The 41,687-nt window shown below is 69.2% G+C and carries 31 protein-coding genes, 2 pseudogenes and 1 riboswitch; of the genes and pseudogenes, 17 read left to right on the forward strand and 16 right to left on the reverse strand.

The window, feature by feature from the left end:
- Nucleotides 1-1,076: 1,076 nt before the first annotated feature.
- On the forward strand, nucleotides 1,077-1,556 hold the full coding sequence (locus tag MZTS_RS00675) for a hypothetical protein (protein WP_009866938.1): 480 nt from the start codon (nucleotides 1,077-1,079) through the stop codon (nucleotides 1,554-1,556).
- A 27-nt stretch (nucleotides 1,557-1,583) separates the two neighbouring features.
- Here MZTS_RS00675 and MZTS_RS00680 read toward each other — a convergent pair whose 3' ends face one another.
- The 8 genes and pseudogenes from MZTS_RS00680 to MZTS_RS00715 form a co-directional block, all read right to left on the reverse strand.
- Nucleotides 1,584-2,102, reverse strand: a complete 519-nt coding sequence (locus MZTS_RS00680; protein WP_009866937.1) for a cupin domain-containing protein — start codon at nucleotides 2,100-2,102, stop codon at nucleotides 1,584-1,586.
- A 19-nt stretch (nucleotides 2,103-2,121) separates the two neighbouring features.
- The gene (locus MZTS_RS00685) at nucleotides 2,122-3,063 is read right to left on the reverse strand and encodes an ABC transporter substrate-binding protein (RefSeq protein ID WP_192280408.1); all 942 of its coding nucleotides are present in this window, start codon (nucleotides 3,061-3,063) and stop codon (nucleotides 2,122-2,124) included.
- Nucleotides 3,063-3,779 (reverse strand): annotated as a pseudogene (locus MZTS_RS25030) (LLM class flavin-dependent oxidoreductase); the annotation flags it as partial. The pseudogene MZTS_RS25030 and the gene MZTS_RS00685, both read right to left, overlap by 1 nt.
- 1,420 nt (nucleotides 3,780-5,199) lie before the next feature.
- Nucleotides 5,200-6,990: pseudogene (locus MZTS_RS25035) on the reverse strand (non-ribosomal peptide synthetase); the annotation flags it as partial.
- A 547-nt stretch (nucleotides 6,991-7,537) separates the two neighbouring features.
- The gene (locus tag MZTS_RS00700) at nucleotides 7,538-9,547 is read right to left on the reverse strand and encodes a sensor histidine kinase (protein ID WP_192280416.1); all 2,010 of its coding nucleotides are present in this window, start codon (nucleotides 9,545-9,547) and stop codon (nucleotides 7,538-7,540) included.
- A complete protein-coding gene (locus tag MZTS_RS00705) occupies nucleotides 9,540-10,940 on the reverse strand; it encodes a sigma-54-dependent transcriptional regulator (RefSeq protein WP_192280419.1) in 1,401 nt (466 codons plus the stop codon). Before MZTS_RS00705 ends, MZTS_RS00700 begins: the two co-directional genes overlap by 8 nt.
- 129 nt (nucleotides 10,941-11,069) lie before the next feature.
- Nucleotides 11,070-12,707: an OFA family MFS transporter gene (locus MZTS_RS00710; protein ID WP_192280422.1), complete on the reverse strand. Its 1,638-nt coding sequence runs from the start codon at nucleotides 12,705-12,707 to the stop codon at nucleotides 11,070-11,072.
- Nucleotides 12,708-13,129: 422 nt separating this feature from the next.
- A complete protein-coding gene (locus MZTS_RS00715) occupies nucleotides 13,130-13,849 on the reverse strand; it encodes a recombinase family protein (protein ID WP_192280425.1) in 720 nt (239 codons plus the stop codon).
- 115 nt (nucleotides 13,850-13,964) lie between these two features.
- Here MZTS_RS00715 and MZTS_RS00720 point away from each other — a divergent pair, with 115 nt between their 5' ends.
- The 10 genes from MZTS_RS00720 (at nucleotide 13,965) to urtA (ending at nucleotide 24,658) form a co-directional block, all read left to right on the forward strand.
- Nucleotides 13,965-15,023: a substrate-binding domain-containing protein gene (locus MZTS_RS00720; protein WP_378740651.1), complete on the forward strand. Its 1,059-nt coding sequence runs from the start codon at nucleotides 13,965-13,967 to the stop codon at nucleotides 15,021-15,023.
- 269 nt (nucleotides 15,024-15,292) lie between these two features.
- On the forward strand, nucleotides 15,293-16,651 hold the full coding sequence (locus MZTS_RS00725; RefSeq protein ID WP_009865284.1) for an MFS transporter: 1,359 nt from the start codon (nucleotides 15,293-15,295) through the stop codon (nucleotides 16,649-16,651).
- Between the two features lie 215 nt (nucleotides 16,652-16,866).
- Nucleotides 16,867-17,883 carry a DUF2778 domain-containing protein gene (locus MZTS_RS00730; protein WP_192280428.1) on the forward strand — a complete coding sequence of 339 codons (1,017 nt, stop codon included), beginning with the start codon at nucleotides 16,867-16,869 and terminating at the stop codon, nucleotides 17,881-17,883.
- A gap of 199 nt (nucleotides 17,884-18,082) precedes the next feature.
- On the forward strand, nucleotides 18,083-18,544 hold the full coding sequence (gene ureE / locus MZTS_RS00735; RefSeq protein WP_192280431.1) for an urease accessory protein UreE: 462 nt from the start codon (nucleotides 18,083-18,085) through the stop codon (nucleotides 18,542-18,544).
- 4 nt (nucleotides 18,545-18,548) lie between these two features.
- Nucleotides 18,549-19,229: an urease accessory protein UreF gene (locus tag MZTS_RS00740; protein ID WP_192280434.1), complete on the forward strand. Its 681-nt coding sequence runs from the start codon at nucleotides 18,549-18,551 to the stop codon at nucleotides 19,227-19,229.
- Between the two features lie 16 nt (nucleotides 19,230-19,245).
- Nucleotides 19,246-19,941, forward strand: coding sequence for an urease subunit beta (locus MZTS_RS00745; protein WP_192280450.1), 696 nt, complete (start codon nucleotides 19,246-19,248; stop codon nucleotides 19,939-19,941).
- Between the two features lie 14 nt (nucleotides 19,942-19,955).
- Nucleotides 19,956-21,668: an urease subunit alpha gene (gene ureC, locus MZTS_RS00750; RefSeq protein ID WP_192280453.1), complete on the forward strand. Its 1,713-nt coding sequence runs from the start codon at nucleotides 19,956-19,958 to the stop codon at nucleotides 21,666-21,668.
- Nucleotides 21,665-22,309 carry an urease accessory protein UreG gene (gene ureG, locus MZTS_RS00755; protein ID WP_192280457.1) on the forward strand — a complete coding sequence of 215 codons (645 nt, stop codon included), beginning with the start codon at nucleotides 21,665-21,667 and terminating at the stop codon, nucleotides 22,307-22,309. Before ureC ends, ureG begins: the two co-directional genes overlap by 4 nt.
- On the forward strand, nucleotides 22,309-23,223 hold the full coding sequence (locus MZTS_RS00760; protein WP_009864393.1) for an urease accessory protein UreD: 915 nt from the start codon (nucleotides 22,309-22,311) through the stop codon (nucleotides 23,221-23,223). Before ureG ends, MZTS_RS00760 begins: the two co-directional genes overlap by 1 nt.
- A 187-nt stretch (nucleotides 23,224-23,410) precedes the next feature.
- The gene (gene urtA / locus MZTS_RS00765) at nucleotides 23,411-24,658 is read left to right on the forward strand and encodes an urea ABC transporter substrate-binding protein (RefSeq protein ID WP_192280460.1); all 1,248 of its coding nucleotides are present in this window, start codon (nucleotides 23,411-23,413) and stop codon (nucleotides 24,656-24,658) included.
- Between the two features lie 65 nt (nucleotides 24,659-24,723).
- Here urtA and MZTS_RS00770 read toward each other — a convergent pair whose 3' ends face one another.
- Nucleotides 24,724-25,878 carry an acetyltransferase domain-containing protein gene (locus MZTS_RS00770; RefSeq protein WP_192280463.1) on the reverse strand — a complete coding sequence of 385 codons (1,155 nt, stop codon included), beginning with the start codon at nucleotides 25,876-25,878 and terminating at the stop codon, nucleotides 24,724-24,726.
- Nucleotides 25,879-25,907: 29 nt separating this feature from the next.
- Nucleotides 25,908-28,136, reverse strand: coding sequence for a TonB-dependent siderophore receptor (locus MZTS_RS00775; RefSeq protein WP_378740663.1), 2,229 nt, complete (start codon nucleotides 28,134-28,136; stop codon nucleotides 25,908-25,910).
- Between the two features lie 105 nt (nucleotides 28,137-28,241).
- Nucleotides 28,242-28,445, reverse strand: a riboswitch (cobalamin riboswitch).
- A gap of 362 nt (nucleotides 28,446-28,807) precedes the next feature.
- Here MZTS_RS00775 and MZTS_RS00780 point away from each other — a divergent pair.
- Nucleotides 28,808-29,977, forward strand: coding sequence for a DUF2778 domain-containing protein (locus MZTS_RS00780; RefSeq protein ID WP_192280466.1), 1,170 nt, complete (start codon nucleotides 28,808-28,810; stop codon nucleotides 29,975-29,977).
- Nucleotides 29,978-29,998: 21 nt separating this feature from the next.
- On the opposite strand, the gene MZTS_RS00785 is transcribed toward MZTS_RS00780, so the two are convergent.
- Together MZTS_RS00785 and MZTS_RS00790 are read right to left on the reverse strand one after the other, a co-directional pair.
- Nucleotides 29,999-30,367, reverse strand: a complete 369-nt coding sequence (locus MZTS_RS00785; protein WP_009864679.1) for a YybH family protein — start codon at nucleotides 30,365-30,367, stop codon at nucleotides 29,999-30,001.
- Between the two features lie 28 nt (nucleotides 30,368-30,395).
- Entirely contained in the window at nucleotides 30,396-30,839 is a 444-nt protein-coding gene (locus tag MZTS_RS00790) for an OsmC family protein (protein WP_009864678.1), read from the reverse strand.
- Between the two features lie 277 nt (nucleotides 30,840-31,116).
- Between MZTS_RS00790 and MZTS_RS00795 the strand changes: the two genes are divergently transcribed.
- The 3 genes from MZTS_RS00795 (at nucleotide 31,117) to MZTS_RS00805 (ending at nucleotide 34,373) form a co-directional block, all read left to right on the forward strand.
- The gene (locus MZTS_RS00795; RefSeq protein WP_192280469.1) at nucleotides 31,117-31,566 is read left to right on the forward strand and encodes a PAS domain-containing protein; all 450 of its coding nucleotides are present in this window, start codon (nucleotides 31,117-31,119) and stop codon (nucleotides 31,564-31,566) included.
- 111 nt (nucleotides 31,567-31,677) lie between these two features.
- Entirely contained in the window at nucleotides 31,678-32,928 is a 1,251-nt protein-coding gene (gene frc, locus MZTS_RS00800; protein WP_009866360.1) for a formyl-CoA transferase, read from the forward strand.
- A gap of 272 nt (nucleotides 32,929-33,200) precedes the next feature.
- A complete protein-coding gene (locus tag MZTS_RS00805) occupies nucleotides 33,201-34,373 on the forward strand; it encodes an HPP family protein (protein ID WP_192280472.1) in 1,173 nt (390 codons plus the stop codon).
- Here MZTS_RS00805 and MZTS_RS00810 read toward each other — a convergent pair.
- From MZTS_RS00810 to oxlT (MZTS_RS00825), 4 genes are all read right to left on the reverse strand, one after another.
- Nucleotides 34,370-35,101, reverse strand: coding sequence for an alpha/beta hydrolase (locus MZTS_RS00810; RefSeq protein ID WP_009864873.1), 732 nt, complete (start codon nucleotides 35,099-35,101; stop codon nucleotides 34,370-34,372). The genes MZTS_RS00805 and MZTS_RS00810 overlap by 4 nt on opposite strands.
- Before the next feature lie 131 nt (nucleotides 35,102-35,232).
- Nucleotides 35,233-36,984, reverse strand: coding sequence for an oxalyl-CoA decarboxylase (oxc, locus tag MZTS_RS00815; protein ID WP_192280475.1), 1,752 nt, complete (start codon nucleotides 36,982-36,984; stop codon nucleotides 35,233-35,235).
- Between the two features lie 269 nt (nucleotides 36,985-37,253).
- A complete protein-coding gene (gene oxlT / locus MZTS_RS00820) occupies nucleotides 37,254-38,564 on the reverse strand; it encodes an oxalate/formate MFS antiporter (protein WP_192280478.1) in 1,311 nt (436 codons plus the stop codon).
- Nucleotides 38,565-39,110: 546 nt separating this feature from the next.
- Nucleotides 39,111-40,400: an oxalate/formate MFS antiporter gene (gene oxlT / locus MZTS_RS00825; RefSeq protein WP_192280481.1), complete on the reverse strand. Its 1,290-nt coding sequence runs from the start codon at nucleotides 40,398-40,400 to the stop codon at nucleotides 39,111-39,113.
- A gap of 408 nt (nucleotides 40,401-40,808) precedes the next feature.
- Here oxlT (MZTS_RS00825) and MZTS_RS00830 point away from each other — a divergent pair, with 408 nt between their 5' ends.
- Entirely contained in the window at nucleotides 40,809-41,243 is a 435-nt protein-coding gene (locus MZTS_RS00830) for a CBS domain-containing protein (protein ID WP_192280483.1), read from the forward strand.
- Between the two features lie 130 nt (nucleotides 41,244-41,373).
- A complete protein-coding gene (locus tag MZTS_RS00835; RefSeq protein WP_192280486.1) occupies nucleotides 41,374-41,667 on the forward strand; it encodes a hypothetical protein in 294 nt (97 codons plus the stop codon).
- The last annotated feature ends 20 nt before the right edge of the window (nucleotides 41,668-41,687 follow it).

Below are 41,687 nucleotides of genomic sequence, written 5' to 3' on the forward strand. Positions count from 1 at the left end.
CCAACTCAGGCCACTAGCGAAGCGGCGGCACTTACGACCGCTCACAAGAACCTTTAGCCGCACGTGAACGACTGAGTTGGGTCGGAGACGGAACGTCCGTTTTGGGGAGAAGGGCGTGGGTCTGCATCCCACCCCATCCGGACCTTCGACGGAAGCGGGTCCAATGTCAGCAAGAGGGCACTTTAGCCCCTTCTCGTGAACCGCGCCGAACGTCCGCTCTCCCCATTCCGAATCCCCGAAGCGGACGAGCCGCTTACGGCCAAGAGTGACCGTCCTCGGAGTCTCACATGCTCTTCGAGGTCGTCGCAATATTTCGAAGCGGGCTTGGCTATGCCATGCTCGTCGTCTGGAGGATCGAATTCAGAGCGCAATTGGGCTCCCCAGCCCCGGGCTGGAGCCGTCACGGAGCGAGGCCAGTATGTCCAACGATCGCTACCACAGGAAGGCGCTTGGTAGCCGCCCGCTCCATCCCGAGACTCTGATGCTTGGCTATGGCTGAGAGCACGCCGCACCTCGCGCGCCATCTCCGCTCCGCACCGACATACCAAAACGCGTTCTCACACAGTCTCCACCCCATCCGGACTTTCGGCGGAAGCGGGTCGAATGTCCGCAAGGGGTCGAGAGCGGTGGTGCGCCTTCCTTGAACCCGATGTTGGCTCCTGGCGCCTAGCCGAACATGTATCAGGCGAACTCTTGACCCTTTGCAGACATTGAGCCCAAGTCTTTTCGATGTTCGCTTCGCCACAGAAAGCGGACATGCCAGATGCAAACGGCATTCTGAACAGCAAGTTCGGGGAATTGACCAGACCGTTCATAAAGGTCCGTCCGAACAATCGATCCCCTGGGCGGGATTCACGTTTCTCCGGTAGGGCCCAAGAAACGGGACGGGAAGCTCCTGTTTCGGAGGTGGGACGCGCTACGCATCGAAGGCGGCGGTCGCGGATCCCAGGGCGATCATCTTCTCGAGCGAAGCCATCCCGAACCCTGCGCGAACACTCCATGTTGGCCGGCTGGAACACCGGCCGCCGCCAGCGCCTTGCCCCGTGGGGACACCTCCGCGGGCAAGGACGGCAACAATGCAGGATTACACGACCTCCTTCGGGATCGGCCTCGTGGCGGGAATGCGCAGCATGACGGCCTGCGCGGCCTTGACGTGGGCAGCCTCGGTCGGCCGGACGCGGAACGGCTTCATTCCGTCGAGCCCCGAGATACGCACGCTCGCCACCGCGGCAGCCCTGGCCGAGATGGTGGGGGACAAGATGCTTTTCGCTCCCGACCGCCGTATCCCGCCCTCGGTCGCGGCTCGGCTCGCAATCGGTGCGGTCGGCGGCTGGGCGCTCGTCAGGCGCCGCGCGTCGCCCGAGCACGGTGCCTTGGCCGGTGTCGCGGGGGCCGTGGCGGGCACGCTCATCGGCCGCGCCGCGCGAGGGCCCGGCGGGCACGCACCCTATGGCCTTGCCCGAGGGCTCGCCGAAGATGCCGTCGCCGCCGGGGTTGCGTTCATTCTGGTCGCGTCGGCGGATCAGGGGCGATCGGCGCGCCGTCGTTCCCTCTGAGGCCGCTTCCTTCGCGAGGCGGGCGGCTCACGGCTGCTTGTGGATGGGATCGATCCAGTAGACCGTCTCGGGCCGCTCGGCGGCCTCGACGTCTGGCAGGTTGACCACCACGGCCTCGTTGTCCGAGCGCACCAGCACGCAGTGCAGCGGCTCGTTGCTCGAGGCGTTGATCTCTTGGTGCGGTACGAAAGGAGGCACGAAGATGAAGTCGCCGGGGCCGGCCTCGGCGACGTATTCGAGGCGCGCGCCCCAGCGCATCCGTGCACGGCCGGAGACGATGTAGATCACGCTCTCTAGGGCACCGTGATGGTGCACCCCGGTCTTGGCGTCGGGCTCGATCGCCACCGTGCCGGCCCAGATTTTTTGGGCGCCGACGCGGGCGGCATTGACCGCCGCCTGGCGGAACATGCCCGGCGTCTGTGCCGTGTTGGGATCGAGCCGGTCGCCGGGGATCACCCGCACGCCATCGTGCTTCCAGCGCGCAGCGGCGCCCTCGCCGTGATCATGATCGTGCGCGTGGTCGTGGCTGTAGCCGTCGTCGTGCATGGTACAATCTCCTGCCCGATCATCGCATGACGGCGAGCGCGTCAGAAAACCCTGTGTCGAGGATCGCCTCGGCGCGCGGGGCGCGGGCTGCCGGGATCAGGCCGGCGCGCACATAGAGATCGATGATGCGCTGCTCGTCGGCGATCACGCTGTCGTTGATCGGCACGGTGCGGTATCGCGCCCGCCCGAACCAGCGCTGCGGCACCTCCTCGGGCAGGCCGATCAGCCGCGACCATGCAGCGGCGTAGGGCGCCGGATCGGTCAGCGCCCAAGCGCGGGCCTTGGCGAGGCGGGCGGCGTAGTCGGCGAGCAGCGCGCGCTTGGTCTTGAGCGCCGTGTCGTTCGCCACCGCGTAGCTGAGGCCGGGCGTGATGCCGTTGCCGTCGCGGACCACCCGCACGAGCCCGGCGAGTTCGGCCGCGGAGGTGTAGGGCTCCCAGGTCGACCACGCATCGACCGCCCCGGAAGTCAGCGCCAGCTTGGCGTCGGCGGGGGGCAAGAAGCGGAACTGCACGCTCTCAGTGGGCAAACCCGCCTCCTCAAGGGCGGCAAGCACGACCTGATGGCCGATTGAGCCGCGGTTGGTGGCGATGCGCTTCCCCACGAGGTCTTTCACGCTGCGGATCGCGGAATCGGGCCGCACCAGGATGGCAAGCCCGTCCTGCCGGTTGCGGAAGGCGAGAAAGGCCTTGACCGGCACGCCCGCGGCGGCCGCGAAGGTGAAGGGCGCGTCGCCCACCCCGCCTGCATCGATCGCGCCCGCGTTCAGCGCCTCCAACAGCGGGGCGGCGGCGGGGAACTCGCTCCATTCGAGCCGGTAGGGCAGCCCATCGAGCACGCCCGCAGCTTCCATCAGGGCGCGGGCGTTGCCGCGCTGGTCGCCGACGCGCAACGTCTCTTCAGCGCGCGCCGGCGCGAGGGCGAAGAACGCCAGCAGGATCAGGACGAGGAGGCGGGCCATCACGCGGCCTCCGCCTCAGTGCCACGGCGGGCGAGCCGATGCTTGAAGGCGGGCAGCAAGTCGCGCCCGTACTGGATCGCATCCTCCAGCGGGTCGAAGCCACGGATCAGGAAGGTGCGCACGCCGAGATCGTGATAGTCGAGCAGCGCGTCGGCGACCTGCTCGGGCGTGCCGACCAGCGCTGTCGAGTTGCCCGACGCGCCCGTCTCGGCGGCGATCGCGGTATAGAGCCGCTTGTCGAGGCGCGGGCCTTCCGCGGCCGCGGCGAGCAGCCGGCGCGAGCCCTCGTTCTGCGGTGTCGCGGCTGGCCCAAGGCCGCGGACGGCGCGCAGCCGCCGGGTCTCAACGAGTATGTCTTCCGCCCGCGCCCAAGCCCGTTCCTCGGTCTCGGCCAGGATCGGCCGCAGCGACAGGCTGAAGCGCGGAACCCGCCCATGCGGGGCGGCCGCCGCGCGCACCCGACCGATCAGTTCGCGCACCTGGGCGTGGGTCTCGCCCCACAGCGCATAGGTGTCGGCGTGCCGGCCCGCCACCGCGAGCGCGGCGGTCGAGGCGCCGCCGAAATAGACCGGAATCGCCTTCACCGGCTTCACCTCGGAGAAGCCGCCTGCGATCCGGTAATGCGCGCCAGTGAAGTCGAACGGCACATCCGAGGTCCACGACAGGCGTAGGATGTCGAGGAACTCGCGGGTGCGGGCGTAGCGCTCGTCCTTGGTCGGCCGGCGGCTTCGACTTGACGCCGATCAGGCAGCCGTCCGGGATCACCGCGCCGGGCGGCAGCACCGAGTCGTTGCCGAGGAACACCTGCGAGCCGGTGCGGACCTTGCGCACCGTCATCCAGCCGCGGCGGATATCCTCGTCGCCGAGCACCACCTCGTCGGCGACGAAGCAGCGGTCGCCGATCTCGATCATGTCGAAGCGGCCGGAGAAATTGGTCGCCACCTCGGTGTCCCGGCCGATCCGGGCCCCCATCAGCCGGTACCAGTGCCGCATGTAGACGGTGGAGAACAGCGAACTCAGGGTCTCCAGCATCACGTCGCAGGCCAGGCCCACCGTCCACTTGCGCAGGTAAAGGCCGGAATGGATCGAGTACGTCCCTTCCCGGAGCCGCGGCAGCACGGCCCAGCGGATCGCCGTCACCAGCAACGCGGTGCCGAACACCAGGACCATCGCGGTCGGCCAGGTGAGCACCGGCAGGAGCCAGTGATAGTCGATGCCGACCATCGCCTGCAGCACGGTGTCGTAGCGGTCGAACAGGTAGAAGGCGGGGAAGACCGGCAACAGCGCCAGCGCCGGCATCAGCAAGATCATCAGGGCGAAATAGGCGGTGCGGGCGGCCTGCACCGCTGGAGCCGGCTCCGGCGCGGGGGCCGGCCAGGCAGCGGGATCGACCGTGCCGACCCGGCGGCCGGGGGAGCCGTCCCAGTGCTCGAAGGCGGGCACGTCCGTGCCCGGCAGGATCGCCGTGAGGTCCGCCAGTTCCGCGCCCTCGCCGATCGTCACGTCGTGGCCGATGGCGCAGGACGTGCCGATATAGGCCGAGCTTTCGATCACGACCGGGCCGATGACGAGCGCGTCGCCGACCACTTCGGCATTGGCGATGCTGAGCTTGGCCCCGAGGGTGACGTCGTCGCCGATGGTGACGAGGTCGATCGCCCCGGCCTCCAGGCCGCTCACGACGCTGCGGCGCCCGACCCGCGCCCCGAGCGCCCGCATCGCGGCGGCGGCGAGCGGCGTGCCCTGCAGCAGCGTGAGATGGCTGAGGCCGACGCATTGCTTGGCGAGCCACCAGCGGAAGAAATACGTGCCCCAGAGCGGGTAGCGCCCGGGTTCGGCCCGCCACAGCACCGCGCGCTTGACCAGGATCGCCGTCGCCGACACGCCGAACGTGACGATCGCGTAGGCGCCGAGCAGCAGCAGAACCTCGTGAGCCTGGATCACCTCGTCCGAGGCAACCAGCTTGTAGACGATGAAGATCGTGAGCCACGGCCCGGTGCGCCCGAGCAGCAGGAAGGGCAGGCAGGCCGCCTGCGCCAGGCCGCACAGGATTCGCCGCATCCGCGGCGGCGGCACGAAGATGAGGTCGGCCGGACCGTCGGCGCCCGCCTCGGCGATCCGCTCGTCGAGACGGGCGGCCATCGCCCGCAGCGAGCGCAGGCCGTAGACGTCTTCCAAGGTGAGGCTCGCCAGATGCGGGGTCTCGCGCACGGCGGCGAGGAAGCGCGCGGCCAGCAGTGAGTGACCGCCGAGATCGTTGAAGAAATCGGCGTCGAAGGCGAGGATCTGGCCTGGGAAGAGCGGTTGGGCGGCGGCCAGGAGCACGGCCTCGGTGGCACTGTCCGGCACCTCCTGCGCTTCCGCCTCATCGGCGGCGGTGAGGACGAGGGCCTTGAGCGCCTTGCGGTCGGTCTTGCCGGAGGTCAGCCGCGGCAGAACGGCCATCTCCTCGAAATGGGACGGCACCATGTAGGGCGGAAGCTGCGCCTTCAGCGCGGCGCGCAGGGCCGCCCGGTCGAGAGGCGCGCCCGCCTCCGGCACCACGAAGGCGACCAGCCGGTCGAGACCGTGATCCTGGCGCAGGACCACCGCCGCCGCCGAGACGCCCGGCCGGTCGGACAGCCGCGCCTCGATCTCACCGAGTTCGATGCGGAAACCGCGCAGCTTGACCTGATCGTCGATGCGGCCGTGGAACAGCAGCCGGCCGTCCGGGTCGATGCTGACCGCGTCGCCCGAGCGGTACAGCACCGGATCGTCCCCGTCCGAGGGGAACGGGTTGGCGACGAACTTCTCCGCCGTGAGGTCGGGCCGGCCGAGATAGCCGCCGGCGACGCCGGGACCGCCGATCAGGAGTTCGCCCTCCTCGCCCGCGCCGACGAGCTCCATCTGCTCGTTGACGACGTAGCAGGTGTAGTTCGGGATCGGCCCGCCGATGGTGACCGGCGCATCGGGCGTGACCGTGTCGACGGTGGCCACCACCGTCGCCTCGGTGGGGCCGTAGCTGTTGAACACGGTGCGGCCCGGCCGGCACCAGCGCTGCCGCACGGTCGGCGGGCAGGCCTCGCCGCCCAGGATGATGATCCGCAGCGACGGCACGTCCTCCGGCATCATCGCCAGCAGGGTCGGGACGGTGTCGAGAACGGTGATCCCGGCCGCGCGCATCACGCGGGGGAGCGCATCGACCTCGCCGAGGGTCGCGGGCGAGGCGACCCACAGGGTGGCGCCGACGAGATAGGGGACGAAAATCTCTTCGAGCGAGAGATCGAAGGCGACGGAGGCGCCCTGGAAGCACACGTCGTCGCCCGTCATGCCGTAGACCGCGTTGGCGGCGCGCAGGTAGTGGCAGATATTGGCGTGGCTGATGACGATGCCCTTGGGCTTGCCCGTCGAGCCCGAGGTGTAGATCGCGTAGGCGGGATGGGCCGGCGTGACGCCCGCCGCCCGGAGGTCGATCGGAGCGCCCCCGGCCCCGTCCCCGGCCAGAGCCGTGAACGCGACGGCCTTCCCGGCCAGGGCTGCATCGAGGCGCGCGGCCGTGACGGCGTCGGTCACCACGAGGTCGGAGGCGCAATCGGCCAGACACTCGCCGATCCGCTCGGGCGGCGCCTCGGCATCGAACGGGATGTAGGCGGCTCCGCACTTGAGGATGCCGAGAAGCGCCACGTGCAGATCGAGGGAGCGCGTCATCCAGAGGCCGACGAACCGGCCCGGGCCGGCCCCCCGCGCCCGCAGGGCCCGCGCGATCCGGTCGGCCCGCGCCTCCAACTCGGCGTAGCTGCACCGGCTGTCGCCGAAGATGATCGCGGCGTGGTCCGGTCGCATCCGGGCCGAGTCCGACACGACATCCGGCAGCAACTCATCGCGCAGGAGCGAGGGATCCTTCCGTCCCCGGAGAACGCCCCGGTAGACGAGCGAGGGACGTATATTCATGAGAGAGAACCCCTCTGCACCGACGGATCGGTGGAGGTCTTGCGCGTTCACTCCTTGATGAAATGCTAGCGGTTCGGCCCGAAGCTTCGCACCACCGTTTTTTGCGCCGGATCCTAGATAGATTGGTGAACTCACCGTGAACACACGGCACAATGCAGGAAAGGGGTCAGCAATATCTTTTCCGAAGAAACATGACCGCGGTCGCCTGCTGATAACCACAACTCGATCCGCTTGATCTTACGACGGGGCCATTTTCAACTCTTGCTGTCCCCGGGAAAGCAAGCTGCCAAGACCCCTCTGCAGACCGCAGGGGCTACCAGAAATGGGGCAGATGCCAGGATCCCAATCCAAGCTTTCCGGTATCAATACATCGAGATCGACTGGAATTTGATCGTATATCGATGCAGCCGCACCCAAATAAAGGGCGAGGCAATCCAGCAGCGCAACCTTTCGGGACAAAGCGGCGGCCTGGATTGCTTTCGCCGAGCCCCGCAATGCGGAAGGGAAGGCCGACGTATTCAGCCGGAAACATTCAGATGGAGGCCGATCACTCCGGGCGCAGGGTGGGAAGCCAGACGGTGAAGGTCGAGCCCCGGCCCGGCTCGCTCTCGACCGTGATCGTGCCGCCGTAACGGGCAATCAGCGTGTAGCTGATCGACAGGCCGAGCCCCGTGCCGCCATGGCTGCGCGTGGTGAAGAACGGATCGAAGATCTTGCGCAGCCGGTCGGCCGGGATGCCGACGCCCGTATCCGACACCTCGACGGCGACGCCGGCGTGACCGGAGCGGTCCTCGTCCCGCGTCCGCAGGCGAAGGGGGCCGCCTTCCGGCATGGCGTGGATGGCGTTGACCATCAGGTTGATCACGACCTGCTGCAGCTCGGTCCGGCTGACCTCGACCGTGCGGCTGGCCGTGTCGCTCCGCTCGATCGTGACATCCGCCCGTTCGAGGAGATGGCGGACGAGCACCAAGCAATCGGCGACGACGTCGGCGGGCACGACCGTCTCGACATAGCCCGCATATTCGTCGGGGCGGGCGAATTGCAGCAGGCGCGTGACGATCATGTTCACCCGGTGAACCTGCTGATCGATCAGGTCGAACTCGACCCTCACCTCGTCCGCCGCCGGCCCCAGCGCCTCGCGGGCGACTTCGAGGTTGCCCTGGATGACGGCGATCGGATTGTTGATCTCGTGAGCGACGCCGGCGGTGATCTCACCGATCGAGGCGAGCTTCTCGGACATGACCAGTTGCTGGCGGGTCTCGGCGAGCTGGCGCGTGCGCTCCTCCACCCGGGCATCGAGTTCGCGCGCGAAGGCCCGCAGTTCGGCGTCCCGCGCCTGGAGGCGGTCGAGCAGCTCGTCGAAGCGGCGCGCCACGAGGCCGATCTCGTCCTGGCTGGGCACGGTGCCGGTCCGCGCCCCGAGATCGCCGGCATCGACGGCGGCGATGGTGCGGTTCATCCGCTCCAAGGGGTGGAAGACCGCGCGGGCGAGGCCGAGCAGGATCGGGACCGTGACCAGGGTGGCGACCGCAAAAGCGGCCAGCACCGCCGCCACCATCGCCCAGCGCGCGAGGCGGAAGGGACGTTCGAGGAAGCCGACATAGAGCATGCCGACCCGGTGGCCGGCGCTGTCGGCGATGGGCTCGTAGGCCGAGATGTAGCGGTCGTTCACGACGAAGGCGCTGTCGAGCCAAGTGCGGCCCTGGCCCAGCACGGCGTCGCGCACCTCCCGCGACACCCGCGTGCCGAGGGCCCGGCGGTCGCCGAACAAGCGCACATTGGTGGCGACGCGCACGTCGTCGAGAAACAGGGTCGCCGTGCCCTGGCTGCCGCCGGGCAGGTCGGCATGGGCGTAGATCAGGTCGTTGAGGGTATCGACGAAGCCGAGATTGCCGTTCAGGAGCGAGCCGCCGACGAGCGCTCCGACGCGGCCGTTGGGCAGCGGGGCCGGACTGGCCGAGTGGACGACGAGGCCCCGCGTCTCGACGGTGCGGTCGGTCTCGGCGGCGGCGGGCGTCGGCACGAGGTCGAGGCGGGCCCGCAGCGCCATCTGGGCTGAGAGCGACGCCATTTCCTGCGCGTCGAAGACGTCGATCCCGGTCTCCCGCCTGCCGCCGAGCGCGGCGCCGACGACGCCCCGTCGCGCGCGGCCCGAGGGCTTCGCACCGGCCGGCGACGCGGCCAGGATCGTGCCGTCGGAGGCGGTCAGGTAGAGGAAGTCGAGGCCGAGTGCGGTCCGGCGCGCCTCGAGCAGGGCTTCGAGCCCCCCGGAGCGGCCCGCTTCGGCGAAGGCCACCGATTGCCCGAGCGCCGCGATCTGCTCGTCGCCCCGCTCCATGATGCGGCGCAGGTACTGGCGGGCGATGATCAGGTCGTCATGGGCCTTCGAGACGAGGAGAGCGTCGAACTGGGTGAGCCACCAGAACAGGGCGAAGCCGAGGACGACGGGCAGCACCGCCACCATCGGCAGCAGCGCGATGGCGAGTAACCGGGCGCGGACCGAGCGCAACCGCCAGCCGCTCGCGGCCGGATCGGCGGGTGCGGGCCGCTCACGCATTCCATTCCGCGCATTTGCGGTCGAGCGTCTTGCGCGAGACCCCGAGGCGGCGCGCGGCCTCGGCCCGGTTGCCGTCGGAGGCGGAGAGCACCCGGAGGATATGGCGCTTCTCGACCTCGGCGAGGTCGTCGGTCCGGCCCTCCGCCACGGCGCCGGGCTCCTGTTCCCCGAAGGTCCCGAGGATCAGGGCGCGCTCGATCCGGTTGCGCAGTTCGCGGGCGTTGCCCGGCCACGGATAGGCTTCGAAGCCCTGCAGGACGCGCGGCGAGATCGGCAGCGGCGGCAGGCCGAGCTGAGCCGAGAGCTGGGCCATGAACATCCGCGCGAGCGGCTCGATATCCTCCACCCGTTCGCGCAGCGGCGGCAGGTGGATGCGGACGACGTCGAGCCGGTAGTAGAGGTCGGCGCGGAACTGCCCGGCCGCGACCCGCTCGGCGAGGTCGGCATTGGTGGCGGCAATCAGCCGGACATCGATCGGGATCTCGCGGTCGGAGCCCACGGGGCGGACCTTGCGGTCCTCGATCACCCGCAGGAGCTTGGCCTGCATCGCCGGCGGCAGCTCGGCGATCTCGTCGAGGAAGAGCGTGCCGCCCTGGGCGTAGAAGAACAGACCCTCCCGGGACGAGGCGGCGCTGGTGAAGGCGCCCTTCACATGGCCGAACAGCTCGCTCTCGATGATGTCGGCGGCAATCGCCCCGCAATTCACCGGCACGAACGGCCGGTCGGCGAAGGGCGATTGCTCGTGGAGCGCGCGCGCCGTGATCTCCTTGGCCGTCCCCGACTCCCCGGTGATCAGCACGGTGCTGCGGGTCGCGGCGGCGCGCACGACGAGATCGCGGACGCTCACGATCTGCGGAGAGACGCCGACGATGCGCTCGGCGGCTTGCGAGCGCGCGACCGTCCCGAATTGCCGGCGCAGGACGAAGTTCTCCCGCCGCAGGGCGGCCCGGTCGAGGCAGCGCGTGACGGCGTTGAGGATCTGCTTGGTACGGAACGGCTTGAGCACGAAATCGGCCGCGCCGGCCCGGACGGCCTCGATCGCGGTCTCCAGATCCGCGAAGGCGGTGATCAGGATGACATCCGTGAACAGGCCGTCGCGGCGCAGGTCTGCGAGCCATGCAAGGCCCGTGCGGCCGCCGAGGATGTTGTCGAGGATGATGAGGTCGAACCGGCTCGCATCGAGCAGCCGGCCCGCCGCGCGGGTGTCGCCCACCGCCTCGACCCGGGCGCAACGCGGGGCGAGTGTCCGAACCAGGAAGTTGCGCATGCCCGGCTCGTCATCGACGACGAGAATCTGGGCCGAGGCGAGCCAGGAATCGCCGGAGGCCGCCGGCTCGTCCGGCGCGCCTGAGCCATCTGTGCCGGAGCCTTGTGTCCCTGGGCCATCTGTCATGGAACCGCGATCGGGCCAGCGGGAAGGTGCGCCCCAAGCCAGCTCGAGGCGCAGCCTGCTTAACGGAAACCCGTCCCGCTGGCGATGCAACGGACCGCCGGCACGGGGCCGGCGGGTTGCAGGAACGCGTCAATGCAACAGGATCGCCGTCTTCTGGAGGGTGATCGCCACGCCGACCGCGAGGGGCAGGCCGACCGCCGCCCAGGCCAACACGACGAGGACGGGCGCGGTGGCGCGCTCGGCGGTCGGCGTGGTGGCGAGCGAGGCCTGGGCCTCGGGCCGGGCCGCCACGGCCGCCGTCTTCTCTTCCGCCATGTGGTGGCGCGCCGCCACCGGACGGACCAGGAGGTTGCAGATCAGGCCGAGAACCAGGAGCCCCGCCAGGATGTACATGGTCTGGTTATAGGCCTGTGCGTTGGGCAGGCCCGAGGCGAGCTGGTACTCGCGCAGGTAGTTCACCAGCACCGGGCCGAGGATGCCGGCCGTCGCCCAGGCCGTCAGCAGCCGGCCGTGGATCGCGCCGACCATCTTCGTCCCGAACATGTCGGCGAGATAGGCCGGCACCGTCGAGAAGCCGCCGCCATACATCGAGATGATGATGCCCATGGCGAGCACGAACAACAGGGTCGTGCCGAGGCCCGCCAGCGTCGGCACCGCCGCGTAGAGCACGATGCCGAGCAGGAAGAAGATCGCGAAGGTGAGCTTGCGGCCGAGCTTGTCGGAGGAGGTCGCCCACAGGAAGCGTCCGCCGATGTTGCAGAGGCTGAGCAGCCCGGTGAAGCCCGCCGCGATCGCCGCGATCTGCGCCTTCTGCGCGGCGTCGAGCTGACCGAAGGGGATGTCGAGCCCGATCAGGCGGCCGCCGAACATCTCCTGCAGCATCGGCGAGGCCATGCCGATGACGCCGATGCCGGCCGAGACGTTGAGGCACAGCGCCGCCCAGATCAGCCAGAATTGCGGCGTGCGCGTCGCCACGCCGAGATCGACGTTCTGCGACGAGACCATCGCGCTCCTGTTCACGGCGGGCGGGGTCCAGCCGGCCGGCTTCCAGCCCTCGCGCGGGACGCGGTAGCCGAGGGCGCCGGCCACCATAAACACGGCGTAGATCGCCGCCATCGCCACGAAGGTCTGCCAGACCCCGACGGAGGTCGGGGTGGCGAACTGGCGCATCAGCCAATCGGCCAGGGGCGCACCGATCATCGCGCCGCCGCCGAAGCCCATGATCGCCATGCCGGTGGCCATGCCGCGCCGGTCCGGGAACCACTTGATCAGCGTCGAGACCGGAGAGATGTAGCCGAGGCCGAGCCCGATCCCGCCGATGACACCGGAGCCGAGCCAGAGCATCCAGAGCTGGTGCAGGGAGACGCCGAGCGCCGAGATCAACAGGCCGCCGCACCAGCACAGGGCCGAGACGAGGCCGGCCTTGCGCGGCCCGGCGCGCTCCAGCCAGCCGCCCCAGATCGCGGCGGAGCAGCCGAGCAGAACGAAGAACAGCGTGTACATCCAGCCGAGCTGGCTGATCTTCCAGTCGCAGCCGGTCGCGACCAGGGAACCGAAGAAGCCCATCTCGGCCGGGCAGGCGACGGACTGCGTGATGCCGACCGCCCGCGAGAGCGGCAGCCAGAACACGCTGAAGCCGTAGGCCATGCCGATGCAGAGATGGATCGCGAGCGCCGCCGGCGGCACCAGCCAGCGATTGAAGGTCGGCGCGGCGATGGTTCGCTCACGACTGAAAAAGCCGGGCTCGGCGGCAATGCTGACAGACATGAATCCTCCGGACGTGTTTCCTCGAGGTGCGGTCTCCGCCGCACTTCGGGACATCGTCGAGCAATGTCCGAGCCAATCTGCGAAGATTGATATTTATCGATGTTTTTCAGTGTTTTGGACGCATGACGCGCGAGAGACGGGCGGACATTTTGTCCCTTTATCGGCTTTGGACGACAGAGAAAGTGGACAATTTGACCGTCGCCCCAAGTGAGTGTCTCTCACAAAACTCCCGCTGCGCCGTCGCGGCCAGAGAGGACACGGTGCGGAATCGGGAGTTTTGTGAGGCACTCTTCATCGTGGGCCCACCGCGACCCTTGGCCGATCCTTGGCCGACCCTTGGCCGAGACGAGGCGGGAACACGGCTCCCCACGCCGCACGATCTGCCCTCCGGAAGTCGGGGCTCCGCCCCGCTCCGGATGCCCCTACCGCACGGCGGCCAAGCGCTTCTCGATCCGCGTCACCTGCATCGGATACCAGCGGTTCCCGCGCGCAGAGGGGATGCCCAAGGCGTTGAGCGCGTTGGCGACCTGCTCAAGCGTCAGCGCGCCCGCGGCGCGGATCTCGCTGAGGATCGGAGCCACATCCTCCGCCCGCTCCCGGCTGCTCGGCAGGGCTCCGCCGCGACCCCGGCTTTCCGACAGCGGCCGCGCCTCGGCACCTTCCGCCTGCGCCGCAGGCACGGCTGCCCTCGCCCGGCGCTCGGCGGTGAAGCGTGCATAGAATTCGCGACGGCGCGCCATCGTCTCCGGGGTACGGCTCACCCCCAGCTTCTGCTCGGCCTCGGCCACCGCCGCCATGATGCCGAGCGTTAGCTCGCTGACCTCTGGCCGGTCGATGGCGGCGAAGCGCAGGCCGAGGCGGCGCAGGGCGGCACCGAGGTCGCGCAGGAAGGCAGGATCCTCACCCGAGGAACCGAGTTCGGCCATGAGCAGCGTCGCGCCGTCGCGGCGGCACAGGGCCAGCGCCTCGTTCAGCCCCGGCCGCTCCACGCCGGAGCCGGTTTCGACGATTTCGGCAACCAGCCGCCCGCGCCGCCCGAGATGGCGGACGACCGCCTCACGCTGGGTCGCCAAGGCGTCGCCCGAAGCACCCTGGGCAGAATGGCCGGGACGGAGGTAGGAAACGAACAGGTCTGAGGACATCTGCGGTCGGCCGATGGTGCGTCCCTGGATGGGCTTCGTGGGGAGAGTGCAGACCGGGACGTCGCGTCCTGGCCGCAGCGTCGCACCACGCAGCCCCGAGGCGGGAGATCAGGGTGTGAGCGACATCTACGACGCCATCAATATGAATTCGACTGCCGATGAATCCGCCATTGCCGTCACTCTCGGGCTCGGCGGCACGGTGCGGATCGGCGGCAGCACCCTGGCGGTCGCCGACTTGATGGTGGTGTTCGAGGCGATCCAGCGGACCGGCTCGGTGCAGGGTTTCGCCGATGCCCTCGGCCTGTCCTACCGCGCCGCATGGGCTCGCCTTCAGGCCTACGAGGCGGCCCTCGGCCGGCCGCTGGTGCACAAGACCCGTGGTCACGGCACCGCGCTGACGGAATTCGGCGCCGCCCTGGCGGAGGCCTTCGCCGGTGCCAGCCGCGGATTGGAAGCCGGCTTCGGGCGCGAGACCCGGGCCGTCGAGCACCGCCTGCGCCGCCTCCTCACCGGCAGCTCCGGGGCGCTGACGCTGGCCGCGAGCCACGATCCGCTGCTGGTGGAGGTGCTGAGCGCACAGGGCGGTGTCGAGCTGTCGGTGATGGGCAGCAGCGCGGCGGTGGAACGCCTCCTCGACGGCCAGGCCGATGCGGCGGGCTTCCATTGCGGAGCGATCACGCCGGAGGCGGCGGGACGGCCCTTTTCGACGGTCAACGGCAGCGCCGGCCTGGTCGCGCATCCGCTGTTCGAGCGCGAGCAGGGCCTGCTGCTCGCCCCCGGCAACCCGCTCGGCATCCGCCGGCTCGCCGACCTGACGGCGAAGGGGGTGCGCTACGTCAACCGGCAGCGGGGCTCGGGCACGCGGGATTGGTTCGACCGCCTGCTGGCGGAAGCCGGCCTGCCGGCAAGCGAGATCCACGGCTACACGGTCGAGGAATTCACCCATCAGGCGGTCGCGGCGGTCATCGCCTGCGGGGCGGCGGATGCGGGGCTCGGCGTCCGGGCCGCCGCCGACCGGCTCGGGCTCGACTTCCTGTCGGTCGGCTGGGAGACCTACTACCTCGCCGCGAGCCGTTCCCTCGCTGCCCCGGCGCTGCAGGAATGGTCCGCCGCGATCAGGGCGCGCGCCGCCCGCACACCCGGATATCGGGCCTGCGCCCCGACGCCCGACTGAGCGCCGGACCGGATCCGCTCCGGCATCGGGATTCCGGAGCGGGTTCCTGCGGGCATCTGATACGGGACCCGCTTGATCGGAGCGGTTCCCGTCTCGGCAAGCCCGCGCGGCGCCTGCGCGAAACCCAGATCCACCCTCCCGAAGCGATCAAACGGATTGGGCAAACGGATTGGGCAAACGGATTGGGTATGAGATCGTGAGGAGCGCCCGCGAGGGCGTTGGGAGCACGCAGGGAGCGCGGTGCGGCCTGCGGGACGGACGGGACGGCCATGCTGGGTGTGCTCGCGAACCGAACCTACCGACGCCTCTTCGCCGCGCAGGTCGTCGCCCTGATCGGCACCGGCCTGCTGACCGTCGCCCTCGGGCTCCTGGCCTACCGCCTCGCGGGCGCGGAGGCCGGCGCCGTGCTCGGGACGGCGCTCGCCATCAAGATGGTGGCCTATGTCGGAGTGGCGCCGGTGGCGAGCGCCTTCACGGGCCTGTGGCCGCGGCGCGCCTTCCTGGTGGCGACCGACCTGATCCGTGCCGGAATCGCCCTGGCCCTGCCCTTCGTCGACCGGGTCTGGCAGGTCTACCTCCTGATCTTCGTGTTGCAATGCTGCTCAGCGGCCTTCACCCCGACCTTTCAGGCGACCATTCCCGAGATCCTGCCGGAGGAGCGCGACTATACCCGCGCCCTGTCGCTCTCGCGCCTCGCCTACGATCTGGAGAACCTGCTGAGCCCGACCCTCGCCGCCCTGCTGTTGACGGTGATCGACTTCCCCGGGTTGTTCGGTGGCACGGTCATCGGCTTCCTGGGCTCGGCCGCCCTGGTCGTCTCGGTCCCGCTGCCCTCCCCGCCGCCCGCGCACCGGGCCGGGCTCCTCGCACGCACGACGCGGGGCCTGCGCATCGCCCTCGCCACGCCGCGCCTGCGCGGGCTGCTCGCCCTCAACCTCGCCGTCGCCGCGGCTGGCGCGATGGTCATCGTCAACACGGTGCTGATCGTCCAGGCCCTGCTGCAGCGGCCGCCGGGCGACGTGGCCGTCACCCTCGGCCTGTTCGGCGGCGGCTCGATGCTCGCGGCCTTGGTGCTGCCGAGGCTGCTCGACCGGCTGCCGGACCGGGCGGTGATGATCCCGGCGGCGGCGCTTCTCGGCCTCGTGCTGCTCGCCCTCGCCGCGGCGAGCCGGGACGGCACGATCGGCTGGCCGACGCTGCTGGCGGCGTGGCTCGTGCTCGGATTCGGCTCCTCCGCCGTCCAGACGCCCACCGGCCGGCTGCTCCGGCGCTCGGCAGCGGTCGCCGACCGGCCGGCCGTGTTCGCCGCCCAGTTCGCGCTGTCGCACGCCGCTTGGCTCCTGACCTATCCGCTGGCCGGCTGGCTCGGTGCGCGGGCCGGCCTACCGGTCACGCTCGCGCTACTGGGAGCGCTGACCCTCGCCGCCGTCGCGGCGGCGGCCCGTCTCTGGCCGGCCGCCGACCCGGACATCGTCGAGCATGCACATCCCGATCTCGCACCCGACCATCCGCATCTCGGCAGCCTCGGCAGCCTCGGAGCGGAGCGGCGGACGCAGATCCATACCCACGCCCACGCCTTCGTCATCGACGATCTGCATCACCATTGGCCCGTGGCCCGGCCCGGATGAAACCGCGTCGCGCCGCCGACAGCGCCCCTTCCGCGCCTAAGCCCCGCCCCCGGCCGACCACGATCCTGCCCTGAAATCGCCGAGTGCGCCAGCGCACATGGTTAACCGCCGGCAGGCCGGAAGCGGGATGCGTTCCGCATCGCCTCAACGCCCCCGGCAGGACGGTGACGGGCGGATGACAACCGCCCGGAAACGGGAATTCGGGCGGCGACAGCATGGCACATTCCTTCCTCTCGCGGGCTTTGCCCGCGGCCGCGATCCTGGCGACAGCGGGGATTCTCGCCGCCTCCGTCCGGTTCGAGGCCGCCCCCGAGCCATCGGATCGGCGGGGAGACGCTCTGTCCGTCGTGGCTGAGACGGCTCCCGAGGCGAGCGAACCGACCCTCGCCGAGACGGCGGAGCGCCGGTCCGAAGCGGCGGAGCCTCAGGCCGAGGCCCTCGCCGAATGGACGCCGCGGGCGCTCTCCGCCCCCGCCGAGGGCCGGTTCGGCCCGGCCGCCCTGTTCTGGCTTCCGGAGACACGGCAGGAAACGGCCATCGCCCGGATCGTCCCCCTGCCGGTGCGGCGCCCGGCCGAGCTGACGCGTCTCGGCGCGGTGGAGGCCCTGCGGCGGGCGGAGCGGCTGGCTGGGCGCCGGACGGCCCTCGTGACGGCGCCGGCCCAGCCGGAAGACACCCGGACCTTCTTCGAGAAGCTGCTCGGGGTCGAGAAACCCGCCACACCGGCGCCGGCGCTCGCTTATGCCGCCCTCGAGAACGGCGCCGCCGAGGCTGTCGCCCGCCGTCCGCTCACCGCCCCCAAGGCGATGCCCGGCGGAGACGGTGGCATCGCGGTCTACGACATCAGCGCCCGGAGCGTGGTGCTGCCCAGCGGCGAACGGCTGGAGGCCCATTCCGGCCTCGGCGAGAGCATGGACGATCCGCGCTTCGTCCACCTCAAGATGCGCGGCTCCACGCCGCCGGGCACCTACGACCTGACCGAGCGCGAGGCACCGTTCCACGGCGTGCGTGCCCTGCGCCTGACGCCGGTCGGCGGCAGCGAGGCGGTGCATGGCCGCGTCGGCCTCCTCGCCCACACCTATCTGCTCGGTCCGGCGGGCGCCTCCAACGGCTGCGTCTCGTTCAAGGATTACGAGAGATTCCTGCAGGCCTATCTGCGCGGCGAGATCCGCCGCCTCGTGGTCATTCCGGGCAGCGCCCCCGAAACGAGCCCGCAGGTGGCGCAGCGCTGAGCGACTGCACTGCGTCTTCGCTCGCGCATTGTTTCTTCTTACGAAAGATAAATTCCGCAAATAGCCTCGTCTGGCCCGTTTCTCGCTTGCCCGCAGGCTGCCGAGGACCGGACCCGCCGGAGGATGGACGCGGGGAAATCTCGGCTCATCCCATCGCCCCGACAGGGGTGGGCGTCAGGTGTGTCGGAGTTGTCAGCGTATGCGAGTGATTCAACGCGTCCTGGGCAGCCGGCGCGATGCCGGTCTGGCCGAACAGCTGCATCACCTCGACCATCACGGCACGGTAGACATTCTGCGGGTGTCGAGCGCCGATGTCGCCCGTCGCCGTCTGCGGGCGACGACGCAAGGCGGCGAGGAGATCGCGCTGGCCCTGCCGCGGGATCAGGCCCTGTTCGACGGGGCCGTGCTGGTGCTGGAGGATCACCACGCCCTCATCGCCCGCGTCGGCAGCGAGCGCTGGCTGCGGCTGGTGCCGGCGGGCGCCGCCGACGCCCTCGAACTCGGCTATCATGCCGGTAACCTGCATTGGCGGGTCCGCTTCGACGAAGGCGCTCTCCTCGTCGCGCTGGAAGGGCCGGCTCAGGATTATCTCGTCCGCCTCGGCGCCCTGGTCACGGAGGGCCGCGTCGCCCATTCCATCGACGCGGCCGACGAGGGCTAGGGATTTGCTCGCCGCCCTGACCGCGCTCCAGCAGGCCGATACGGCCTTCCCGAGCGGCAGCTTCGCCTTTTCCAACGGCATCGAAGGCCTCGTCGCCGGCAATCCCGGCTTCGACGACGCCGCCCTGGCCCGGACCGTCACGGCGGGCCTGCGCTTCCGCTGGGCCGGCACCGACCGGGTCGCCCTGATCCTGGCCCACCGTGCCGGCGGCGCCACCGGGCGGCTCGCGGAGATCGACGCGGCCCTGGAAGCCGCCGCGCTGCCCGAGCCGATGCGCACCGGCAGCCGCCGCAACGGCGCCTCGCTGCTGGCCTCGCATGCCCGCCTCGGCACGCCGGGGGCGGCGGCCCTGCGCGGCGCGGTGCGGGCGGGGACGCTGCTCGGGCATCTCGCCACCGTCCAGGGCGCGCTCTGGGCGGTTCTGGGCCTGGACGAGCGCATGGCGGCTTCCGTCTCCGGCTACCTGTTCGTCAGCGGGCTCACCTCGGCCGCCGTGCGGCTCGGCGTGGTCGGCGCCATCGAGGCGCAGCGGGTGCTGGGCGACGCGCTTCCCCTGATCGCCACGCTCCTGGATCAGCCCGTGCCGGAGCCGGAGGACGGGATCGTGCTGACGGGCTTCACCCCACTGATCGAAATCGCCGCCATGCGCCAAGCCCAGGCGGAGCTGCGCCTGTTCGCGAATTGAAGGAGCCTGTGGCCCGATGCTGCTCACGCCGACCGAGCTCGAACGGCTCACGATCTTCACCGCCGCCGAACTCGCCCGCAAGCGGCGGGCGCGGGGGCTCACGCTCAACTACCCGGAGGCGGTGGCGATCATCACCGACGAGATCCTGGAGGGCGCCCGCGACGGGCGCTCCGTCGCCGACCTGATCGGCTGGGGCTCGACCATCCTGACCACCGGCGACGTGATGCCGGGCGTCGCCGCGATGATGCCGATCCTGCAAGTCGAGTGCGTCTTCCCCGACGGCACCAAGCTCGTGACCGTGCACGAGCCGATCCGGCCTGCGGAAGGCGCGGAGCCCGACACGCTGGAGCCCGGCGCGATCCTGCCGGCCGAGGGCGAGATCGAACTCGCCGCCGGGCGGCCGCGGGTGACGATCGACGTGGTCAATACCGGTGACCGGCCGGTTCAGATCGGCTCGCACTACCACTTCTTCGAGGTCAACCGCGCGCTCGACTTCGACCGGGCGAAGGCCCTGGGCTTCCGCCTCGACATCCCGGCGGGCACGGCGGTGCGGTTCGAGCCGGGCCAGCGCAAGAGCGTGACGCTGGTGGGATTCGGCGGCGCCCGGGAACTCACCGGCCTCAACAACCTGACGCAGGGCAAGCTCGACAGCGACGCCGCCCGCGCCGACGCGCTGGCTCGCGCCAGGGCCGGCGGCTTCAAGGGCGCCTGAGGGGAGACACGCACATGGTCACGATTCCCCGGCGCGATTACGCCGCCCTCTACGGCCCCACCACCGGCGACGGCGTGCGGCTCGCCGACACCTCCCTCGTGGCGGTGGTCGAGCACGACCACGCGGTCTACGGCGACGAGTGCCTGCACGGCGGCGGCAAGACGCTGCGCGACGGCATCGGCCTCGCGCCCGGCGTCACGGCGGCGCAGGGCGCGCTCGACTTCCTCCTGTGCAACGTGCTCGTGATCGATCCCGTCATCGGCATCGTGAAGGGCGATCTCGGCATCAAGGACGGACGCATCGTGGCCCTGGGCAAGGCCGGCAACCCGGCGATCATGGACGGGGTCGATCCCCGCCTGATCGTCTCCGCCGGCACCACGGTGCGCGATTGCGAGGGGCTGATCGCCACCCCCGGCGCCATCGACGTGCACGTGCATTTCGATTCCGCCGGCCTGCCCGACCACGCCATCGCCTCCGGCATCACCACCCTGCTCGGCGGCTCGCTCGGGCCGATCACCGTGGGCATCGATTCCGGCGGCCCGTTCAACACCGGCAAGATGCTCCAGGCGGCGGAAGCCTGGCCGGTCAATTTCGGCTTCCTCGGACGCGGCAACACCCACAAGCCGGCCGCGCTCAAGGAGCAGCTCGAGACCGGCGTGCTCGGCCTGAAGATCCACGAGGATTGGGGGGCGATGCCGGCGGCGATCGATTCCTGCCTCGCCTTCGCCGACGAGCACGATTTCCAGGTCCAGCTCCACACCGACACGCTGAACGAATCCGGCTTCGTGGAGGACACGCTGGCGGCCATCGGCGGGCGCACGATCCACATGTACCACACGGAAGGGGCCGGCGGCGGCCACGCGCCGGACATCATCCGCGTGGCGGGGCTGCCCCATTGCCTGCCTTCCTCGACGAACCCGACCAATCCCTACACGGTCAACACGTTCGACGAGCATCTCGACATGACGATGGTGTGCCACCACCTCAACCCGGCCCTGCCGGAGGACGTGGCCTTCGCCGAGAGCCGTATCCGCGCCCAGACCATCGCGGCGGAAGACGTCCTGCACGATATCGGCGCGATCTCGATGCTCGGCTCCGACAGCCAGGGCATGGGCCGCATCCACGAGGTGATCTGCCGGACATGGCAGCTCGCCTCCAAGATGAAGGACCAGCGCGGGAGGCTGCCGGAGGAGAAGCCGGGCTTCGGCGACAATGCCCGGATCAAGCGCTACATCGCCAAATACACGATCAACGCCGCGCGCACCTTCGGCATCGACGCCCATATCGGCTCGCTCGAGCCCGGCAAGATGGCCGACATCGTGATCTGGCGCCCGGCCTTCTTCGGCATCAAGCCGGAGCTGGTGATCAAGGGCGGCTTCATCGCCTGGGGCGCCATGGGCGATTCCGCCGCCTCGCTGATGACCTGCGAGCCGATGCTGATGCGCCCGCAATGGGGCGCCTTCGGGCTGGCCAAGCAGGGGCTGTCGGCGTGCTTCGTCCACCCGCTCGCCATCGAGGGTGGGCTTGGCGAGAGCCTGGGACTTCGAAAAAGCCTGCTGCCGGCCCGCGGCACCCGCAGGCTGACCAAGGCCGACATGCTCTGGAACGACGCCTGCCCGGAGATCCGCGTCGATCCGCAGACCTTCGAGGTCTTCGTGAACGGCGAGCTCGCCACCTGCGAGCCAGCGACCGTCCTGCCGCTCGCCCAACGGTACATGCTGCGATGACCGCTTCCTCCCCGTCCCCCCTCTCCGAACCCGTCAGCGCCGCCCGCATCGGCATCGGCGGCCCGGTCGGCTCGGGGAAAACCGCGCTGATCGAGCGGCTGATCCCGGCGCTCCAGGCCCGCGGCGTCGATCTGGCGGTGGTCACCAACGACCTCGTCACCAAGGAGGATGCCGAGCGCCTGCGCCGCTCCGGGCTGATCGACCCGGCCCGGGTCGAGGCGGTGGAGGCCGGCGCCTGCCCGCACACCGTCATCCGCGAGGACCCGACCCTCAACATCGCCGCCGGCGACGACCTGGAGGCGACGTTTCCCGGCCTCCAGCTCCTGATCTTCGAATCCGGCGGCGACAACCTCGCCTCGACCTTCTCCCTCGATCTGGTCGATTGGTGGATCTTCGTGATCGACGTGGCCGGCGGCGACGACATCCCGCGCAAACGCGGTCCCGGCGTGCTGCGCTGCGACCTCCTCGTCGTCAACAAGGTCGATCTCGCCCCCCATGTCGGCGTCGATCTCGGCGCCATGCTGGCGGAAGCGGCACGGGTGCGGGGCGAGAAGCCGGTGCTGGCGACCAATGCCCGCGCGGGCGAGGGCGTGGAGGCGGTGGCGGATGCGATCTGCCGCGCCGTGCTGTTCGCGGCCTGATGCACTTGTCCCTCGACGCTCTCTCCGACGACGCCGGACCCGACAGGCTCCTCTCGGCCGAGCCGGCCGGCGCCACGGCGCCGGGCGCTCCGGTCGGCCGCCGGGTCCAGGCCTCCCTCGTCTTCGCCCGCGGCGGCGGCACGACCGTGCTGGCGCGGCAGACGGTACCCTACCCATTCCACATCACCCGCGCCTTCCGGATGCATCCGGAAAGCCCGGATCTCGCCACCCTCTACCTGCAATCGGCCTCCGGCGGCCTCTACGCCGCCGACCATCTCACCCTCGCCATCGAGGCGCGGGCGGGCGCGCGGGCGCATGTCACCACCCAAGCCGGCACGGTCGTGCATCGCGGCGGCCCGGACCCCTCGCATCAGGAGACGCGGCTGCGGGTGGCCGCCGATGCCTTCCTCGCCTTCAATCCCGATCCGCTGATCCTGTTTCCGGGGGCGCATCTGGCGGTCTCGACCGAGATCGTCGCCGAGGCGGGCGCCCGCGCCATCGTCACGGAAAGCGTGGCCTGCCACGACCCGGCGGGCCAGGGCCGGCTCTTCGACCGGCTCGATCTCGGCCTGACCATCCGCTCGCCCGAGGGCCGCGCCCTGGTGCGCGAACGCAGCCGCATCGACGGGACGGCCTTCGGGGGCCCGGATTCGCCGATGGGCGAGGGTCGCGCCTACGGCACGATGATCGTGCTCGGCGCCAATCCCGACGACCGGCTGGCGCCCTCCCCTCTATGCCGGGCGGCCGACACGGCCGGATGCCTCTGCGGCGTCAGTCCGTTGCCCAATGGCGCGGGCCTCGGCCTGCGCCTGCTCGCCCCGGACGGGGGCAGTCTGTCGGCCGGCATGGAGGCCGTGTTCCGGATCGTGTTCGAAGCCATGAGCGGATGTGAACCGGGACGCCGGAGAAAGTAAATATCCTGCATGAACGACGATATGAGAGGCATATCGCAAGAAATATGAGCACGCAGCCCAGCAAATACCCTTGATGCAAATTGTTTTCCTGAGAAGAAATACGAGCGCCGTACCGGCATCGTCTGGCGATCGCCTGTCAACGATCGGTCGATCCGCCGGATGTTTCTCGGAAGGATTTTAAAACACCATGCGCTCGCGTGACCAAAACGCCGCTCACTTCCACCTGCGCCGCAAACTGCTCCTGGGGCTTGCCGCCTCCCCGCTCATGACGGCCCTGCCCGGACGGGGCGCCTGGGCCGCGGAGACCGGCGCGGGCGGTCTCGCCGTCACCGATACCGAGGTGACGGTCGGCATCCTGCACTCGCTCACCGGTACCATGGCGATGTCGGAGACCGGAGCGACGCAGGGCGAGCGGCTCGCCATCGAGCAGATCAACGCGGCGGGGGGCATCCTCGGCCGCAAGGTCAAGGTGATCCAGGAGGACGGCGCCTCGGATTGGCCGACCTTCGCCGAGAAGGCGCGCAAGCTCGTGGTCAACGATCACTGCGCCGCCGTGTTCGGCTGCGTCACCTCGGCCTCACGCAAGGCGGTGCTGCCGGTCTTCGAGCAATACAATGGCCTGCTCTACTATCCGACCTATTACGAGGGCCTGGAGCAGTCCAAGAACGTGATCTATACGGGCCAGGAGGCGACGCAGCAGACGCTCGCCGCCCTCGACTGGGTGACGAAGGAAAAGGGCGCGAAGTCCTTCTTCATGGTCGGCTCGGATTATATCTGGCCGCGCACGACCAACAAGATCGCCACCAAACACATCACCAACGTGACCAAGGGCACCATCGTCGGAGAGGAATATTTTCCTCTCGGCCATACGCAGTTCAACTCGGTCATCAACAAGATCAAGCTGAAGAAGCCGGACGTGATCTTCGCCACCGTCGTGGGCGGGTCGAACGTCGCCTTCTACAAGCAGCTCAAGGCCGCGGGCATCGATCTCAAGAAGCAGCTCCTCGTCACGGTCTCCGTCACCGAGGATGACGTGGACGGTATCGGCGGCGAGAACATCGCCGACGCCTATAGCTGCATGAAGTATTTCCAGACGATCAAGAACCCGAACAACGAGACATTCGTCGCCGCCTTCAAGAAGCGTTGGGGCGACAAGACCGTGATCGGCGACATCACCCAGGCGGCCTATCTCAGCCCGTTCCTGTGGAAGGCGGCGGTGGAGAAGGCCGGCACCTTCGAGGTCGACAAGGTGATCGCCGCTTCACCGGGCCTGGAGTTGACGAACGCGCCGGAAGGGACCGTGAAGATCCACGAGAACCATCACCTCTGGTGCAAGACCCGGGTCGCCCGCGCGCGGCCGGACGGACAGTTCGACGTGGTCTACGAGAGCCCCGAGCTGATCGAGCCGAACCCCTTCCCGAAGGGCTACCAGTAGGCTGCCCGACGGTGTCGCCGCTTCCCCCGTCATCACCTCGATCGGTGGCGGGGGAGGCCGTGCCCTCAAAGATAGCTCAGGCCCGGCCAGGCGCTGCGCCGTTTCAGCCGCACCATCCAGAGGCAGGCTGGAAAAAGAAGCAGGGCGAGCAGCCCGGCCATCGGCCAGAGCCACAGCGGTGAGCCGACCTCGATCCGGCCGGAGGGTGCGGCGAGGCCGAACAGCGTCAGCCCGTCGTGGATCAGGCGCAGGCTCCAGAGGTGCAGCAGGTAGAAGAACAGCGGCGCCCCGCCGAAGACGGTGAGCCAGCGCAGGCCGCGCTCCGGCAGGCGCTCGAACAGGGCCAGCAGCAGCAGGCCGGCCCCGATTGTCGCGAGCAGGAAATCCGCCGAGGGCGGATATTTGGTGAGATTGACGAAGGACAGGACGGTCGCCACCCAAGTCCTGCCCGCGACCCACGGCACCGGCTCGCCATAGCCGTTGAGGCCGCGCAGGATCAGGAAGGCGGCGAGGCTCGCCAGCCCGAGGGCGACGAGCCGGCGACGGCGCAGGGACGGCGCGAGACCGGCCGTATAGAGCGGCCCGAGCGCGTAGCCCGCCGCGATGACGCCGATCCAGGGCAGGACCGGATAGGAGGTGCGCAGGACGCCCCAGGGCAGCGGGATCAGCCCGCGCTGGTGCAGGATCGCCCACAGCGCGAAGCCCGGCGCGTCGGGCGCCAGCACGACCCCGTCGAGCAGGTTATGCCCGAGCATGATCGCGAGCGCGACGGCGACCAGCCCGGCCCAGGGCAGCCAGAGCAGGACCGACAGCGCCAGCATGCTGAGCCCGATGGCCCAGATCACCTGCAGGTAGAGGATCGGCGGCAGCGGGTTGAGGGTCCAGGCGAGGTTCACCAGGGTCACTTCCAGGAGGATGAGGAAGAGCCCGCGCTTGAGCAGGAAGGCGGAGGTCGCGGCGCGGCTTCCGTGTTTCGCTCCGTAGAGGCTCGCCGAGAGCCCGGTGAGCAGCAGGAAGACCGGTGCGCAGACATGCGAGGCGGCCCGGGTCAGGAAGAGATCCGGCGGCGTCGTGGCCAGATTCATCGGATCGCTGACCTGCGCCTGCAGGTAGAAGAACTCGCGCACGTGATCGACCAGCATCAGCAGCATCACCAGCCCGCGCAGGGCGTCGATGGCACCGATGCGGGTGCGCGGCGCGGCGGCTGCGCCACGCCCCATCGCTGTCGCGTCCCCTCCCAGCGCCTGCATCAGAACCGCACCGAGAGCGTGCCGGTGAAGCGGCGCGGCGCGCCGGGATAGACCCGGAAGCGGTTGAGGGAGCTTTCGTAATATTCGCTGTCGAAGATGTTCTCGACGTTGAGCGAGAAGCGGAAGTTCTCGTAGCGGTAATAGGCCAGGGCATCGACGGCGATGTAGGCCGGCAGGGTGAAGCTGTTGACGGCATCCGCCGCCCGCTCGCCGACGCCGCGCACGCCGCCGCCGAGCCCGAGGCCCTTCCAGGGGCCGCCCTGCACCTCGTGGACCGCGAGCAGGCTGCCGGAATGGCGGGGCACGTTGATGAGCGGCGTGCCCGGACGCAGGGTCGGATCCTCGGTCACCACCGCGTCGGCATAGACATAGCCCGCCAGGAGCTTGATCTCGGGTGTGATCTGGCCGGCGGCGGTCAGTTCGAAGCCCTGGCTGCGCACGCCGCCCACGGCCACGGAGAAGCCGCTGCCATTGGCTTCCGGGGTCAGCACGTTCTGCCGGTCGACCCGGAAGGCCGCCGCCGTCAGGGACAGCGCGCCGCCATAGAGGTCGATCTTGGCGCCGACCTCGTAGCCGAGGCCGGTTTCCGGGGCGAAGGGGCCGGAGCGCGACGAGGCCGCCGCGTCGGGGCCGATATTCGGCCGGAAGCTGGTGCCGACATTGGTGTAGAGGGCGAGTTCCGGCAGCGGCTGGTAGACGAGGCCGGCGCGCGGCGTGGCGGCGAAATAGCTCTGGTCGACCTGGCTGCGCGGAATCCGTTCGCGGAACGACTGCTCGAAGAAGTCGAAGCGCACGCCGAGCAAAGCCTTCCATTCCGGGCTCAGGGTCAGCTGGTCCTGCGCGTAGAGGGCGGTGTTGGTGATCCGCTCCAGATTGTTGCGGAACCGGTCGATCGGCGGCAGCGGCTGACCGTAGCGCGGATCGTCAATGTCGATGGCAAAGGGGTTCTTCGCGATGGTCGAGCGGTTGTAGACCGTCCGGCTGTCGGTGCTCTCCCGCTCGAAGCCGAGCAGCATCGTGTGGCCGATGCCGGCGGTGTCGAAGCGTCCGACCAGCTCGGCCTGGCCAATCGCCGTATCCCAGCGGTAGTCGCGGACATTGCGGTCGCGCGAGACGGTGCGGTTATCGGCTTCGAGACGGCGGATCTCGGCGGATTCGCCCTCCAGCGTGCCGGTGTTGAAATGGGTGGCGAGCCGCATCTGCCAATCGGCGTTGAAGCGGTGATCGACCCGCACCTGCATCGTGTTGTTGGTCTGATAGGTGCTCTGGCCCGGCTCGCCGAGGAAGCGCGAGATCGGGAGCAGGCCGAGCCGGCCGTTGATGGCGATGACGCCACGGTCGAACACGATGCGGTTGCGCAGGAACTCCGTCTCCACGGTGATCCGCGTATCGGGCGTGATCTGCCAGCTCAGGACGGGGGCGACGAGCAGCCGGTCCCCATCGACGAAATCGCGAAAGCTGTTCTGCCGGCCGGCGGCGAGATTGAAGCGATAGGCGAGCGTGCCGTCCTCGTTCAGCGCGCCGCCGGAATCGACCGTGCCGCGGAACTGCCCGAACGAGCCCCAGAGGCCGCCCATCTCGACGAAGCGCTCGGTGGTCGGCTGCTTGGTGATGATGTTGACGAGTCCGCCCGGATCGCTGCGCCCGAACAGGCCGCCGCCGGGGCCTTTCAGCACCTCGATCCGCTCGACGTTCTGGGCGTCCGGCGGCGGCGGCGTGCCGCGATTCAAGGGGAAGCCGTTCTTGTACAGCTCCGAGGTGGTGACGCCGCGAATGGCGTAGCTGAACACCGACAGGCCGCCGAAATTGTTCTGCTGCGCCACGCCCGGCGTGTAATTGAAGACGCGGTCGACGCGGGTGGCGGCGAGATCGGTGATGACCTCGCGGGAGGCCACCGTGACGACCTGCGGCACGTCGCGCTGGGGTGTATCGGTCTTCGTGCTGCTGACCGCGCGATCCGTGCGATAGCCCGGTGTCGGGCCGATCAGGCCGATCGCTCCGGCCGCCGCGCTCCGGACGCCCGGCGCGCCGTTGCCGACGCCCTGGCCGCGGCTCTCCCCCTCGACCACCAGTTCCTCCAGGGTCACGGCTTCCTGGGCCCGCGCCTCCAGGCTCGGCAGGCCGGCGGAGAGCAAGGCCGCCAGCAGCCAATGCGGCCGGGCCGCGGTGACGCGGCCTCGCCCGGCGGCGGCGGTGTCGAAGGCGTTCAGGCTCGTCCGGATTGTCACGGGGGCGCTCGGGGCTTTGGGCGGAAAGACCGAGCGGAGGCCGACCGACGACGCGCATGGGGAACGCACGCCGTTCAGGCACACCGCCGGGACACCCCGCCCGGGGAATATCGTCGTGCCGAGGCAGGTCTCCTGGCTCACGGGTCAGCGCCCCCGCCCGGCCTTCCCGGTGCGGGGCACCAGTGACCTCTCGCGGCGGGAGCTCGCCGCTCACAGTTGCGGGGGCAGCTCCGGCATCGGACGAACCGACCGGATTCCCTCTTAGCCCACGGGGAAGAGTCCGCAGGAACCTTGGCCGCACGACCTTTGCTGCGATGCGGCGCAGGGTCAACCGGCCGGGCGATGAAATGTAACAACATCACACAGTTTGTGGCCGGCGGAACACAGGCAGGCCCCTTGGGACCGCGCCCCCGCAACCATGACCGACGCTTCCCACTCGCCGTGCCGCCCACGGGCAGGGCCCTTCGCCGGCCATCGTCAAGCTTGTTCGCAGAATGTGCCCGAGCGGGCGTGCGATTTAGGCAAGATTAACCAAGATCCCGTTCAATGACGAAGGCTTAAGGTTGATCATTTCCTAAACGGCCGAGCCATCCTGAGCGTCATTCCGGCACAACCATGCTTGGAATGACGACGGAGGCCGTGCGGGATCCGCGTTGTCGAGTACCGCCCGCATGGACATCGCCGAGCTCGTTCAAGGCCGCCCCGCCCGGCCCGTCCGCCGCCGTCGGCGCCGGCCGCCGGTCGCGGCCCTCGCGCTCACCGCCCTCGGCGGGCTGGCGCTCGCCGGCCTGCTGCAACAGCCCGATTCCGCCTCGTTCCCGGTCCCCTTCCCTGACGCGATCCAGACCCTGGACGGCGCCGACAGGGCGGAGACCGGGCCGGCCGCGCCCGGCGCGCTGGCCTGGATGCTCGAACCCGCCCCCGTCCTCGACAGCGGCCAGGGCTTCGTCCGGCAGACGCCCCTGGCCTCGACCTTCCGGGCGCCGCCGGCAGCCGAACCCGTGGCCACCCTGGCCGCCCTCCCGGAGGAGAACGCTGCCGCCGCCGACGCGCCGGCCGTGACGCCGCGTCCGGCGCCGCCGGCGGCCCGCGTCGCCCTCACCGTACCGCTCCCGGTGCGGCGCCCCGAGGAATTCCGCTACGAGCCGAGAACGCAGACCGCGCAGGCCAGCCGAGCCGCCACGGCGCGGATCGCCACCGCCTCCACGGCACGGGCTTCGCGGGAGCCGACCCGCAGCGTGTTCAGCGCCGCGGTGACCGACAACCGCTCGTTCTTCGAGAAGATGTTCGACCTGCCGGCCTCCCCCCCGTCCTCGGAGCCGGCGATGGCCTATGCCGGGCTCGACAGCGGCGCGGTCGATTCGGCCGCCCGGCGGCGGATCGTTCCGGGTCCGGTGTCCGAACCGGGCGTCGCCGTCTACGACATCAGCGCCGCGACGGTGACCCTGCCCAACGGCGAGGTGCTGGAGGCTCATTCCGGTCTCGGCGCGGCCCAGGACAACCCGGATTACGTCCATGTGCGGATGCGCGGCGCCACCCCTCCCGGCGTCTACGACCTGAGGGAGCGCGAGGCCCTGTTCCACGGGGTGCGGGCCATCCGCCTCACCCCGGTCGGCGGGTCGGCGGCGATCCACGGCCGCGACGGCATCCTGGCCCATACCTACATGCTGGGCCCGAGCGGCGCCTCGAACGGATGCGTCGTGTTCAGGAACTACACCCGCTTCCTCCAGGCCTATCTCAGCGGCCAGGTCCGGCGCCTGGTCGTAGTGCCCGGCACCGCCCCCGGTATCTTCGCCAGCCGGCGCAACGCCACGCCGCGCCGCTCGGCCTCGGCGGAGTAACGCCGCCCGCCCCCGCCTTCCTCAGCCTTTGGCGACCGGCTTGATCTTGAGCTGGTCGATCGCCCAGAGCCACGTCCCGTCCGCCTGACGGCGAGCCGCCTCGACCGAGAGCGCGCCGTTGGGCAGACGCGCGAAGGTGAGTGCGAGGTCGCCGTTGCGGATCGCCGGCAGGGTCTCCGGCTCGGGGAAATCCGACTTGCGGGCGAGCAGGTCGGTGTAGAAGCGGCGGATCTCGTCACGGCCGGACGCCACGACCTCGCCCACCGCGAGGGTCGCCCCGGCTTCGTAGAGGGCCGCTAACCCTTCCACGTCGCCGGCATTGGCCCGCGCGTGGAAGAGACGAGCCAGATCTTCCGGCTCCCGCGCCACGTCCCGTTGCGTCTCGCCCATCGTTTGCTCCTCCCGATTCCCGTTTGGCCTATTTCAGGCGGGTGCCCCGCCCGTCCCGCACCGCGACCGCCACCGGAATGCCGGCCTTGACGCTCTCGGAGACGGTGCAGAACCGTTCGAACTGATCGAGCACCCGGTCGAGCCGATCCATCGACTCGGCCTCGGCGCCCAGGGCGATGTCGACCTCGATGCCGACGAGGCGCAGGCGCCCCTCCCCGTTGCGGGCCACGCGCCCGATCGCCTCGGCGCTCACTCCCCCGCCCTCCTGCCGGTACTTGCCCAGGGCGAAGGCGAGGCTGGCGCACAGACAGTTGCTGACGGCGGCGATCAGCACCTGCTCGGGCGAGGGTCCGGTCTCGCCGCCGATCGGCTCGGGCTCGTCCGTCAGCAGCGGAACGAAGCTCTCGCCGAAGTCGATCCGGAAGGCGTAGGCCTCGACCTGCCGGATCCGGATGCTGTGCTTGTCCGACATTGCGGGCCTCCTCCCCCCTGCCTCAACCGCCGACAGGCAATCCCGTTCGGGTTGCACGGCGTGCCTTGACCTATAATTCGTGTCTGGTATACCAGATGCCAATCGACGAGCCACCGGAAAGAGCGGCCTCGATCCAGGAAGCCAAGGAGGCAACGCCTGCCATGACCGAACGCGGCATCCTCGACAGTTCTGCGCACGATCCGGCCACGCGGCCGGCAACCGGGACACCCTCGCTCCAGCCCTGCGGCTGAGCCGGCGAACGGGAAGGAGTCGGCACATGGCCGCCTCTCACAGTTTCGACCTGACCGGGCTCGTCGCGGCCATCGGCGACGCCGTGGTGATCTCCGACGCGGACGGACGGATCGTCGTCTGGAATCCGGCCGCGGAACGGATCTTCGGCTTCACGCAGGCCGAGGCGCTCGGTGAGAGCCTCGACCTCATCACCCCGGAGCGTCACCGTCGGCGCCACTGGGATGGCTACGCCAAGACCATGCGCACGGGGGAGACCCGCTACGGGACCACCCTGCTCAAGGTGCCGGCCCTGCACAAGGACGGCCGGTCCCTCTCCATCGCCTTCACCGTCGCGCTGCTGCACGACGCGGAAGGAGCCGTCACCGGCATCGCCGCGGTGATCCGCGACGAGACCGAACGCTTCCAAGAGGAGCGCGCCCTGCGCCGCCGCGTGGCGGAGCTGGAAGAAGCCCTGGGCACCCTCGTCTGCGCCTGACGGCGACGCCCGGGACACCGTTATTTTTCAGGAAATATTCCCGAGACCGATATTTCAGCCTTTGCAAGCAACGACGACCCGAAACGAAGTCAAAATAGGGAGAAAGCCGAGATGACCCAGCCGCTCGAAGGGATCAAGATCATCGATTTCACCCACGTCCAGGCGGGTCCTGCCTGCACCCAGCTGCTCGCGTGGTTCGGGGCGGACGTGATCAAGGTCGAGCGTCCGGGCGCCGGCGACGTGACGCGCAACCAGCTGCGCCATGTCGAGGATGCGGACGCCCTCTACTTCACCATGCTGAATTCCAACAAGCGTTCGCTCACCCTGGACACCAAGACCCCGCAGGGCAAGGAAGTCCTCGAGAAGCTGATCGCCGAATCCGACGTGATGGTCGAGAATTTCGGCCCCGGCGCCCTCGACCGCATGGGCTTCACCTGGGCCCGCATCCAGGAGCTGAACCCGGGCATGATCCTCGCCTCGGTGAAGGGCTTCTCCGACGGCCACCACTACGAGGACCTGAAGGTCTACGAGAACGTGGCGCAGTGCGCCGGCGGCGCCGCCTCCACCACCGGCTTCTGGGACGGCCCCCCCACCGTGTCGGCCGCCGCGCTCGGCGACTCCAACACCGGCATGCACCTGGCCATCGGCATCCTCACGGCGCTGCATGCCAAGAACAAGACCGGCAAGGGCCAGAAGGTCGCCGTGTCGATGCAGGATTCGGTGATCAACCTCTGCCGCGTGAAGCTGCGTGACCAGCAGCGCCTCGACGCCATCGGCTACCTCGAAGAATACCCGCAATACCCGCACGGCGAGTTCTCGGACGTGGTGCCGCGCGGCGGCAACGCGGGCGGCGGCGGCCAGCCGGGCTGGGTGCTGAAGTGCAAGGGCTGGCAGACCGACCCGAACGCCTACATCTACTTCACGATTCAGGGCCATGCCTGGGCCCCGATCTGCAAGGCGCTCAACAAGCCCGAGTGGATCGATGATCCGGCCTACAACACCCCCCGCGCCCGCCAGGACAAGATCTTCGAGATCTTCGCCTTCATCGAGGATTGGCTGGCCGACAAGACCAAGTTCGAGGCCGTCGACATCCTGCGCAAGTTCGACATCCCGTGCGCGCCGGTGCTGTCGATGAAGGAGATCGCCGCCGATCCGTCGCTGCGCGCCAGCGGCACCATCGTCGAGGTGCCGCATCCGAAGCTCGGCTCGTACCTGACCGTCGGCAGCCCGATCAAGTTCTCCGACATGAAGGTCGACATCAAGGCCTCGCCGCTGCTGGGCGAGCACACCGACGAGGTCCTCGCGGGCCTCGGCTACTCTCCCGAGCAGATCGCCGCGATGCACGAGGCCCGCGCGGTCTGACGGGTGATGCACGGCCTTCTCCGTCCAGGAAGGCCGTGCCGAATGGTCCGAACCGATCGGCACTACCGGTCGGCCATGACCCTCCCGGGACGGGGCACTGCCCCGGGAGCGCTTGACCGGGCTAGGCGCCCGGGTTTTTTCCTCCTCCGATGACTTGACCGGACCGACCCCGTCGGTCCGGTTTTTCCTTGTGTCGGCGCCCCGCGCTTTCTCCGCCTGGACGCCCCTCCCCTTCGCCTCGAAGCTGCGGTGCCCTGCCGGTGACGCGACTGGTGACCTCTCTTCTGCGCCGCCTCCTGCCGGGGCAGGCGCCCGTCAGCCTCCGCGAGCGCGCCCGCGCCGCCAGCGGCGCCCTGGCCGGCCTCCTCGCCACCGGCCTCGTCACCCGCGCCACGGTCGGAACGGGGGTGGAGTTGCCGCTGCTGATCGCGCCCATGGGCGCCTCGGCGGTGCTGCTCTTCGCCGTGCCGTCGAGTCCGCTGGCTCAGCCCTGGTCGATCATCGGCGGCAACCTCGTCGCCGCTCTGATCGGCGTCACGGCGGCCCTGCACATCGCCGACCCCCTCGTCGGCGCGGCGCTGGCCGGGGCCGGCGCCATCGCGGTGATGATGGGCTTACGCTGCCTGCATCCGCCGAGCGGCGCCGTGGCGCTCACCGCCGTGCTCGGCGGGCCGGCGATCCACGACCTCGGCTACGGCTTCGTGCTGTGGCCGGTCGGCGTCAACACGGCCCTGATCCTCGGCACGGCGATCCTGTTCAACAACCTGACCGGCCGCTCCTATCCGCATGTCGCGCAGGCCGCGCCCCTGGCTCCGGTGCCGGCAGGCCGCCTCGGCCTGACCTCGGCCGACATCGATGCCGCCTTGGAGGATTTCGATCAGGTGCTCGATATCGACCGTGGCGACCTGGAAGCGCTGCTGCGGCGCGCCCAGCTCAGTTCCCTGCTGCGCCGCTCCGGGCCGACCACCTGCGCCTCGCTCCTGACCCGCGACGTCGTCGCCATCGCTCCCGAGGCTCCCCTGCGGGAGGCTTTGACGCTGCTGCGGCGCCACCACATCAAGATGCTGCCGGTCACCGACGAGCGGGCGCGGGTGCTCGGCGTCCTGACCCAGACCGACCTGATGGACAAGGTGGAATGGGACGGGCGCGGTCCCCGCCTCGGTTTCGCCCGGCGCTGGCAGCTGACTTTGGGACGAGGCCGCGCCCCGCATGGCTGCGCCGCCGACGTGATGACCACCGAGGTCGAGAGCCTGCGCCCCGACATGTCGCTCGCGCAGGTCGCGGCGCGCATGGCGCAGAGCGGGCACCACCACCTGCCCGTGGTCGGGCCCGACGGGCGCCTCGTCGGCGTCGTGTCCCAGTCCAATCTCGTGGCCGCGCTGCTGACGGAAGCTTCGGCCGAGGTCGGGGCCAGCGAAGGCCGCTCCGCCGGCCTCGCCGCCTAATCGCCGTCCCCGCGTCGGCCCTCGGCGAACAAGAAGTCGACCGCCCGGGCGATCACATCCGGGTTGTAGGCATGCGGGCCGTCATACTCGACGTAAGTGAGGTCGTAGCCCGCTTCCCGCAGAAGGCGGGCATGGCGGCGGCCGCTGCGGTCGATCGGGATCTGCTCGTCGCGGGTGCCGTGGGACAGGAAGATCCGCGGGGCGCCCGCCTGGACCTGAACCGTGAGGAAGCCCGCCGACGAGACGATCATGTGCGTGACCCGGTCGCCGTTGGCGAGGCCCAGGGAGAGTGTGTAGCTGCCCCCATCCGAATGGCCGGCGAAGGCGAAGCGGGCGGGATCGAGCAGGAAGCGATCCGCGACCGCGGCGAGGGCCGTGTCGAGCCGCTCGCGATCCGGCCCGTTGCCGGCGATCACAAGGTCCCAGGTCGGAAACAGCGATTGCGGCGCGAGCAGCAGGAAGCCGCGCGCCTGCGCATGCCCCTCCAGCATCGGCAGGATTTTCTGGGCGCTGCCGCCGCCGCCGTGGAACAGCGTCACCAGGGGTGTCGGCCGGCGCGGATCGATGGCGGGCGGCACGACGAGCGTGGCATCGCGCTCCGGGAACAGGCCGAGTTCGTGGCGCCCGGGGGGCAGCGGCGGCTGCGTGGGCAGCCGGTGCCGGAAATCGAGGCGCCCCGCGAGATGGGGGTCGAGGGCGAGCGTCGGATCGAAGGCGGAAGAGGCCATGGAGATCCCCTTGGAAGGATCCTCCCTGCCCCCGGGGCCGAGGGCGGGGAGAACGCCGAACGAAAAAGGATCGCGGCACCCTCTCGGGCACCGCGATCCGGTTCAGGCAGGGAGGCGAGGCAGAGCCTGCCTCACTTCTTCTTCAGGGTGCTCTGCGGGTTGAGGCTGCCGATATTGCCGCTCTCGCTGCCGGCGGCCGGATCGATCACCGCGTTGATGAGGGTCGGCTTGCCGGAATCCATCGCCGCATCGACCGCCCGCTTCAGCTCGTCCGGCGTGGTGACGTTCACGCCGACGCCGCCGAAGGCTTCCATCATCTTGTCGTAGCGGGAATCCTTCACGAACACCGTGGTGCCGGGATCGCGGCCGGTCGGGTCGGTGTCGGTGCCGCGATAGATGCCGTTGTTGTTGAAGATCACGATGCAGACCGGCAGGTCGTAGCGGCAGATCGTTTCGACCTCCATGCCGGAGAAGCCGAAGGCCGAGTCGCCCTCGACCGCCAGCACCGGCTTGCCGGTCTCGACGGCGGCGGCGATGGCGAAGCCCATGCCGATGCCCATCACGCCCCAGGTGCCGACATCCAGGCGCTTGCGCGGCTGGTACATGTCGATGATGCCGCGGGCGAGATCGAGGGTGTTGGCGCCCTCGTTGACGAGGATGGCGTCGGGCCGCTCCTTGATGACGGTGCGCAGAGCGCCCAGCGCCGAGTGGAAGCACATCGGCGATGTGTTCTTCATCAGCTTCGGGGCCATCTTGGCGATGTTGGCCTCGCGCTTCGTGCGGATGGTCTCGAGCCAGTTCTGAGGCGCCCCCTTCCAATCCTTGCGGATCCCGTCGAGCAGCGCCTCGACGCAGGAGCCGATGTCACCCACCAGCGGGGCCGCGATCTCGACATTCGAGTCCATCTCGCGCGGTTCGATGTCGATCTGGATGAAGCGCTTGGAGCCCGGCTCGCCCCAGGTCTTGCCCTTGCCGTGGGAGAGCAGCCAGTTCAGGCGCGCGCCCACCAGCACGACGACGTCGGAATCCTTCAGCGCGGTGGAGCGCGCCGCGCCGGCCGAGAGCGGGTGGGTGTCGGGCAGGAGGCCCTTGGCCATGCTCATCGGCACGTAGGGGATGCCGCTCTCTTCGACCAGCGCGCGCACCGCCTCGTCGGCCTGGGCATAGGCCGCGCCCTTGCCGAGGATGATCAGCGGACGCTCGGCCGACTTCAGCAGATCGAGGGCACGGGCGACGGCGGCCGGGGCCGGAAGCTGGGCCGGAGCCGGATCGATCACCTTCACCAGCGAGCGGGCGCCGAGATCGGCGTCGATGACCTGCGAGAATAGCTTGGCGGGCAGGTCGAGATAGACGCCGCCGGGCCGGCCGGAGACGGCGGCGCGGATCGCACGCGCCACGCCGATGCCGATATCGGCGGCGTGCAGCACGCGGAAGGCGGCCTTGCACAGCGGCTTGGCGATGGCGAGCTGATCCATCTCCTCGTAGTCGCCCTGCTGCAGGTCGACGATCTCACGCTCGGAGGAGCCGGAGATCAGGATCATCGGGAAGCAGTTGGTGGTGGCGTTGGCCAGCGCGGTCAGGCCGTTGAGGAAGCCCGGCGCCGAGACGGTGAGGCAGATGCCCGGCTTCTTGGTGAGGAAGCCGGCGATCGCCGCCGCGTTGCCCGCATTCTGCTCGTGGCGGAAGGAGACGACGCGCAGGCCCTCGGCCTGGGCCATCCGGCCGAGATCGGTGATCGGGATGCCGGGCACGCCGTAGATCGTCTCGATGCCGTTCAGCTTGAGCGCGTCGATGACGAGGTGGAAGCCGTCCGTCAGCTCCGCCTCCTCGTGGGGCACCGCACCTGCGGTGATCGCGTCGATGTTCTGGGCCTGGACGGTCATGCGGCGTTCTCCCTTTTGTCTGGATTTTTCGTCGCGCGGGGCCTCTTCGGGCATTCCGCAATCTGCTTGGGAAGCGCTGGTCTCGAGCGCGTCGTCGTTTCGGACGAGCCGGCAGTCACCTGGTCGGATCGATGCCTGAGGGGGCCATCACCGCGTGTTCCGGCGGTCGATCCTATTGGCGTGGCTTTGGTATACCAAATACCAGAGAGGTGGTCAAACGAAACACGCAGGTTTCGTCCGCGTGTTTCCAATCTTCGAGCGGAATGATCTCAAGCGAGACGGACGGACTCGGCCTGCATGGCCTCGTAGCGTTCGGCTTCCGCCGCGAGATAGCGTCGGCGCAGGGGCTTCAGGACGAAGACCGCCAGGGCCGCCGCCACGATGTTGAGGCCGATGATGAGGCCGAACACCGCCGACCAGCCATAAGCCGCCGAGATGAGGCTGGCGAAGGGGACGAGGAAGGCCGCCGTTCCCTTGGCGGTGTAGAGCAGGCCGGCATTGCTGGCCGCGAACTTCGAGCCGAAGGTGTCGCCGCAGGTCGCCGGGAACAGCGAGTAGATCTCACCGAAGACCCCGAAATAGGTCGCCGTCGCAAGGATGAAGACATACGGGTTGCGCCCGTAGGCCAGCATCACGATGCAGGCGGTCGCGGCGACGGTGAAGGCGATGAACATCGTGTTCTCGCGACCGATATTGTCGGAGACCCAGCCGAAGAACGGCCGGCCGAACCCGTCGAAGATGCGGTCGAGGGAGATCGCGAAGGTGAGCGCCGCCATCTGCAGGCCGAACAGGCTGATCGGGACGTCCGCCACCTTGAAGTCGTGGGCGATCGGAGCGATCTGCGCCGCCGCCATCAGGCCGCCCGAGGCGACCATGACGAACATTCCATACATCACCCAGAAGACGGGGGTGCGCACGGCCTGACGCGGGGTGCGGTCGACCTTGGTCTGAGGCAGGCGCAGATTCTTGCGCTTGATCGGAACGGCCACCGACGGCTTGCGCAGCAGGAAGGACAGGAGGATCACGATGATGCCCTGTCCGAGGCCGAACACGAGGAAGGCCTGCTCATAGCCGCTCGACGCGATCATCTTGGCGATCGGGATCACGGTCACCGCAGCGCCCGCGCCGAAGCCCGCGGCGGTCGCGCCGGCAGCCAGGCCGCGGCGGTCCGGGAACCATTTCAGCGCGTTGCCGACGCAGGTGCCGTAGACCGAGCCGGCGCCGATGCCGCCGATGACGGCGGCGGCGTAGAGCAGGAAGAGCGAATCGGCGTGGGCGTTCAGCACCCAGGACAGGGCGATCATGACGCCGCCGAAGCAGACGACGATCCGCGGCCCGTACCGGTCCACGAACCAGGTCTCGATCGGAACGAGCCACGTCTCGGTGGCGACGAAGATCGTGAAGGCGAGCTGGATCGCCGCGCGTCCCCAATGGAACTTGGCGTCGATCGGATCGACGAAGAGCGTCCAGCCGTATTGGAGGTTGGCGATCATGGCCATGCAGAGCACGCCGAAGGCGAGCTGCCACCACTTGGCCGACGGCGCGTCCTGGCGCGCGCTCGGGCTCGGTTGGTGTTCCATCCCGGTGTTTCTCCCGTCTTTGTTATGGTCCCCTCGGCGCCGGATCATGCACAATGTCTCTTGGCACACAATATACCAGACGCAAAAAAACGCCGATGCCGTACTATTCTGCGTGGCATCAAGCCCCTCGGAACACGGGCTTCGAGGCGCGAGCGGTGGCTCCCGCAACCGGCGAACGGATAGCGGGCCGACACAAAACTTCTTTCGAGACAGTGATTTAGCACCCGCCTATGGAATTCCTGCGGCAACCCCTGTGCTCTCGTCGCCGGCCGGGAGCATCGGTGCCACGGTGTCATGGCCGGCGTGAGCAAGCCCGGCCGGAACACAACCTTTCGGACTCAAGCCGTGCCGTCGGGACGGCGTTGGCGGAAGCCTCGCCGCGACGAGCTGGACGGCTTCTCAAACGAATCAACGCGATGACGTCGCGCTCCCATCCTTGAAGCCTGCGAGGCCCGGCCGAACGACGACGCGCGCCGGGCGTCTCCGCCGCGGCGCGCGCTGCCTCGTTTCAGAGGGAGGCCGGGGATGCCCCCGGCCCGGGCAGCCTCAATGGGCCGTGGCCGGCTTCGGCTCCACCGGTACGGGCGCCTTGGTATAGGCCTGCCGCATCGGCTTGAGGACGAAGATCGCCATGAAGGCGGCGATGATGTTGAGCGCGGCAGCGGCCAGGAACACCGCGTGCCAGCTGCCCGTCATCGTGGTGAGGATGCTGGTATAGGGCACGATCAGCGCCGCCGTGCCCTTGGCGGTGTAGAGCAGGCCGGCATTGGTGGCGGCGTATTTCGAACCGAAGGTGTCGCCGCAGGTCGCCGGGAACAGCGAGTAGATCTCGCCCCAGGCGAAGAAGACGAGGCCGGTCAGGATCACGAACATGATCGGGTCCTGGCCGAACTGGCTGAGCAGATAGATGCCCACGCCCTCGATGCCGAAGGACAGGAACATCGTGTTCTCGCGGCCGATATGGTCCGAGATCCAACCGAAGAGCGGGCGCGTCACGCCGTTGAGCACCCGGTCGATGGTGGCGGCGAAGGTGAGCGCCGGCAGGGTGATGCCGAGCAGGCTGACGGGGACGTCGGCGATGTGGAAGTCCTTGGCGATGGGGCCGAGCTGGGCGGTCGCCATCAGGCCGCCGGCCGCCATCATCACGAACATGGCGTACATCACCCAGAAGATCGGGGTACGCACCATCTCACCGGGGGTGAAGTCGCGCTTGCTCTGGCTGACGCGGGCGATCTCCGGCACCTGGCCCTTCTTCGGCGCCACCAGGAACAGCGCGATCAGCATCACGATCAGGCCCTGGCCGAGGCCGAACCAGAGGAAGGCCGACTCGTAGCCGTAATGGTGGATCACGGCCTGGATCGGCACCACGGTCAGCGCCGAGCCGGCGCCGAAGCCCATGGCGGTGAGGCCGGCCGCGAGGCCGCGCCGGTCCGGGAACCACTTGAGCGAATTGCCGACGCAGGTGCCGTAGACCGCGCCGGCGCCGGTGCCACCGATGACGGCGCCGACATAGAGCAGGGTCAGCGAGTCGGCATAGGCGTTGATCACCCAGGCGAGACCGCACATCAGGCCGCCGGCCAGCGTCACCACCCGCGGACCGTATTTATCGACGAACCAGCCCTCGATCGGCACCAGCCAGGTCTCGGTGACGACGAAGAGGGTGAAGGCGACTTGGATCGCGGCACGGTCCCAGCCGTGCCGCTCCTGCATCGGATTGACGAAGAACGTCCAGCCGTACTGCATGTTGGCAATCATGCACATGCAGACGATGCCGAACAGCAATTGCAGCCATCGGTTTACCGGGCGCGCGGTCGCGAGGGTTGGGGACGAGGTCATGGGCGTCTCTCCATAGACAGCTCGATTGTTCGAGCTTTTTGATCGTCTTATCGCAAAGCACCTGCCGAAAAGGCGGAAACCGCAATATTATCAAGACAATTATGGAGACAACTTACGCAACTGCCGATGAAAGACGACAGCACTCTTCAAATAGAAGAACGTCACTCGGCAGTCTCGACGCCCCGGCGCCTTCGCGGCGGATCGCTCGCCAGCCAGTGCCAAGCATGCCAGCGCATTCGGGGCAGCCCTGCCGCGCGGGTTTCGGTGACGACCGGCGGTTTGATTGTGCAAGACCGACCGGGATGTCGGCACCATAATTCAAAAACCGGAATTGACAATAGGTATGTTGTATACCAACCTTCTTTCCAAGGCGGCCCCGGCCGAGAGGTACGCCGAGGGAGGAGCGCCGTGTTCGAGACGTTGCGCCGAAACCGGGACGCGTCGAGTGTCCAGACCATCCATCGCAATCGCTCGGTGGCGGAGGCCGCGCGGCTCCTCGCACAACCGGGAACCGGCGCCCTGGTCGTCATCGACGACGAGACCAACGGCACCGTGACGGGTCTGCTCACACAGCGCGACATCTTCCGCGCCGTGGCTGCCGAAGGCCCGGAAATCTACAATCGCTCGGTCTGGCTCATCACCGACAGCGATTTTCCGGCGGTCGACATCGGCGCCTCGGCCCAGGAACGCATGCAGACCTTCTGCGAGCGGAAGGTCGATCATATCGCCCTCATGGAATCCTGCCGCATCAGCGCGATCCTCAGTATCTGGGATTGTGCCGGCGAGGCGCGGGCGGCGAGCCCGACGTCCTGCCGCATCCGTGACGCGGCAGGACGTCGATAAGGCCATCGACAATCGTGCGTGAAGCTTGAAAGACTGAGATGGCTCCGAAAGGAGCAGGTATCACTCGACAAGCGTTGTGCAACGAACACCCCAGACAGGCCGCAAGAAAAACCCGAGGAAGGCGCCCGGCATGGAAAGCCCCGTGAAACATCTGACTGTCGTCGAATGCCCGATCGTCTTCCCCGGCGAGAATGAATTCGGCACGTCCAGCATCGATATGCTGCCCCGCCTCGGCATCGCCGGCGGGCTGGAGAGCCGCCACATCCGTGTTCTGGACGAGCGCATCATCGCGGTGTGCATCTGGCGCAGCTCGTTCTGCGCCAAGCTGTTCTTCGACGCCGCCTGGCACGAGCGGGCGGCCACCCTGTGGGGCGAGGCCTACCAGATCCGCTTCGAGGGGATCGAGAACGCCACCGCCGCCTGATTTCGCGTAAGGGGGGGGGG

The organism is Methylorubrum zatmanii (genome assembly GCF_014845115.1).
Classification (GTDB): Bacteria; Pseudomonadota; Alphaproteobacteria; order Rhizobiales; family Beijerinckiaceae; genus Methylobacterium; species Methylobacterium zatmanii.

What these genes read in the sequence shown, in the direction of transcription:
- ureE (WP_192280431.1), top strand. Translation starts at nt 18,083, where the DNA reads ATGCGAGTGATTCAACGCGTCCTGGGCAGCCGGCGCGATGCCGGTCTG.
- ureG (WP_192280457.1), top strand. Translation starts at nt 21,665, where the DNA reads ATGACCGCTTCCTCCCCGTCCCCCCTCTCCGAACCCGTCAGCGCCGCC.
- MZTS_RS00835 (WP_192280486.1), top strand. Translation starts at nt 41,374, where the DNA reads ATGGAAAGCCCCGTGAAACATCTGACTGTCGTCGAATGCCCGATCGTC.
- MZTS_RS00745 (WP_192280450.1), top strand. Translation starts at nt 19,246, where the DNA reads ATGCTGCTCACGCCGACCGAGCTCGAACGGCTCACGATCTTCACCGCC.
- frc (WP_009866360.1), top strand. Translation starts at nt 31,678, where the DNA reads ATGACCCAGCCGCTCGAAGGGATCAAGATCATCGATTTCACCCACGTC.
- MZTS_RS00680 (WP_009866937.1), bottom strand. Translation starts at nt 2,102, where the DNA reads ATGCACGACGACGGCTACAGCCACGACCACGCGCACGATCATGATCAC.
- MZTS_RS00710 (WP_192280422.1), bottom strand. Translation starts at nt 12,707, where the DNA reads ATGTCTGTCAGCATTGCCGCCGAGCCCGGCTTTTTCAGTCGTGAGCGA.
- urtA (WP_192280460.1), top strand. Translation starts at nt 23,411, where the DNA reads ATGCGCTCGCGTGACCAAAACGCCGCTCACTTCCACCTGCGCCGCAAA.
- MZTS_RS00790 (WP_009864678.1), bottom strand. Translation starts at nt 30,839, where the DNA reads ATGTCGGACAAGCACAGCATCCGGATCCGGCAGGTCGAGGCCTACGCC.
- MZTS_RS00785 (WP_009864679.1), bottom strand. Translation starts at nt 30,367, where the DNA reads ATGGGCGAGACGCAACGGGACGTGGCGCGGGAGCCGGAAGATCTGGCT.
- MZTS_RS00795 (WP_192280469.1), top strand. Translation starts at nt 31,117, where the DNA reads ATGGCCGCCTCTCACAGTTTCGACCTGACCGGGCTCGTCGCGGCCATC.
- MZTS_RS00730 (WP_192280428.1), top strand. Translation starts at nt 16,867, where the DNA reads ATGGCACATTCCTTCCTCTCGCGGGCTTTGCCCGCGGCCGCGATCCTG.
- MZTS_RS00760 (WP_009864393.1), top strand. Translation starts at nt 22,309, where the DNA reads ATGCACTTGTCCCTCGACGCTCTCTCCGACGACGCCGGACCCGACAGG.
- MZTS_RS00770 (WP_192280463.1), bottom strand. Translation starts at nt 25,878, where the DNA reads ATGGGGCGTGGCGCAGCCGCCGCGCCGCGCACCCGCATCGGTGCCATC.
- MZTS_RS00780 (WP_192280466.1), top strand. Translation starts at nt 28,808, where the DNA reads ATGGACATCGCCGAGCTCGTTCAAGGCCGCCCCGCCCGGCCCGTCCGC.
- MZTS_RS00700 (WP_192280416.1), bottom strand. Translation starts at nt 9,547, where the DNA reads ATGCGTGAGCGGCCCGCACCCGCCGATCCGGCCGCGAGCGGCTGGCGG.
- MZTS_RS00705 (WP_192280419.1), bottom strand. Translation starts at nt 10,940, where the DNA reads ATGACAGATGGCCCAGGGACACAAGGCTCCGGCACAGATGGCTCAGGC.
- oxlT (WP_192280478.1), bottom strand. Translation starts at nt 38,564, where the DNA reads ATGGAACACCAACCGAGCCCGAGCGCGCGCCAGGACGCGCCGTCGGCC.
- ureC (WP_192280453.1), top strand. Translation starts at nt 19,956, where the DNA reads ATGGTCACGATTCCCCGGCGCGATTACGCCGCCCTCTACGGCCCCACC.
- MZTS_RS00725 (WP_009865284.1), top strand. Translation starts at nt 15,293, where the DNA reads ATGCTGGGTGTGCTCGCGAACCGAACCTACCGACGCCTCTTCGCCGCG.
- MZTS_RS00715 (WP_192280425.1), bottom strand. Translation starts at nt 13,849, where the DNA reads ATGTCCTCAGACCTGTTCGTTTCCTACCTCCGTCCCGGCCATTCTGCC.
- oxc (WP_192280475.1), bottom strand. Translation starts at nt 36,984, where the DNA reads ATGACCGTCCAGGCCCAGAACATCGACGCGATCACCGCAGGTGCGGTG.
- MZTS_RS00675 (WP_009866938.1), top strand. Translation starts at nt 1,077, where the DNA reads ATGCAGGATTACACGACCTCCTTCGGGATCGGCCTCGTGGCGGGAATG.
- MZTS_RS00685 (WP_192280408.1), bottom strand. Translation starts at nt 3,063, where the DNA reads ATGGCCCGCCTCCTCGTCCTGATCCTGCTGGCGTTCTTCGCCCTCGCG.
- oxlT (WP_192280481.1), bottom strand. Translation starts at nt 40,400, where the DNA reads ATGACCTCGTCCCCAACCCTCGCGACCGCGCGCCCGGTAAACCGATGG.
- MZTS_RS00810 (WP_009864873.1), bottom strand. Translation starts at nt 35,101, where the DNA reads ATGGCCTCTTCCGCCTTCGATCCGACGCTCGCCCTCGACCCCCATCTC.